This window comes from Pseudomonas sp. NFXW11 (genome assembly GCF_049887815.1).
GTDB lineage: Bacteria > Pseudomonadota > Gammaproteobacteria > Pseudomonadales > Pseudomonadaceae > Aquipseudomonas.
The window spans coordinates 57672-113434 of the sequence record NZ_JAGEKI010000012.1; the positions used below are offsets into that span (position 1 = coordinate 57672).

General features: G+C 64.3%; 52 protein-coding genes (2 of these 52 cut by a window edge). 29 read left to right on the forward strand and 23 right to left on the reverse strand.

Annotated elements, in window-relative coordinates; genetic code table 11:
• A protein-coding gene (locus tag J4P02_RS18855; protein WP_426192983.1) for a glucan biosynthesis protein D crosses the window boundary here: on the reverse strand, nt 1-635 show its beginning. It extends 985 nt beyond the left edge of the window; 635 of the gene's 1620 nt are visible here — the first part of the coding sequence; the start codon lies at nt 633-635; its stop codon lies beyond the left edge, outside the window.
• 200 nt (nt 636-835) lie between these two features.
• Between J4P02_RS18855 and J4P02_RS18860 the strand changes: the two genes are divergently transcribed.
• On the forward strand, nt 836-1369 hold the full coding sequence (locus J4P02_RS18860; protein WP_426192985.1) for a GNAT family N-acetyltransferase: 534 nt from the start codon (nt 836-838) through the stop codon (nt 1367-1369).
• Here the strand turns inward: J4P02_RS18860 and J4P02_RS18865 are convergent.
• From J4P02_RS18865 to J4P02_RS18880, 4 genes are all read right to left on the reverse strand, one after another.
• The gene (locus J4P02_RS18865) at nt 1366-2595 is read right to left on the reverse strand and encodes a DUF418 domain-containing protein (protein WP_426192987.1); all 1230 of its coding nucleotides are present in this window, start codon (nt 2593-2595) and stop codon (nt 1366-1368) included. The two genes, J4P02_RS18860 and J4P02_RS18865, sit on opposite strands and share 4 nt — an antisense overlap.
• A gap of 152 nt (nt 2596-2747) precedes the next feature.
• Nucleotides 2748-3764 (reverse strand): hypothetical protein, encoded by a 1017-nt coding sequence (locus tag J4P02_RS18870; RefSeq protein ID WP_426192989.1) that lies wholly within the window; start codon nt 3762-3764, stop codon nt 2748-2750.
• A 35-nt stretch (nt 3765-3799) separates the two neighbouring features.
• Nucleotides 3800-4243 (reverse strand): hypothetical protein, encoded by a 444-nt coding sequence (locus J4P02_RS18875; protein WP_426192991.1) that lies wholly within the window; start codon nt 4241-4243, stop codon nt 3800-3802.
• Nucleotides 4233-4643, reverse strand: a complete 411-nt coding sequence (locus tag J4P02_RS18880) for a hypothetical protein (protein WP_426192993.1) — start codon at nt 4641-4643, stop codon at nt 4233-4235. Before J4P02_RS18880 ends, J4P02_RS18875 begins: the two co-directional genes overlap by 11 nt.
• A 339-nt stretch (nt 4644-4982) precedes the next feature.
• Here J4P02_RS18880 and J4P02_RS18885 point away from each other — a divergent pair, with 339 nt between their 5' ends.
• From J4P02_RS18885 to J4P02_RS18950, 14 genes are all read left to right on the forward strand, one after another.
• Entirely contained in the window at nt 4983-5699 is a 717-nt protein-coding gene (locus tag J4P02_RS18885) for a tellurite resistance TerB family protein (protein WP_426192995.1), read from the forward strand.
• Nucleotides 5700-5902: 203 nt separating this feature from the next.
• Nucleotides 5903-7525 (forward strand): methyl-accepting chemotaxis protein, encoded by a 1623-nt coding sequence (locus J4P02_RS18890; protein WP_426192997.1) that lies wholly within the window; start codon nt 5903-5905, stop codon nt 7523-7525.
• Nucleotides 7525-8061, forward strand: a complete 537-nt coding sequence (locus J4P02_RS18895) for a chemotaxis protein CheW (protein ID WP_426192999.1) — start codon at nt 7525-7527, stop codon at nt 8059-8061. Before J4P02_RS18890 ends, J4P02_RS18895 begins: the two co-directional genes overlap by 1 nt.
• Nucleotides 8058-9344 carry a CheR family methyltransferase gene (locus J4P02_RS18900; RefSeq protein WP_426193001.1) on the forward strand — a complete coding sequence of 429 codons (1287 nt, stop codon included), beginning with the start codon at nt 8058-8060 and terminating at the stop codon, nt 9342-9344. The genes J4P02_RS18895 and J4P02_RS18900 overlap by 4 nt, the downstream gene beginning before the upstream one ends.
• On the forward strand, nt 9341-10018 hold the full coding sequence (locus tag J4P02_RS18905; RefSeq protein ID WP_426193002.1) for a chemotaxis protein CheW: 678 nt from the start codon (nt 9341-9343) through the stop codon (nt 10016-10018). The genes J4P02_RS18900 and J4P02_RS18905 overlap by 4 nt, the downstream gene beginning before the upstream one ends.
• Nucleotides 10015-12333: a hybrid sensor histidine kinase/response regulator gene (locus tag J4P02_RS18910; protein ID WP_426193003.1), complete on the forward strand. Its 2319-nt coding sequence runs from the start codon at nt 10015-10017 to the stop codon at nt 12331-12333. Before J4P02_RS18905 ends, J4P02_RS18910 begins: the two co-directional genes overlap by 4 nt.
• Entirely contained in the window at nt 12330-13340 is a 1011-nt protein-coding gene (locus J4P02_RS18915; protein WP_426193005.1) for a chemotaxis response regulator protein-glutamate methylesterase, read from the forward strand. The genes J4P02_RS18910 and J4P02_RS18915 overlap by 4 nt, the downstream gene beginning before the upstream one ends.
• Before the next feature lie 48 nt (nt 13341-13388).
• The gene (locus J4P02_RS18920) at nt 13389-14390 is read left to right on the forward strand and encodes a diguanylate cyclase domain-containing protein (RefSeq protein WP_426193007.1); all 1002 of its coding nucleotides are present in this window, start codon (nt 13389-13391) and stop codon (nt 14388-14390) included.
• 106 nt (nt 14391-14496) lie between these two features.
• Nucleotides 14497-15592 (forward strand): peptide chain release factor 2 gene (gene prfB / locus J4P02_RS18925; RefSeq protein WP_426193009.1). Its coding sequence is split into 2 segments (ribosomal slippage): nt 14497-14568 and nt 14570-15592, totalling 1095 coding nucleotides; the frame shifts between segments, so codons are not numbered across the junction.
• Nucleotides 15593-15684: 92 nt separating this feature from the next.
• A complete protein-coding gene (gene lysS / locus J4P02_RS18930) occupies nt 15685-17187 on the forward strand; it encodes a lysine--tRNA ligase (protein WP_426193011.1) in 1503 nt (500 codons plus the stop codon).
• A gap of 104 nt (nt 17188-17291) precedes the next feature.
• On the forward strand, nt 17292-18008 hold the full coding sequence (locus J4P02_RS18935; RefSeq protein ID WP_426193013.1) for a TetR/AcrR family transcriptional regulator: 717 nt from the start codon (nt 17292-17294) through the stop codon (nt 18006-18008).
• A gap of 55 nt (nt 18009-18063) precedes the next feature.
• Nucleotides 18064-19341 carry a flavohemoglobin expression-modulating QEGLA motif protein gene (locus J4P02_RS18940; RefSeq protein WP_426193015.1) on the forward strand — a complete coding sequence of 426 codons (1278 nt, stop codon included), beginning with the start codon at nt 18064-18066 and terminating at the stop codon, nt 19339-19341.
• 48 nt (nt 19342-19389) lie between these two features.
• Nucleotides 19390-20304, forward strand: coding sequence for an alpha/beta hydrolase (locus J4P02_RS18945; protein WP_426193269.1), 915 nt, complete (start codon nt 19390-19392; stop codon nt 20302-20304).
• Entirely contained in the window at nt 20301-20627 is a 327-nt protein-coding gene (locus tag J4P02_RS18950; RefSeq protein WP_426193017.1) for a hypothetical protein, read from the forward strand. Before J4P02_RS18945 ends, J4P02_RS18950 begins: the two co-directional genes overlap by 4 nt.
• 91 nt (nt 20628-20718) lie before the next feature.
• Here J4P02_RS18950 and J4P02_RS18955 read toward each other — a convergent pair whose 3' ends face one another.
• From J4P02_RS18955 to J4P02_RS18965, 3 genes are all read right to left on the reverse strand, one after another.
• Nucleotides 20719-21507 (reverse strand): OmpA family protein, encoded by a 789-nt coding sequence (locus J4P02_RS18955; protein ID WP_426193019.1) that lies wholly within the window; start codon nt 21505-21507, stop codon nt 20719-20721.
• A 50-nt stretch (nt 21508-21557) separates the two neighbouring features.
• On the reverse strand, nt 21558-21971 hold the full coding sequence (locus tag J4P02_RS18960) for a DUF4398 domain-containing protein (protein WP_426193021.1): 414 nt from the start codon (nt 21969-21971) through the stop codon (nt 21558-21560).
• A gap of 284 nt (nt 21972-22255) precedes the next feature.
• A complete protein-coding gene (locus tag J4P02_RS18965) occupies nt 22256-22600 on the reverse strand; it encodes a pilin assembly protein (RefSeq protein ID WP_426193023.1) in 345 nt (114 codons plus the stop codon).
• A 182-nt stretch (nt 22601-22782) separates the two neighbouring features.
• Here J4P02_RS18965 and ppc point away from each other — a divergent pair, with 182 nt between their 5' ends.
• From ppc to J4P02_RS19000, 7 genes are all read left to right on the forward strand, one after another.
• Nucleotides 22783-25413: a phosphoenolpyruvate carboxylase gene (gene ppc, locus J4P02_RS18970; protein WP_426193025.1), complete on the forward strand. Its 2631-nt coding sequence runs from the start codon at nt 22783-22785 to the stop codon at nt 25411-25413.
• Between the two features lie 289 nt (nt 25414-25702).
• Nucleotides 25703-26350 carry an adenylate kinase gene (adk, locus tag J4P02_RS18975; RefSeq protein ID WP_426193026.1) on the forward strand — a complete coding sequence of 216 codons (648 nt, stop codon included), beginning with the start codon at nt 25703-25705 and terminating at the stop codon, nt 26348-26350.
• Between the two features lie 91 nt (nt 26351-26441).
• Complete coding sequence (tsaB, locus tag J4P02_RS18980) at nt 26442-27116, forward strand: tRNA (adenosine(37)-N6)-threonylcarbamoyltransferase complex dimerization subunit type 1 TsaB (protein ID WP_426193028.1); 675 nt, start codon at nt 26442-26444, stop codon at nt 27114-27116.
• A 185-nt stretch (nt 27117-27301) separates the two neighbouring features.
• Entirely contained in the window at nt 27302-27601 is a 300-nt protein-coding gene (locus J4P02_RS18985; protein ID WP_426193030.1) for a hypothetical protein, read from the forward strand.
• Nucleotides 27598-28458, forward strand: coding sequence for a DUF72 domain-containing protein (locus tag J4P02_RS18990; protein WP_426193271.1), 861 nt, complete (start codon nt 27598-27600; stop codon nt 28456-28458). The genes J4P02_RS18985 and J4P02_RS18990 overlap by 4 nt, the downstream gene beginning before the upstream one ends.
• A gap of 33 nt (nt 28459-28491) precedes the next feature.
• Nucleotides 28492-29322 carry an isocitrate lyase/PEP mutase family protein gene (locus J4P02_RS18995; protein WP_426193032.1) on the forward strand — a complete coding sequence of 277 codons (831 nt, stop codon included), beginning with the start codon at nt 28492-28494 and terminating at the stop codon, nt 29320-29322.
• Between the two features lie 12 nt (nt 29323-29334).
• The gene (locus tag J4P02_RS19000; protein ID WP_426193034.1) at nt 29335-30033 is read left to right on the forward strand and encodes an extensin family protein; all 699 of its coding nucleotides are present in this window, start codon (nt 29335-29337) and stop codon (nt 30031-30033) included.
• Nucleotides 30034-30042: 9 nt separating this feature from the next.
• Here J4P02_RS19000 and J4P02_RS19005 read toward each other — a convergent pair whose 3' ends face one another.
• Nucleotides 30043-30660, reverse strand: a complete 618-nt coding sequence (locus J4P02_RS19005; protein ID WP_426193036.1) for an energy transducer TonB — start codon at nt 30658-30660, stop codon at nt 30043-30045.
• A gap of 94 nt (nt 30661-30754) precedes the next feature.
• Between J4P02_RS19005 and J4P02_RS19010 the strand changes: the two genes are divergently transcribed.
• Nucleotides 30755-31537, forward strand: a complete 783-nt coding sequence (locus J4P02_RS19010) for a class I SAM-dependent methyltransferase (protein ID WP_426193038.1) — start codon at nt 30755-30757, stop codon at nt 31535-31537.
• Between the two features lie 129 nt (nt 31538-31666).
• Here J4P02_RS19010 and J4P02_RS19015 read toward each other — a convergent pair whose 3' ends face one another.
• Complete coding sequence (locus J4P02_RS19015) at nt 31667-32311, reverse strand: TetR/AcrR family transcriptional regulator (RefSeq protein ID WP_426193040.1); 645 nt, start codon at nt 32309-32311, stop codon at nt 31667-31669.
• 93 nt (nt 32312-32404) lie between these two features.
• Between J4P02_RS19015 and J4P02_RS19020 the strand changes: the two genes are divergently transcribed.
• Both J4P02_RS19020 and J4P02_RS19025 read left to right on the forward strand, forming a co-directional pair.
• The gene (locus J4P02_RS19020; protein ID WP_426193042.1) at nt 32405-33493 is read left to right on the forward strand and encodes an efflux RND transporter periplasmic adaptor subunit; all 1089 of its coding nucleotides are present in this window, start codon (nt 32405-32407) and stop codon (nt 33491-33493) included.
• A 6-nt stretch (nt 33494-33499) separates the two neighbouring features.
• Nucleotides 33500-36556 carry an efflux RND transporter permease subunit gene (locus J4P02_RS19025; RefSeq protein WP_426193044.1) on the forward strand — a complete coding sequence of 1019 codons (3057 nt, stop codon included), beginning with the start codon at nt 33500-33502 and terminating at the stop codon, nt 36554-36556.
• 61 nt (nt 36557-36617) lie between these two features.
• Here the strand turns inward: J4P02_RS19025 and J4P02_RS19030 are convergent, their stop codons facing one another.
• Complete coding sequence (locus tag J4P02_RS19030; RefSeq protein WP_426193046.1) at nt 36618-38378, reverse strand: AMP-dependent synthetase/ligase; 1761 nt, start codon at nt 38376-38378, stop codon at nt 36618-36620.
• A 98-nt stretch (nt 38379-38476) separates the two neighbouring features.
• On the opposite strand from J4P02_RS19030, the gene J4P02_RS19035 reads away from it, so the two are divergent.
• Entirely contained in the window at nt 38477-38644 is a 168-nt protein-coding gene (locus tag J4P02_RS19035; protein ID WP_426193048.1) for a hypothetical protein, read from the forward strand.
• Between the two features lie 241 nt (nt 38645-38885).
• Here J4P02_RS19035 and J4P02_RS19040 read toward each other — a convergent pair whose 3' ends face one another.
• Genes J4P02_RS19040 through plsB form a run of 3 tightly spaced genes read right to left on the reverse strand, consistent with a single transcriptional unit; the run spans nt 38886 to nt 42554 of the window.
• A complete protein-coding gene (locus J4P02_RS19040; protein ID WP_426193050.1) occupies nt 38886-39575 on the reverse strand; it encodes a DUF4197 domain-containing protein in 690 nt (229 codons plus the stop codon).
• A gap of 24 nt (nt 39576-39599) precedes the next feature.
• A complete protein-coding gene (locus J4P02_RS19045) occupies nt 39600-39998 on the reverse strand; it encodes a YbaY family lipoprotein (RefSeq protein ID WP_426193052.1) in 399 nt (132 codons plus the stop codon).
• Nucleotides 39999-40049: 51 nt separating this feature from the next.
• Nucleotides 40050-42554 carry a glycerol-3-phosphate 1-O-acyltransferase PlsB gene (gene plsB, locus J4P02_RS19050; protein WP_426193054.1) on the reverse strand — a complete coding sequence of 835 codons (2505 nt, stop codon included), beginning with the start codon at nt 42552-42554 and terminating at the stop codon, nt 40050-40052.
• 254 nt (nt 42555-42808) lie between these two features.
• Between plsB and J4P02_RS19055 the strand changes: the two genes are divergently transcribed.
• The gene (locus J4P02_RS19055) at nt 42809-43018 is read left to right on the forward strand and encodes a cold-shock protein (protein ID WP_011059510.1); all 210 of its coding nucleotides are present in this window, start codon (nt 42809-42811) and stop codon (nt 43016-43018) included.
• Nucleotides 43019-43158: 140 nt separating this feature from the next.
• Here J4P02_RS19055 and J4P02_RS19060 read toward each other — a convergent pair whose 3' ends face one another.
• From J4P02_RS19060 to J4P02_RS19075, 4 genes are all read right to left on the reverse strand, one after another.
• Complete coding sequence (locus tag J4P02_RS19060) at nt 43159-43536, reverse strand: hypothetical protein (protein ID WP_426193056.1); 378 nt, start codon at nt 43534-43536, stop codon at nt 43159-43161.
• Nucleotides 43537-43621: 85 nt separating this feature from the next.
• Nucleotides 43622-44431, reverse strand: coding sequence for a putative RNA methyltransferase (locus J4P02_RS19065; protein WP_426193058.1), 810 nt, complete (start codon nt 44429-44431; stop codon nt 43622-43624).
• Nucleotides 44431-45582: a succinyl-diaminopimelate desuccinylase gene (gene dapE / locus J4P02_RS19070; protein WP_426193060.1), complete on the reverse strand. Its 1152-nt coding sequence runs from the start codon at nt 45580-45582 to the stop codon at nt 44431-44433. The genes J4P02_RS19065 and dapE overlap by 1 nt, the downstream gene beginning before the upstream one ends.
• Before the next feature lie 234 nt (nt 45583-45816).
• Nucleotides 45817-48408, reverse strand: a complete 2592-nt coding sequence (locus tag J4P02_RS19075) for a glycosyltransferase (RefSeq protein ID WP_426193062.1) — start codon at nt 48406-48408, stop codon at nt 45817-45819.
• Between the two features lie 219 nt (nt 48409-48627).
• On the opposite strand from J4P02_RS19075, the gene tcdA reads away from it, so the two are divergent.
• Nucleotides 48628-49443 (forward strand): tRNA cyclic N6-threonylcarbamoyladenosine(37) synthase TcdA, encoded by an 816-nt coding sequence (gene tcdA, locus J4P02_RS19080; protein ID WP_426193064.1) that lies wholly within the window; start codon nt 48628-48630, stop codon nt 49441-49443.
• Nucleotides 49444-49560: 117 nt separating this feature from the next.
• On the opposite strand, the gene J4P02_RS19085 is transcribed toward tcdA, so the two are convergent.
• The 4 genes from J4P02_RS19085 to J4P02_RS19100 form a co-directional block, all read right to left on the reverse strand.
• Entirely contained in the window at nt 49561-49977 is a 417-nt protein-coding gene (locus J4P02_RS19085) for a SufE family protein (protein WP_426193066.1), read from the reverse strand.
• Nucleotides 49974-51179 (reverse strand): aminotransferase class V-fold PLP-dependent enzyme, encoded by a 1206-nt coding sequence (locus tag J4P02_RS19090; RefSeq protein ID WP_426193068.1) that lies wholly within the window; start codon nt 51177-51179, stop codon nt 49974-49976. The genes J4P02_RS19085 and J4P02_RS19090 overlap by 4 nt, the downstream gene beginning before the upstream one ends.
• An 80-nt stretch (nt 51180-51259) precedes the next feature.
• Entirely contained in the window at nt 51260-52294 is a 1035-nt protein-coding gene (gene dapD, locus J4P02_RS19095; protein ID WP_426193070.1) for a 2,3,4,5-tetrahydropyridine-2,6-dicarboxylate N-succinyltransferase, read from the reverse strand.
• Between the two features lie 33 nt (nt 52295-52327).
• Nucleotides 52328-52690, reverse strand: a complete 363-nt coding sequence (locus J4P02_RS19100) for an ArsC family reductase (RefSeq protein ID WP_426193072.1) — start codon at nt 52688-52690, stop codon at nt 52328-52330.
• A 235-nt stretch (nt 52691-52925) separates the two neighbouring features.
• On the opposite strand from J4P02_RS19100, the gene J4P02_RS19105 reads away from it, so the two are divergent.
• Nucleotides 52926-54572 carry a Na+/H+ antiporter gene (locus tag J4P02_RS19105; RefSeq protein ID WP_426193074.1) on the forward strand — a complete coding sequence of 549 codons (1647 nt, stop codon included), beginning with the start codon at nt 52926-52928 and terminating at the stop codon, nt 54570-54572.
• A gap of 68 nt (nt 54573-54640) precedes the next feature.
• Here the strand turns inward: J4P02_RS19105 and J4P02_RS19110 are convergent, their stop codons facing one another.
• Nucleotides 54641-55763 carry the 3' portion of an AAA family ATPase gene (locus J4P02_RS19110; RefSeq protein ID WP_426193076.1) on the reverse strand. It continues 488 nt past the right edge of the window, so 1123 of the gene's 1611 nt are visible here — the last part of the coding sequence; the start codon falls outside the window, past its right edge — the gene reads right to left on this strand; it ends in the stop codon at nt 54641-54643.

Sequence of the window (55763 nt, forward strand, 5' to 3'; positions counted from 1 at the left end):
AACCAGAACTGGGTGAAGTCGGGGAATTCCTCACGCTGCTTGGCATAGGTGTCGATGGCCAGGCCGCGGGCCGAAAGGCCGTACTGGCCGGTGGCGTCCACCGCACGGAAGTAGCTGGCGCCGAGGAAGGACACCACGTCGTGGCGGTCCAGTTCCGGGGCCTTGAACAGCTTGAACCCGGCAAAGCCCAGGTCGCCCTTGAGCTGGGCGGTGTCGACGCTGGTGTTCTGGTAGTTGAACAGCGAAGGGCGGAAGTGCACCTCGCGGGCCAGGCGGGTCTTGGGGTCGACGCTGTGCATGCGCACCGGCTGCTTGAAGCCCATGCCGACGTGGAAGAACTGCACGTCCAACTGGCCGTTCAGCTCGTTCCACAGCGAATGCTTGGCGTCGTACTGAATGGCATTGAAGTTCTGCGGGGTCATCTTCGCCAGGGTCGGCGGCAGCACCTGCTTGGTGTCCTGGTACCCCGTGCCGGCCAGTTGCTTGGCCTGGGCCTTGAGGCGCTCGAAATCGAAGGCCTGGGCCTCGCCGTCGGCAGTGCCGGCCCAGGCTTGGGCGGCCAGCAGCCCGCTGGCCGAGAGGCCGGTATAGGCCGCCAGGGCCATGGAAGCTTTGAGAAGATGCCTGCGGTGCATGGTTGAACCTTGTTCAGGGAAAGATCCGCAGCCGTTCCTGGCTGCACTGAGGGATCGCGGGGTGAGGTTCGGTCATGCCATCGGCCAAACGCAACGGACTATAAACAGATGCCGGATAGAATAAACGGTTCGCCAGACGGCGAAAATTGCTTAGCTTGTGTCCATTGGTAACCAAACCACCCCTTCAGGAACCGGCCCCCATGCTGCACCCGCGTTTGCTTGTCGAAGCCGATATTGCCTTGCTCAAACTGATCGATCGCGCCGAGATCATCGACGCGTTCTACCGTGTGCAGGAGGGGCGCCTGTTGCGCTATGCCCAGCATGAGGTGGTGCTTGGCTGGCCGGCCGGCGAAGCCGAGCATGACGCGCTGATCTTGCAGCAGTGTTACCGGCGCGGCGGCTGGCTCTATGGCTTTTTCGACGAGGGCGCGCTGGTGGCGGCGGCGGTGGTGGATTGCCTGCCCATCGAGTGCGCCGGGCTGGACCTGCGCCAGTTGAAGTTCCTGCATGTGAGCCAGGCCTATCGCGGCCAGGGCCTGGGCCGGCAGCTTTTCGCCCTGGCCCGGGAGCAGGCCCTGGCCATGGGCGCCCAGGGCCTGTATGTGTCGGCCACGCCATCGCAGCATACGGTGGACTTCTACCTGGGCCTGGGCAGTGAGCTGCTTGCCACCCCGGACCCACAGCTACTGGCGCTGGAGCCCGAAGACATCCACCTCTGTTTGCGCCTGGTTTAAACCTCGGGGCGCTTGCGCCAGTTTGGCCAGGCGCCCAGGGTGACTGCCCGCAGCAGCCATTCGCAGGGGCCGTACTGGTGAGTGCGCAACCAGCGGGCGCTGAGTTGCATCTGCAGCAGGTAGAGGGCAATCACCAGGAACGGTATCCACAGCGGCGACAACTGGTTGACCAGCCCCAGGCCGTAGCCGGTGAACAGCAGGCTGAGCAGCAGCGATTGCAGCAGGTAGTTGCTCAGGGACATGCGCCCCAAGGGTGCCAGCCGTTGGCACAGACGCTGGCCCAGGGGCGTGTCGAAGGCCTTGAGCAACAACAGGGCGTAGCTGACCGAGAGCAGCGGCGCGGTCAGCTGGCTGATGCCGTAGCCGATCACCTCCAGGCCACCGCCGGGGGCATAGGCGGCCCAGTAACCGTAGAGCAGGGCGCCACCCAGCCCCAGCGGCAGGGTGATCGCCAGCAGCCGAGGCAGCCTGGGGGCAAAGCGGTAGGGCGCCACCAGCAGGCGCCGGCGCCCGGCCACATAACCCAGCAGGAACATTCCCAGGGTGCTCGGGCCTTGCAGCAGCCACAGCGCTGAAACGGTATCCAGCAGGTGGCTAGCGTTGTAGACCAGGGTGTCCAGGGCGCTGCCGGCCAGGGCCATGTCCTTGAGCAGCGCTTCGCCATCGGGCCCGCCGCTGTAGACCCCGGCATCCAGCAGCGCGGCACCGAACCACAGCATCAACAGTGCCGTGCTTATGATCAGCAGCAGCGCCAGGCTTGCCGCCCAGCGCGCCGAGAGCCCGCGCAGCATCAGCAGCACCAGGCCCAGCAGGGCGTACAGGGAGAGGATTTCGCCATAGAACAGCAGTGCGCCATGCACCAGGCCGATGGCCAGCAAGGCCAGCTGGCGCCGTAGCATGCGTGGCACGAAGGGTTGCCCCGAGCGCTCGGCGGAGGCCAGTTGCAAGGTGAAGCTGTAGCCGAACAGGAAGGAGAACAGCAGGTAGAACTTGGCCTCGAACAACACCGAGACCAGCCAGCGGATCAGGTAATCCAGCTCGCTGGCGTAGTGCGGGTTGCTGCTGGACGAGGCGTAGTAAGGGTCGGCGAAGGACCAGATGTTAACCGCCAGGATGCCCAGCAGGGCAAAGCCGCGCAGGGCATCCACCTGGTCCAGGCGTGCCGCTTGAGCGGCTATCGGCGTGGCCCTGGCGGCAGTGGCCGGGTGAGCGGAAACGGGGAGCATTGCACGGCCTGGCGGTTGTTTGAGGGGGCTCAATTAACGCAAGCAGGCCTGTGCCGGGCAATCAAACTCTTGTGAAAAAAAGTCAAAACCTGTGCATCCGGGTTCAGCCGCAATAGGTGGCGAGGGAGCTTGCTCCCGCTGGGCCTCAAGCCTTACGCCTGCGGCGGCTCATTCAGGCAGCGTCCGCCTGCGGCAGGCATCTCGCCCTTGCGGGTCCACCAGGTCATGGGCCAGAGGCTTTCCAGGTCGCCGCGCTTGAGTGCCTGTTGATGGCAGTCCAGGGCCTTGACCGGGTCGGCCTTGCCCCAGCGACCCTCGGCATAGAAGCTGCCCAGGTAGTGGTAGGCGCTGGCGGAGTCCTGCTCCCGGGCGATGCGTTGCAGGATTGCTTCGGACTTGCCCGGGTTTTGGCAGCTTTCAGCGTCGGTATCGACCTGCGGATAGCAGTAGTACATGGACAGCATCAGCGCGGCCTCCACATCGTTCTGGGCATAAGGCAGCAGCAATTGCTCCGGCTCGCCGGGCTTGAGCTCCGGGGCCATGCCCGAGAAGCCCAGGCTCACCGCCTGCACCGCAGCCTTGGCCGAACCCTTGTGCGCGGCATCCAGCAGGATGCGCTGGCCCAGTTCGAAGAAATAGGTGGTCAAGGGGTACTGTTCGCGGCCGCCATAGCCGAGAAACAGGTCGGCCTTGCGCATCTGCCGCTGCAGGGCGCTTTCATTGGCCGGGGCCTGCCGGTCGAGCAGGCCGTCCATCGACCATTGCTCCACCCGCACCAGTTGCCAGCAGGCCGCCCGCTCGAACACGAAGGCTTGCACCACATCGCCCAGGGGGTCGTTCACCACCAGGGTCTTGTCGTCCCAGAAACTGTGCAGCCCGGCCTGGGCTTGGGCCTTGGCATCGAGCAGGGTCAGCAGATGGCGGTTGTCGCCGGTCAATTTGTAGCGTGCGGTCACTTCCCGGCCACGGTCGTCCAGCACCGGCCGCTGTTCGACCAGCGGCGTGGCGATAAACGCCTGTTGCAGCTCGGGGCTGGCGGCAAAGGCCTGGACAAAGGTCGGCAGGTCGTTGGACGGGCAGGCAGGGGCGTCGGCCAGGCTGGCCTGGGCGCTGGCGCCGAGCAGCAGGCCCAGGGCGATGCGCAAGGCAGGGGTGAACAGGGTGGGCATGGGCAGAGTCTTCCGGGAAATTGGGGCGCCAGGGGTCATTGGCTCTCGGGGTCGCAGTACAGCACCGAGTGTTCGGGGTGCTGGCGGTCGGCGATCAGCAGCGGGCGCTGGCGGCCATCGCCGAAGAATTCGCGGCCAAGGCGTGCGCGAACCACCTCGACGGAGTCTTTGAGGTACAGGGCATGCACTGAAAACGGCCCCCGGTAGGGGATCATCACCGCGCTCACCGCCAGGCCCTGGTAGCTGTCCTCGACACAGTAGCGGGCGGCCTCGTCGAGCTCGCAGGGCTGCAGTTGGCGCTCGCTGAAGTAAGCGCCCCGGGGCTGGTGGTCATTGGGGTCGAGGTAGACATCCTCGACGCTGCACGTGGCCAGGCCGGCAAATTGCTGGTCTAGGCTGGTGGCCAGCGCGGGGCGGCCGAGAATCGCCAGCAGGGCAGTGCAACACAGGGCGGCGATCTTGCCGGGTTCAACGCTCATTGGGTAACCCCTGGCGATAGCACAGACGGCACAGCCAATGCGTTAGCCAGATGGCCAGCAACGGCGGCACCGTCATCAGCAAACAGTAGATGTAGCCGCGAATCGGGTGGTCGGGAAACATCGCCCAGGCGGTGAACAGCGCCAGGGCGCCCGTCAGGCCCAGCTTGACCTTGAGGTTGGGGGTCAGGGCCACCAGGAAGCTGACCACAACCAGCAGTTGCAGCAGCAGTTCCACCATCATGCCCAGGCCGAAGCCCTTGGCGATGGAGCCGAAATGGCTGCGGTAGAAGCCTACGCCCCACAGATGCGCCAAATAGAACAGCAGCGGTGGCACTGAGTGAACCAGCACGCCGATGCTGATGCGCACCGCGTGATAGCGGCCGATGGCGTCCAGGCTCATGGGCGGCGCTCGCGCAAACAGGCGGGGGTATGACGGGGCATGGGCGCATCCTTGCTGCCGGAAGGGATTGAGTGATCCCAAGCCGTGGCGCCAGGGTTTTCAGGCGGCGGATAGTGCCGTAAGTCGCGGCGCTTATCCAGCCTGCCCATGCAGGATTTAGAAGGCGCACATGGGGCGTTTACCCGTCCTGAGGGCGTAGGGTGCGTTGGTGCAGGATGTGCAGGATGTGCAGGATAAAGCAACATTCAGAAGCACTATCGCGCCCCTGCTGGTGGGCACTTCTCTCTAGGCTTACGGCCTTATCTGTCGATACGACAGCCGATTTTCCGGAGGCAGCAGATGAATACCCGTGGATTGCTCGATCAATTGCTCAGGTCTGGCCAGGAGATGTTGCAGAAACAGGCGGGCTCAACCCCCAGCCACAGCGGCAAGGCCCCGCAGGGTGGGCTCGGCGACCTGCTCGGCGGCAAGGCCGGCGCGCTGTTGTCCGGCGCCGGTGGCGGGGCCCTGGCGGCTGGTGCCATGGGCTTGTTGCTGGGCAACAAGAAGGCCCGCAAGTTTGGCGGCAAGGCCCTGACCTACGGTGGCCTGGCCGCCCTCGGGGTACTGGCCTACAAGGCCTATGGCAACTGGCAGGCGCAGCAGGGCACGGCCCCGCGCAACGAACCGCAGACTTTGGATCGGCTACCGGCGCCCCAGGCCGAGCAGCACAGCCAGGCGATTCTCAAGGCGCTGGTGGCGGCGGCCAAGGCCGACGGTCATGTGGATGAGCGTGAGCGGGCGCTGATCGAGGGCGAGTTCAGCAAGCTCGACAACGACCCGCAGTTGCAGCAGTGGCTGCACAGCGAGCTGAACAAACCGCTGGACCCGGCGGATGTGGCCCGCGCTGCGCACACCCCGGAAATGGCCGCCGAGATGTACCTGGCCAGCGTGCTGCTGGTGGACGAAGAGCACTTTATGGAGAAGGCCTACCTGGACGAGCTGGCGCGCCAGCTGCAACTGCCTCCCGGGCTCAAGGCCGAGCTGGAGAATCAGGTGCGCCAGGGCGGCCATTAAGGCGCCTGGCGCCAGGAATGGCGGTTCTGTCTGGGGGATTTGCCGAAATGCCTTGCAGGCTTGAGCAAAGGCTCGCTGAACCGTCATCCAGAGCGGCTGCAGCCAGGTGCTAAAAGTGCCAACCGTGTCGTTAAACCACCCGTAAAACCTGCATCGTCCTCGGCTATACTCCCCCCATTTTTGAATGGCCTCGAGGACTGACTGTGAAGAACTGGACGTTGCGCCAACGCATCTTGGCGAGCTTTGCGGTGATTATCGCCATCATGCTGTTGATGGTCGTCGTCTCGTACTCGCGGCTGTTGAAGATCGAAGCCGGTGAGGAGCGGGTGCGCGACGACGCAGTGCCGGGGGTGTATTTCAGTTCGATGATTCGTAGCGCCTGGGTCGACAGTTATATCCAGACCCAGGAGATCATCGGCATCAAGCAGGACCAGAGCATCACCGCCGAGGAGCTGGCGGATTTCAAGTCCTTTGAACAGCGCCTGGTCACCCAGATGGGCAACTACAAGAACACCATCACCACCCGTGACGACCAGAGCGAATTCGATGCCTTCGAGAAAAGCCATCAGGAGTTCAACCGCATCCAGGCGGCGGTGCTCGACCTGCATCAACGCAAGCAGGAGGCCGAGGCGGTCCGCCTGTTCAACGAGCAACTGACCCCGACCTGGATAGCAGGAAGGATGAAGCTCAATGACATCATTGGCGAAAACAAGGCGGTGGCCGATGCCGCCACCAACGCCATCGACGATGCGGTGGCAGCGGCCAAGATCAGCATGGGCGTGTCGCTGCTGTTGGCGATCCTGGCTGCGGGCCTGTGTGGCCTGCTGTTGATGCGGGCGATCATGGCGCCGATGAACCGCATCGTCGACATTCTCGAAGTGATGCGCACCGGCGACCTCAGCGGGCGCCTGAACCTGGCGCGCAAGGACGAGTTCGGCGCCGTGGAAACCGGCTTCAACGACATGATGACCGAGCTTACGGCCCTGGTGTCCCAGGCCCAGCGCTCCTCGGTGCAGGTCACCACCTCGGTGACCGAGATCGCCGCCACCTCCAAGCAGCAGCAGGCCACCGCCACCGAGACCGCCGCCACCACTACGGAAATCGGCGCCACCTCGCGGGAAATCGCCGCCACTTCCCGGGACCTGGTGCGCACCATGACCGAGGTTTCCAGCGCCGCCGACCAGGCCTCGGTGCTTGCCGGTTCCGGCCAGCAGGGCCTGGCGCGCATGGAAGACACCATGCACTCGGTGATGGGCGCGGCCGACCTGGTGAATGCCAAGCTGGCGATCCTCAACGAGAAGGCCGGCAACATCAACCAGGTGGTGGTGACCATCGTCAAGGTCGCCGACCAGACCAACCTGCTGTCGCTCAATGCCGCCATCGAAGCGGAGAAGGCCGGTGAATACGGCCGCGGTTTCGCCGTGGTGGCCACCGAAGTGCGGCGTCTGGCGGACCAGACCGCGGTGGCCACTTATGACATCGAACAGATGGTGCGCGAGATCCAGTCGGCGGTGTCGGCGGGGGTCATGGGCATGGACAAGTTCTCCGAGGAAGTGCGCCGCGGCATGGCCGAGGTGCAGCAGGTGGGCGAGCAGCTGTCGCAGATCATCCATCAGGTGCAGGCCCTGGCGCCCAGGGTGCTGATGGTCAACGAGGGCATGCAGGCCCAGGCCACAGGTGCCGAGCAGATCAACCACGCCCTGGTGCAGTTGGGCGATGCCAGCAGCCAGACCGTCGAGTCCCTGCGCCAGGCCAGCTTCGCCATCGATGAGCTGAGCCAGGTGGCGGTGGGGCTGCGCAGCGGCGTATCGCGTTTCAAAGTCTGATGGACGAACTGGCGCACAAGCGCAACCCCGTGGCCGGGGCCAAGAGCGCGCTGTTTTTGGTGTTCCACATCGGTCAGGAGCGTTACGCCCTGCAGGCCGTGGATGTGGTGGAAGTGCTGCCCCGGCTGCCACTCAAGCCCATCGCCCAGGCGCCGTCCTGGGTGGCCGGGGTGTTCGCCTATCGTGGCGCGGTGGTGCCGGTGATCGACCTGTGCCAGCTGACCTTCGAACGCCCGGCCCAACTGCGTACCAGTACCCGGCTGGTGCTGGTGCATTACCGCGGCGATGGCAGCCAGCCGGCGCGGGCTCTGGGCTTGTTGCTGGAGCAGGCCAACGACACCCTGCGCTGCGACCCTCAAGAGTTCCAGCCCTATGGCCTGGACAATCGCCAGGCGCCGTACCTGGGGCCGGTACGCGAAGATGCCAGTGGATTGCTGCAATGGGTGCGGGTCGACGACCTGCTGGCGCCCGAGGTGCGTGAGCTGCTGTTTCCCGCTGTTGCCGCCGAGCCGGACTCGCCTGGGGAGCGCCCATGAGCGACGAGCAGCGGTTCTTCGATTTCCTCAAGGAGCGCATCGGCCTGGATGTGGCCTCCGTGGGCCCGGCGATCATCGAACGCGCGGTGCGCCAGCGCTGCCATGCCCTGTTCGCCCACAGCAGCGACGAGTACTGGCACAAGCTGCAAGGCTCGCGGGAGGAGCAGCAGGCGCTGATCGAGGCGGTGATAGTTCCGGAAACCTGGTTCTTCCGCTACCCGGAATCCTTTGCCACCCTGGTCAAGCTGGCCAGGGCTCGCCTGGAACAGATCAAGGGCATGCGCGCCCTGCGTTTGCTGAGCCTGCCGTGCTCCACCGGCGAGGAACCCTATTCGATCGCCATGGCCCTGCTCGACGGCGGCCTGGCGCCTCATCAGTTCAAGGTCGATGGCCTGGATGTCAGCCCCTTGTCGGTGGAGCGGGCGCGCGGGGCCTTGTACGGCAAGAACTCCTTCCGTGGCCAGCACCTGGAGTTTCGCGAGCGCCATTTCGTTGCCGAGGACGAGCGCTATCGCCTCAGCGAGCGGGTTCGCGAGCAGGTTCGGCTGCAGGTGGGCAATGTGCTGGACCCAGGCTTGCTGGCCGCTGAACCGGCCTTCGACTTTGTCTTCTGTCGCAACTTGCTGATCTATTTCGACCAGCCGACCCAGCGCCAGGTGTTCGAGGTGCTCAAGCGCCTGACCCATGAACAGGGCGTGCTGTTTATCGGCCCGGCCGAGGGCAGCCTGCTGGGGCGCCTGGGCATGCGCTCGATCGGCATCCCGCAGTCCTTTGCCTTCAGCCGCCAGCAGGAGCCCGAGCCGGCACCGCAGCCGGCACCGCAGCCGGCGGCCTTGCCGCAACCCTTGCCCCTGCCGATACCGCCGCGCAAGCCGGCCACCCCGGCGCCGCGCCAGCGGCCCTTTGCCGTCCGTGCCGCCGCGGTGCCGGTGGTCGAGAGTGCGCCGGTCAGCGATGCCACGAGCCTGTTGGCGAAGATCGCCAACCTGGCCAATGAGGGCAAGAGCGCCGAGGCCCGGGCCGCCTGTGAAGGTTATTTGCAACGGCACGAGCCGGTGGCCCAGGTGTTCTACTGGTTGGGCCTGCTCAGCGATGTGGCCGGCAATGCCATGGAGGCCCAGGGTTTCTACCGCAAGGCCCTGTATCTTGCGCCCCAGCACCCGGAGGCCCTGGCCCACCTGGCGGCGCTGCTGGCGTCCCAGGGCGATGTCGCCGCCGCCCAACGATTGCAGGAGCGCGCTGCCCGCAGCCTGCGCACCGCCGACAGTGAGTCGAAACGATGAGCCATTCCTACTCATTGGCTGCCGATGCCCAGGCCATCGACGATTGCTGGAACCGCATCGGCATCCTGGGCGATAAGTCCTGCCCGCTGCTGGCCGAACATATCCACTGCCGTAATTGCGCGGTGTATTCCGCCGCCGCCACGCGCTTGCTGGATCGCTATTCACTGCGCCAGGAAGATCGCGAGCAGGCGCTGGCCGTGGAAACCGACACCGATGTGGCGACCCGTTCGCTGCTGATGTTTCGCCTTGGCGAGGAGTGGCTGGGGCTGCCGACCCGCTGTCTGCTGGAGGTGGCGCCGCAGCAGGCGATCCATTCCCTGCCGCACCAGCGTTCCCGGGCCCTGCTCGGGGTGGCCAATGTGCGCGGGGCGCTGGTGGCCTGCCTGTCGCTGACCGAGCTGTTGGGGCTGGACCCGACGCCCCTGGCCGCCAGCAACGGACGAGTGATGCCGCGCATGCTGATCATCGGCGCCGACGGCGGCCCTGTGGTGGTGCCGGTGGATGAGGTGCACGGCATCCATGCCATCGACGAGCGGATTCTCAACACCGCGTCGCTGCCTGGCGAGCAGGCGGATGCCAAGTACACCCGTGGCGTCCTGCAATGGCAGGGGCGCAGCCTGCGCCTGCTGGACGAAGAGCAACTGCTGATCGCCGTGACCCGGAGCCTGACATGACCCCCGATCAGATGCGCGACGCCTCGTTGCTGGAACTGTTCAGCCTGGAAGCCGAGGCTCAGACCCAGGTGCTCAGCGCCGGGTTGCTGGCCCTGGAGCGCAATCCGACCCAGGCCGACCAGTTGGAAGCCTGCATGCGCGCGGCCCATTCGCTCAAGGGCGCGGCGCGGATCGTCGGGGTCGACGCCGGGGTCAGCGTGGCCCATGTGATGGAGGATTGCCTGGTCAGCGCCCAGGAAGGGCGGTTGTACCTGCTGCCTGAGCATATCGACGCCCTGCTGCAGGGCACCGACCTGCTGATGCGCATCGCCACCCCGGGCGGTGCCGAGAGCCTGGTGGCGGATATTGCGCTGTATGTGGCGCTGATGGAGCGCTTGCTGAGCCAGGGGCCCGCGGCGCCGAGCGCAGCGCTCCAGGCACCGCCAAGCAGCGTTGCCGAACCTGCGGCGCTGGAGCCGCCGGCCGTTGCTGCGCTGGCCGAGCCCGAGCCACTGGCCTTGCCCAGCGAGCCGCTCACCGAACCGTCGAGCAGTGTCGCGCGCCCGGGCAAGCGCATGACCGAGGGCGGCGAGCGGGTGCTGCGGGTCACCGCCGAGCGCCTCAACAGCCTGCTGGACCTGTCGAGCAAGTCCCTGGTGGAAACCCAGCGGCTCAAGCCCTACCTGGCCACCTTGCAGCGCCTCAAGCGGACGCAGAGCAACAGCCTGGCGGCGCTGGAGAATCTCAACCTGCACCTCAAGGAACACGCCCTGAGCCTGGAGGCCCAGGAAGCCCTGGAGGACGCGCGACGCTTGCTGGCCGAGTCCCAGCAATTGCTGGCGCAGAAGACCGCCGAGCTCGACGAGTTCGGCTGGCAGTCCAGCCAGCGCGCCCAGGTGCTGTATGACACGGCCCTGGCTTGCCGCATGCGGCCCTTCGCCGATGTGCTCAGTGGCCAGGTGCGCATGGTCCGCGACTTGGGGCGCAGCCTGGGCAAGCAGGTGCGGCTGGAGATCGAGGGCGAGAAGACCCAGGTCGACCGCGACGTGCTGGAGAAGCTCGAAGCGCCGCTGACCCACTTGCTGCGCAATGCCGTCGACCATGGCATCGAGTTGCCCGAGCAGCGCCTGCTGGCGGGCAAGCCGGCCGAAGGGGTGATTCGCCTGCGGGCTTCCCACCAGGCCGGGCTGCTGGTGCTGGAACTCAGCGATGATGGCAACGGCGTGGACCTGGAGCGCCTGCGGCAGAACATCGTCGAGCGCCAGCTGTCACCGGCGCCCACCGCGGCCCAGTTGAGCGAGGAAGAACTGCTGACCTTCCTGTTTCTGCCGGGTTTCAGCCTGCGGGACAAGGTCACCGAAGTGTCCGGGCGCGGGGTCGGCCTGGACGCGGTGCAGCACATGGTGCGGCAGTTGCGCGGGGCGGTGCTGCTGGAGCAGGTCAGTGGCCAGGGCAGCCGCTTCCATCTGCAGGTGCCGCTGACCCTGTCGGTGGTGCGCAGCCTGGTGGTGGAAGTGGGTGACGAGGCCTACGCCTTCCCGCTGGCGCATATCGAACGCATGTGCGACCTGGAACCCGAACAGATAGTCCAGGTGGAGGGGCGTCAGCATTTCTGGCATGAAGGCCGGCATGTCGGCCTGGTGGCGGCCAGTCAGCTGTTGCAGCGGCCGGCCACCCAGAACAGCGCGCCGACCCTCAAGGTGGTGGTGATCCGCGAACGTGACGCGATGTACGGGATTGCCGTGGAGCGCTTTATCGGCGAGCGCACCCTGGTGGTACTGCCCCTGGACGAGCGCTTGGGCAAGATCCAGGATATTTCCGCCGGAGCCCTGCTCGATGATGGCCGGGTGGCCTTGATCGTGGATGTCGAAGACATGCTGCGCTCGGTGGATAAACTGCTCAATACCGGGCGCCTGGAGCGCATCGCCGGCAATCACCAGCAACATGCCCAGGCCGCGCGCAAGCGCATCCTGGTGGTGGATGACTCGCTCACGGTGCGTGAATTGCAACGCAAGCTGCTGATCAATCGCGGCTACGATGTGGCCGTTGCAGTAGACGGCATGGATGGCTGGAATGCCTTGCGTTCGGAAAGCTTCGACCTGCTGATCACTGATATCGACATGCCGCGAATGGACGGAATTGAATTGGTCACACTTTTGCGTCGCGACAATCGCCTGCAGTCGCTGCCGGTGATGGTGGTGTCCTACAAGGATCGCGAGGAGGATCGGCGCCGTGGACTGGATGCCGGTGCCGACTATTATCTAGCCAAAGCCAGTTTCCATGACGACGCCCTGCTGGATGCGGTGGTGGAACTGATTGGAGGAGCGCGGGCATGAAAATCGCCATCGTCAACGACATGCCCATGGCCGTGGAGGCCCTGCGCCGGGCCCTGGCCTTCGACCCCAGCCATGAGGTGGTGTGGGTCGCCACCAATGGCGCCGAAGCGGTGCAGTACTGCGCCGAACTGACCCCGGACCTGATTCTCATGGATCTGATCATGCCGGTGATGGATGGAGTGGAAGCCACGCGGCGAATCATGGCCGAGACGCCGTGCGCCATAGTGATTGTCACCGTCGATCGCCAGCAGAATGTGCACCGGGTGTTCGAGGCCATGGGCCACGGCGCCCTGGATGTGGTCGACACCCCGGCGGTGGGGGCCGGCAATGCTCAGGAAGCGGCGGCGCCGCTGTTGCGCAAGATCCTCAATATCGGCTGGCTGATCGGCCAGCGCGGCAGCCGGGTGCGTTCGGCACCCGGGCCCCTGCGCAGTGGGGCGCCACGCCAGAGCCTGGTGGCCATTGGCTCCTCCGCCGGTGGCCCGGCCGCCCTGGAAGTGCTGCTCAAGGGCTTGCCAAAGGACTTTCCCGCCGCCATCGTGCTGGTCCAGCATGTCGACCAGGTGTTTGCCGCCGGCATGGCCGAGTGGCTCAGCGGTGTTTCCGGCTTGCCGGTGCGCCTGGCGCGCGAAGGTGAACCGCCGCAAAGTGGCACCGTATTGCTGGCGGGCACCAACCACCATATCCGCTTGTTGAAGAATGGCACCCTGGCCTACACCGCCGAGCCGGTGAACGAGATCTACCGGCCTTCCATCGATGTGTTTTTCGAGAGCGTGGCCAGTTACTGGAACGGCGACGCGGTAGGGGTGCTGCTGACCGGCATGGGCCGCGACGGTGCCCAAGGCTTGAAGCTGATGCGCGATCAGGGTTATCTGACCATCGCTCAGGACCAGAACAGTAGCGCGGTGTATGGCATGCCCAAGGCGGCCGCTGCCATAGGCGCCGCCACAGAGATACGCCCACTGGACAAGATCGCTCCACGTTTGCTGGAGATATTTGCCAAATGACTGATAAATGCAGCTGTCCTGGCCGGGTAGCAACTCAGGTGACAACCCATGAATGATTTACAGCTCGACGAATTCAAGACCGATGAAAACGCCGCTATGGTGTTGCTGGTGGATGACCAGGCCATGATCGGCGAGGCGGTTCGGCGTGGGTTGGCGAACGAGGAAAACATCGATTTCCACTTCTGTGCCGATCCCCACCAGGCCATTGCCCAGGCGATCCGCATCAAGCCCACGGTGATTCTCCAGGACCTGGTGATGCCCGGCCTGGACGGCCTGACCCTGGTGCGCGAGTACCGTAATCACCCGGCGACGCAGAATATCCCGATCATCGTGCTCTCCACCAAGGAAGACCCGCTGATCAAGAGCGCGGCTTTTGCCGCCGGGGCCAACGACTACCTGGTGAAGCTGCCGGACAATATCGAGCTGGTGGCGCGCATCCGCTATCACTCGCGCTCCTACATGACCCTGTTGCAGCGCGATGCCGCCTACCGGGCGCTGCGGGTCAGCCAGCAGCAGCTGCTGGACACCAACCTGGTGCTGCAGCGGCTGATGAACTCCGACGGCCTGACCGGGCTGTCCAACCGCCGGCATTTCGACGAGTACCTGGAACTGGAGTGGCGCCGGGCGATGCGCGAGCAGAGCCAGCTGTCGCTGCTGATGATCGACGTCGACTACTTCAAGTCCTACAACGACACCTTCGGCCACCTGGAGGGCGATGAAGCCCTGCGCAAGGTGGCGACGGCGATCCGCGAGGCCAGCAGCCGGCCTTCCGACCTGCCAGCGCGCTATGGCGGCGAAGAGTTCGTGCTGGTGCTGCCCAACACCTCGCCGGGCGGTGCGCGGCTGGTGGCCGAGAAGCTGCGGCAGACCGTCGAGGCGCTGAAAATTCCCCATACCGCACCGGCCGAAGGCTCCAGCCTGACCATCAGTATTGGCCTGTCTACCGTCACGCCGCAGCCCAACAGCCATTGCCGGCAGTTGATCTCGGCGGCGGACAAGGGCCTGTACCTGGCGAAAAACAATGGCCGCAACCAGGTCGGTATCGAGTGAAAAAAACCAGGATCGGCTGTCTAAAGCCGCTAAGCGGGCTGCCGTGATTCAGTGATTCCGTTATAATCGTCGGCTTTCAAAAGTTCGCCAGCGAGTGCCGCCCCCCATGGAAATCAACCCGATCCTTAACACCATCAAGGACCTGACCGAGCGTTCCCAATCCATTCGGGGGTATCTTTGACTACGATCAAAAGCATGACCGCCTGATCGAAGTCAACCGCGAGCTGGAAGACCCCAACGTCTGGAACAAGCCCGAGTACGCCCAGGCCCTGGGGCGCGAGCGCTCCATGCTGGCGCAGGTGGTCGAGACCCTGGACAAGCTGTCCGGCGGGCTGGCCGACTGCAAGGACCTGCTGGACATGGCCGTCGAAGAGAATGACGAAGGCGCCGTAGGCGACGTCGAGGCCGAGCTGCAGAACCTGGATGAGCTCCTGGCCCAGCTTGAATTCCGTCGCATGTTCAGCGGCGAGATGGACATGAACAACGCTTACCTGGATATCCAGGCCGGCTCCGGCGGCACCGAAGCCCAGGACTGGGCCAACATCCTGCTGCGCATGTACCTGCGCTGGGCCGACAAGCGCGGCTTCGACGCCACCATCATGGAACTGTCCGAGGGCGAGGTCGCCGGCATCAAGGGCGCCACCGTGCACATCAAGGGCGAGTACGCCTTTGGCTGGCTGCGCACCGAGATCGGTGTACACCGCCTGGTGCGCAAGAGCCCGTTCGACTCTGGTGCCCGTCGCCACACCTCGTTCTCGGCGGTGTTCGTGTCGCCGGAGATCGACGACAAGGTCGAGATCGAGATCAACCCGTCCGACCTGCGCATCGACACCTATCGCTCTTCGGGCGCCGGTGGTCAGCACGTAAACACCACCGATTCGGCGGTACGTATCACCCACGTGCCGACCAACACCGTGGTCAGCTGCCAGAACGAGCGCTCCCAGCACGCCAACAAGGACACCGCCATGAAAATGCTGCGGGCCAAGTTGTACGAGCAGGAAATGCAGAAGCGCAATGCGGCCTCCCAGGCGCTGGAAGACACCAAGTCGGACATCGGCTGGGGTCACCAGATCCGTTCCTATGTACTGGATGACTCGCGTATCAAGGACCTGCGTACCGGTATCGAGCGCAGCGACTGCCAGAAGGTTCTGGACGGCGACCTCGACCAATACCTGGAAGCGAGCCTCAAGCAGGGGCTGTAAACCGCACACCATAGCCGCGATACCAGGCCACCGGCCGGTATCCCGTGCCCTGCCCGACAGGGGCAATGAACACCTGATGGAAAAGTGAAGACATGAGCGACCTCAAGACCGAATCGCAAGACCTGCAACAGGAAGAAAACACCCTGATCGCCCTGCGCAAGGAAAAGCTTGCTGCCGAGCGCGCCAAGGGCCAGGCCTTCCCCAACGACTTCCGCCGTGACAGCTACTGCGATGCCCTGCAGAAACAGTACGCCGACAAGACCAAGGAAGAACTGGAAGCAGCGGCGATCCCGGTCAAGGTGGCAGGTCGCATCATGCTCAACCGTGGCTCGTTCATGGTGATCCAGGACATGACCGGGCGCATCCAGGTCTACGTCAACCGCAAGACCCTGCCTGAAGAAACCCTGGCCGCGGTGAAAACCTGGGACCTGGGCGACATCATCGCTGCCGAGGGCACCCTGGCCCGTTCCGGCAAGGGTGACCTGTACGTTGAGATGACCAGCGTGCGCCTGCTGACCAAGTCGCTGCGCCCGCTGCCGGACAAGCACCACGGCCTGACCGACACCGAGCAGCGCTATCGCCAGCGCTACGTCGACCTGATCGTCAACGATGAAGTGCGCGAAACGTTCCGCGTGCGCTCGCAAGTCATCGCCCACATCCGCAGCTTCCTGATGCAGCGCGACTTCCTCGAAGTGGAAACGCCCATGCTGCAGACCATTCCCGGTGGCGCCGCGGCCAAGCCGTTCGAAACCCACCACAATGCCCTGGACATGGAAATGTTCCTGCGCATCGCCCCGGAGCTGTACCTCAAGCGCCTGGTAGTGGGCGGTTTCGAGAAGGTCTTCGAGATCAACCGCAACTTCCGCAACGAAGGCGTCTCGACCCGTCACAACCCTGAATTCACCATGTTGGAGTTCTACCAGGCCTACGCCGACTACGAAGACAACATGGACCTGACCGAAGAGCTGTTCCGCGAACTGGCGCAGCTGGTTCTCGGCAGCACCGACGTGCCGTACGGCGACAAGGTGTTCCACTTCGGCGAGCCGTTCGCCCGCCTGTCGGTGTTCGACTCGATCCTCAAGTACAACCCCGAGCTGACCGCCGATGACCTGAACGACATCGACAAGGCGCGCGCTATCGCCAAGCAGGCCGGGGCCAAGGTCCTGGGCTTTGAAGGCCTGGGCAAGCTGCAGGTGATGATTTTCGAAGAGCTGGTGGAGCACAAGCTGGAGCAGCCGCACTTCATCACCCAGTACCCGTTCGAGGTGTCGCCGCTGGCCCGTCGCAACGACGACAACCCCAACGTCACCGACCGTTTCGAGCTGTTTATCGGTGGCCGCGAGATTGCCAACGCCTACTCCGAGCTCAATGACGCGGAAGACCAGGCCGAGCGCTTCATGGCACAGGTGGCGGACAAGGATGCCGGCGATGACGAGGCCATGCACTACGACGCCGATTTCGTTCGTGCCCTGGAATACGGCATGCCGCCGACCGCCGGTGAAGGCATCGGCATTGACCGCCTGGTGATGCTGCTGACCAACTCGCCGTCGATCCGCGACGTGATCCTGTTCCCGCACATGCGGCCGCAGGCGTAAGCGTCATGAATAAGAAGCCGCCTTTCACAGGCGGCTTTTTATTGCCTGGCTGGAACTGACGTACCGCTTTTGATTCCCTGTGATTGATAAGAGGAAGACCTGTCGTGAACCGCGCAATAGCTCAAGAAGGTGCCGCTGGCATCGCCACTGCGGTGGCCGAAAGCGTTCAGTACCAGGGCCGCAAGGCCAGCCGCCAGGGCAGCGAACAGCGCCGACAGGAAATTCTCGATGCCGCCATGCGCATTGTCGTGCGTGACGGCGTGCGGGCCGTGCGCCATCGCGCGGTGGCCGCAGAAGCCGGTGTGCCGCTATCGGCCACCACCTATTACTTCAAGGATATCGATGACCTGCTCACCGATACCTTCGCCCAATACGTGGAGCGCAGCGCGGCGTTCATGGCCAAGCTGTGGGCCAATAACGAAGGGCTGCTGCGGGAAATGGTCGCCTATGGCGATGGCAGCCAGGCCAGCCGCTCGCAGCTGGCCGACGATATCGCCCGGCTCACCGCCGACTACGTGCATCACCAGTTGCACAACCGCCGTGAGCACCTGATGGCCGAACAGGCCTTCCGTCAGGAGGCGCTGCTCAATCCGCGCCTGGCGCAACTGGTGCGTTCGCACCAGCAGATCCTGCTCCAGGGCACCTGCCAGTTCTTCCAGGTGCTGGGTTCTCGCGAGCCGCAGCAGGATGCCAAAGTGTTGACCTCGATAATCGGCCGGATGGAATATCAGGGCCTGCTCAACGCTGCCGAGCCATTGGCGGGGGATGAAATGCTCGGCATTCTTACCCGCTACATGCACCTGGTGCTAGCCTCCGTCTGAGGCCCGGGGCATTGGCCAGCCATCAGCAGCAAGCGCTTCAACAGAGGATTTTTCGGTGGACGATTACCAGCAGACGATACGCACCCTGTCCGATCGCATAGTGCTGGCACAGACCCCGATCCGCGTGCTGGATGCGGTGAAGTGGGACGAGAATGTCCGCAAGGGTTTTCTCAAGGCCAAGGGCAAGGAAATGCCGGCGGTGGACCGCGCCTATTACGAAGGACGGCCGCTGTCCTTTGATTCCGGCGCGGTGAAGCTGGAGTTCCAGAACATCGAGCGCGACATCACCCGGCAACTGGGGCAGTTCAACCCGGTGGGGCAGATCATGCGCCGCATGTGCAAGGAATACCGCATGGTGGTGCGCATGCTCGAAGCCCGCGGTACCGGCGATTTCGGACTGATCTCCCAGGAACTGTACGGCGCCGCTTCCGATGCCTTCCACGCCGGCGACCCGACCCTGGCCGACCTCGGGCTGATGATGTCCGACTACCTGAACAACATCGACGGTCGTGGCGACCTCAAGGACGAGCCCAAGGTCTTGAGCGCCAAGGAAGCGGTGAACCTGCTGCAAAGCCGCTTGAACAAGGTGTTTGGCGAGGCCGAGGAAACCATCCGGGTGTTCGAGTCCGATGGCATTGTCGCCGACGCCGCGGCGGGCGCCGACTACATCAAGATCCGCAGCGATGCGATGTTCAACAACCGTGATGTGCGGGCCCTGGAGGTCCACGAGGGGCTGGTACATGTGGGCACCACCCTCAACGGCCTGAACCAGCCGATCTGCACCTTCCTGGCCAAGGGCCCGCCCTCGTCCACTGTGACTCAGGAAGGCCTGGCGATCCTCATGGAGATCATCACTTTTGCTTCCTACCCCAGCCGCCTGCGCAAGCTGACCAACCGCACCCGGGCCATTCATATGGTGGAGGAGGGCGCGGACTTCCTGCAGGTGTTCGAGTTCTTCCGCGAACAGGGTTTCGAGATGGCCGAGAGCTATGGCAACGCCAGCCGGGTGTTCCGCGGATCGACCCCCACAGGGCTGCCGTTTACCAAAGACTTGTCCTATCTCAAGGGCTTCATCATGGTTTACAACTACATTCAGCTGGCCGTGCGCAAGGGCAAGCTGGAGCAGATCCCCTTGTTGTTCTGCGGCAAGACCACCCTGGAAGACATGCGCACCTTGCGCCAGCTGGTGGACGAAGGCCTGGTGGTGCCACCCAAGTACCTGCCCGAGCAGTTCCGTGACATGAACGCCTTGTCGGCCTGGATGTGTTTCTCCAACTTCCTCAATCACCTGAGCCTGGACCGGATCGAGGCCGACTACTCGAATATTCTTTGACCCGGGGCGAGGAGCGCAGATGAAGGTATCCACAGGGAGGGGGGCATGATGCGTGGCTGGGCGCTGCTGGCGCTGGTGCTGTGCCTCAACGGCTGCAGCTCCCTGCTGTTCTATCCCGAGCCCGGGCTGCCGTTCACCCCCGAGCGGGCCAAGCTCGAGTATCGCGATATCACCCTGACCACGGCCGATGGCCTGAAGCTGCATGGCTGGTGGCTGCCGGCCAAGCCGGGGGTCGAGGTCAAGGGCACGGTGCTGCACCTGCATGGCAATGGCGGCAACCTGGCCTGGCACCTGGGGGGCAGTTGGTGGTTGCCGGAGCAGGGCTACCAGGTGCTGTTGCTGGACTATCGCGGCTACGGCCTGTCCGAAGGGGCGCCGAGCCTGCCGGCGATCTACCAGGATGTGGACGCCGCGTTCCAATGGCTCGACCAGGCACCCGAAGTGCAGGGCAAGCCGCTGATCCTGCTGGGCCAGAGCCTGGGCGGTGCCTTGGGCATTCATTACCTGGTGCAGCACCCGGAGCGTCAGCGCCAGCTCAAGGCGGTGGTGTTCGACGGGGTGCCGGCCAGCTATCGCGATGTCGGGCGTTATGCCCTGAGCACCTCCTGGCTGACCTGGCCGTTGCAGGTGCCGCTGTCGTGGCTGGTGCCTGACGCCGACAGCGCATTGCATGCCCTGCCGCACCTGAATGGCGTGCCGAAGCTGATCTACCACAGCATCGACGATCCCATCGTGCCCCTTTCCAACGGCATCCTGGTGTATCAAGCTGCGCCGCCGCCGCGGGTGCTGCAACTGACCCGTGGTGGTCATGTACAGACTTTTGCCGATCCGACCTGGCGCCGCGTGATGCTGCGCTTCCTCGATGATCCGCAGCATTTCAACGGCTTGCGCCGGCTGGGGGAAATCCCCAATTACCCGGCGTCGCCGAATTCCGCAGTAGAACCTCCAGAGAGTCCGCAATGAGTGAAGAACGCAACGTCATCCCAATGATCATCACTGGTATCTGCACCATCCTGGTGACCGTGGCCAGCCTCTGGTACTACGGCTACCTGCACTTCGCCAAACCGGAGGATGCGCTGCTGCTCAACGACTTCACCATGCTCAAGACCATGCCCGGCGAGGACTACAAGATTTCCCTGCAACCGGCGGCGGAAATGGCCCAGTGCATCGATGGCGTGCTGGTGCTGTTCGACACCCAGCAGAAGGGCCTGACCGGGGTGCTGGTGAACAACAAGAAGCAGGCGGTGCGCTGCATGGGCCAGGAAACGCCTCAGCTGGAGCAGTGATCGTCTGACCGACGCAAACCCAAAAAAACGCCGCCGACCTGAAGAGGTCGGCGGCGTTTTGTTTTCCCTGCCTATATAGGCAAGGGCGGCATCAGTTGCGGCTGATTGCCGAGCGCGGTGCCACCGGCTGGTTGTCGTTGGAGATGGTGACTTCCACCCGACGGTTCATTGCACGGCCGGAAAGGCTGCCGTTATCGGCCACCGGATACTCCTTGCCATAACCCTGGCTGACGATGCGCGCCGGGTCGATGCCCATGCGGATCAGGGCCATTTGCACCGAGCCGGCACGGCGCTCGGACAGCGACTGGTTGTAGGCGTCGCTGCCGGTGCTGTCGGTGTAGCCCTCGACAATCACCTTGCGGTCCGGGTTCTGCTGGAGGAACTGCGCCAGCTTGTTGATGTTCACCAGGCCGTTGGACTTGAGGTCGGACTTGTTGGTGGCGAACAGCACGTCACCAAAGGTCACCAGGGTGCCGCGGTCGGTCTGCTTGGCGTTGAGGCTGTCTTGCAGTTGCTTGATCTGCGCGTCACGGGCGTCGAGGATGGCGCGGGCGCGCTGGTCGCCGGCGTCCTTGAGCTTGGTCTCGGCGGTGCGCAGGGCGATGGTTTCCTTGGCCACCTCGACCCGCTGGTTGGTCAGGTAGGCCAGCTGGTCGACCTTCTTCTGGTTTTCCTTGTCCAGGTAGGCCTTGTCGGCCTTGTCCATCCAGTCGGCGGCGTCCTTGGTTTCCAGGGCGGCGACCTTGCTGGCCTGCGGGTTGGCCTGCAGCGCGGCGAAGTTGGTGCGGGCATTTTCCAGGTTGGCGTTGGGCGGGGTGGAGCAGGCCGCCAGGGCTACGCTCATGGCCAACAGGGCAGGGATCATCAGTTGTTTGCGCATAATGGTTCGTCCTTTCAATCGAATACGAGTACGGGGCAAGTGGCGGCGCATCACTGCACGCTACGCATGCCTTCCTGACGCAGTTCCTGAACGCCTTTCTGCGAGTCTTTCAGCGCTTGCTCGGCCTTGGCGGCCTGGGCCTTGCGCTCGGCGACGCGGGCGTCCCACTCGGCCTGTTCGGCCAGGCGCCGGGCTTCGTCGTACTGTTTGTCGTGCATGGCGATCTCGGCTTGCTTGAGCTTGTCCTGGGCCGACTTCATCTCCACCGCCGCGAATTCGGTGCCGCCGGCGCTGACCGCGCTATTGACCGCAGACTGGGTGACCGCGTACTGCTCGGAAGGTGGATTACCGGCACAACCGGCCAGTACCACACTGCTGCCGAGCGCCAGCGCGGCCAGTTTGAGCCCGCGCAGAGAGGTGAACGAGGATTTGGCAGTGCTGATCTTCATGGTCTTCAACTCCATTGGGTAACTCCTGGAAAACATCAAAATCCATCCCGGGTTCGACGCCGTGACGCAATGACAACGAGCGCTGATAGCAAGATTTGAAACGGCCGTTCCAGCGATGGTTAATGGCTGTGACCTGAGGCTTTTTTGAATAGTTCAGAGAAAGATGGCGATTGGCCGGAAAAAATTCTGACCCTTCGGACAGGCTGAAAAACCTTGAACTTCTGCCGCGCTCAGAGGTATTCCCGGCCCTTTTCAGGGCCGGGAAAGCGGCTTTTCAACCGGTGTGGAGGACGTTGGAATCAGTGCTTGGGCTTGTCGCTCTGGCTCGCCAGCAGGTGCAGGTGCTGGCGTGACAGCGCCAGGAAACGCGGGGTGGGGCCGATGTCCTCGTACAGCGGATCGCCTTCCTCATCGGTGGCAACCACATGCTGCCCCTGGACGTAGGGGAAGCTGGCCTCGAGCTCTTCCAGGGCGGCGCCGATCAGCTCGCCCAGCAGTTCTTCGGGTTGGCGCTTGGGGTACATCTCGGCGAGTGCCGCCAGGCGCGCGGCGGCTTCCACATCCAGATGAATCCGGTAGCCGGTCTTGCTCAGGCGGCCCTTGGCGTTTTCTTCCCAGTGTTGTGCCAGTTCACGGATTTTCATGCTGACCTCGATAGACACCTGCTTGTGGCAGGGCGAGTGGCGGGACCGGCCGGAGCCGGTGCGTGGCCCTTGTGCGGCCTATTGTTGAGCCTAGTTCGATTGCCGCGGGCTTGCTAAGGGATGCGTGCAAGCTGCACTCTTGAGCCTTCCGTGCCGCCTTGAGTCTGCTGGAGAACACCTCGATGACCGATATTGATGCGCGCTTGCGCGAAGACGTTCACCTGTTGGGAGAACTGTTGGGCAATACCATTCGCGATCAATACGGGGAGGGTTTCCTCGACAAGATCGAGCAGATTCGCAAGGGGGCCAAGGCCGATCGCCGGGGCTCGCCCGGCGCCGAGTTGAGCGCCAGCCTCGACTCCCTGAGCGAAGACGAACTGCTGCCGGTGGCCAGGGCCTTCAACCAGTTCCTCAACCTGGCGAATATTGCCGAGCAGTATCAGTTGATCCATCGGCGCGACGAGGCGCAGCCGGCGCCGTTCGAAGCCCGGGTACTGCCTGAACTGCTGGGCCGCCTGCGCGCCGCCGGGCACGGTGCCGATGCACTGGCCCGGCAACTCGGGCGCCTGGAGATCGAACTGGTACTGACCGCGCACCCCACAGAAGTGGCACGCCGCACGTTGATCCAGAAGTACGATGCGATTGCCGCGCAACTGGCGGCCCAGGATCACCGTGACCTGACCAGCGCCGAGCGTGGACAGATCCAGGAGCGCCTGCAGCGGCTGATCGCCGAGGCCTGGCACACCGAGGAAATCCGCCGGGTGCGGCCAACCCCGGTGGACGAAGCCAAATGGGGCTTTGCGGTGATCGAGCATTCGCTATGGCAGGCCATTCCCAACTACCTGCGCAAGGCCGACAAGGCACTGTTCAACGCCACCGGCCTGCACCTGCCGCTGGAGGCGGCGCCGATCCGCTTCGCCTCGTGGATGGGCGGCGACCGTGACGGCAACCCCAATGTCACCGCTGCGGTGACCCGCGAAGTGTTGCTGCTGGCACGCTGGATGGCCGCCGACCTGTACCTGCGGGATGTCGATCACCTGGCGGCCGAGTTGTCCATGCAGCAGGCCAGCCCGGCCCTGCTGGCCAAGGCCGGGGACAGTGCCGAACCGTACCGGGCGCTGCTCAAGCAACTACGCGAACGCCTGCGGGCCACCCGCAACTGGGCCCATGCGGCGCTTGGCGCGGCAGTGCCGGCGGGCCCCGAAGTGTTGCAGAACAACCGCGAGCTGCTGGAGCCGCTGCAGTTGTGCTACCAGTCGCTGCACGAATGCGGAATGGGGGTGATTGCCGACGGCCCGCTGCTCGACTGCCTGCGCCGCGCCGTAACCTTCGGCCTGTTCCTGGTGCGCCTGGACGTGCGCCAGGACTCCAGCCGGCATAGCGCGGCCATGACCGAAATCACCGACTACCTGGGCCTGGGCCGTTATGCCGACTGGAGCGAGGAAGACCGCATCACCTTCCTGATGCGCGAGCTGGGCAGCCGGCGGCCATTGTTGCCGGGTTACTTCAAGCCTTCGGCGGACACCGCCGAAGTGCTCGCCACCTGCCGCGAGATTGCCCAGGCGCCGGCGGCGTCCCTGGGCTCCTATGTGATTTCCATGGCCGGCGCGGCCTCCGATGTGCTGGCGGTGCAACTGCTGCTCAAGGAATCCGGGGTGCTGCGGCCGATGCGCGTGGTGCCTTTGTTCGAGACCCTGGCCGACCTCGACAACGCCGGCCCGGTGATGGAAAAGCTGCTGAATATGCCGGGCTATCGCTCGCGCCTGCAGGGGCCGCAGGAAGTGATGATCGGCTATTCCGACTCGGCCAAGGACGCCGGCACCACCGCCGCGGCCTGGGCCCAGTACCGGGCCCAGGAGCGCCTGGTGGATATCTGTCGCGAGCAGCAGGTGGAACTGCTGTTGTTCCACGGTCGCGGTGGCACCGTGGGGCGTGGCGGCGGTCCGGCCCACGCGGCGATTCTGTCGCAGCCGCCGGGTTCGGTGGCCGGGCGTTTCCGCACCACCGAGCAGGGGGAAATGATCCGCTTCAAGTTCGGCCTGCCGGATATCGCCGAACAGAACCTCAACCTGTATCTGGCGGCAGTGCTGGAAGCCACCTTGCTGCCGCCGCCACCGCCGCAGCCGGCCTGGCGCCACCTGATGGACGAGTTGGCCCGGGATGGGGTCCAGGCCTACCGCGCGGTGGTGCGGGACAACCCGCAGTTCGTCGAGTACTTCCGCCAGTCCACCCCGGAGCAGGAACTGGGGCGCCTGCCCCTGGGCAGTCGGCCGGCCAAGCGTCGGGCCGGTGGCATTGAAAGCCTGCGGGCGATCCCATGGATCTTCGGCTGGACCCAGACCCGCCTGATGCTGCCCGCCTGGCTGGGCTGGGAAGCGGCCCTGGGCAAGGCCCTGGAGCGGGGCGAGGGCGAGCTGCTGGCGCAGATGCGCGAGCATTGGCCGTTCTTCCGCACCCGCATCGATATGCTGGAGATGGTGCTGGCCAAGGCTGACGCGGATATCGCCCGGTCTTATGACGAGCGTCTGGTGGAGGCGGAACTGCTGCCTTTGGGTGCGCACTTACGCGACCTATTGTCGCAGGCTTGCGCAGTGGTGCTGGGGCTGACCGGGCAGTCGCAATTGCTCGCCCACAGCCCCGACACCCTGGAGTTCATCCGCCTGCGCAACACCTACCTCGACCCGCTGCATCTGTTGCAGGCCGAGCTGCTGGCTCGTTCACGCCAGCAGGATGCGCCCCAAGGAAGCCCCGTGGAACAGGCGTTGCTGGTCTCCGTGGCGGGTATCGCCGCCGGTTTGCGCAACACCGGCTAAGGTTGCCGAGGCTCGGCTGCCCGCTTTGTCCCAGCTCTTATTAGGACAATTCCAAGGTGTCGCTCAGATTGATCTGGCGACACTTTGTTATGGGGTTGCGACTTGTTCTACCCGGTCGCAAGGGCACAAAAGGGCCGGGTTCTTCCGACTTTCGCCTGCTTGTGTGCGCTGTGTCGGCTGTGTATCTTGATCAGCCTTTGGCCGTTTGGGCGGCCACAACCCCATTGTTGAGATTGGCCCCACGAGGCGAATCCGAGCGTTTCTAAATAAAAAATTGAGGAGCACATCGATGCGCGTAATTCTGCTGGGAGCTCCCGGGGCCGGTAAAGGTACTCAGGCAAAGTTCATCACTGAAAAGTTCTCCATTCCGCAGATCTCCACCGGCGACATGCTGCGTGCTGCGGTCAAGGCCGGCACCGAGCTGGGCCTGAAGGCCAAGAGCGTGATGGACAGCGGTGGCCTGGTATCCGATGACCTGATCATCAACCTGGTCAAGGAACGCATCAGCCAGGCTGACTGCGCCAACGGCTTCCTGTTCGACGGCTTCCCGCGCACCATTCCTCAGGCCGAAGCCCTGGTAAAGGCAGGTGTCGAGCTGGACCACGTGGTGGAAATCGCCGTGGATGACGAAGAGATCGTCCAGCGTATCGCCGGTCGCCGGGTGCACGAGGCTTCGGGCCGGGTGTACCACACCGTCTACAACCCGCCGAAAGTGGCCGGTAAGGACGACGTCACCGGCGAAGACCTGGTGCAGCGCAAGGACGACACCGAAGAAACCGTGCGTCATCGCCTGTCGGTCTACCATTCCCAGACCAAGCCGCTGGTGGCGTTCTACCAGCAACTGGCCGCCGCCCAGGGCAAGCCGCAGTACAGCCATATTCCTGGCGTGGGCTCGGTGGAAGTGATCACCGCCAAGGTGCTCGAAGCCCTGAGCTGAGTCGCCTGGTCCTTTGATCGTCACAACGGCCCGCTTGCGGGCCGTTGCTGTTTATAATGCGCCACTTTTTTCAATGCCGATGGAACCCCTGATGAGCACCTTGCTGGCCCTGGACACCGCGACTGAAGCTTGCTCCGTTGCTTTGCTGCATGACGGCAAGATCACCAGCCACTACGAGGTGATCCCGCGCCTGCATGCGCAGAAACTGTTGCCGATGATCCAGGAGCTGCTGGCCAAGGCCGGCACCACCCTGCAAGCGGTGGATGCCATTGCCTTTGGTCGCGGCCCGGGGGCCTTCACCGGGGTGCGGATCGCCATCGGCGTGGTGCAGGGTCTGGCCTTTGCCCTGGAGCGGCCGGTGTTGCCGGTGTCCAACCTGGCGGTGCTGGCCCAGCGGGCCTTGCGCGAACACGGCGCGACCCAGGTCGCGGCGGCCATCGATGCGCGCATGGATGAAGTCTATTGGGGCTGCTACCGGGAAGTGGCCGGCGAGATGCGCCTGCTGGGCACGGAAGCGGTGTTGCCGCCGGAAGTCGCGGCCTTGCCCGAAGGCGCCAGCGGCGACTGGTTCGGTGCCGGCACCGGCTGGGGTTATGCCGAGCGGATTGCAGTAGCCCTCAGCGGTCAGGACGCCGGCATGCTGCCCCACGCCGAAGACTTGCTGACCCTCGCGCGCTTTGCCTGGGAGCGGGGCGAGGCGATAGTCGCCGACGAGGCGCAACCGGTGTACCTGCGGGACAAGGTGGCCACGCCCAAGGCCCGCTGATCAGGCAAAACACTGAGCGATAACCCGGAAACTTCAGCGTAGCGCCGCCAATCGTCCGGTTTTCAGGGGGGATCCGGGGCGGTTTTAAACCTTTTGGCTTTTCTGTGTTCTAGTTATCACTCGGGCATTTGCTAAGTCGAAGCGGTGCCGCTAAATTGCCATCATTGACTCCGGGCTTTATCAGTATGCGCATAGACGGTATCTCCTCTCATTCCTATCCCATCAAGCGCAAGCCGCGCAAAGGCTCGGTGCTGGTAGATGAGTCGGTGGATGATGCCGAGGCCATCGAGGTACAGCCCGAACCGGCGGCCAGCCGCTCCCAGGCCGGCGCCGCGCGCACCAGCAATCTTCCCGCCCGTCCCCAGGACATGATCTTCCAGCGCGCCATGAAGAAAAGCGTGGCCAATGCCCTGGCCAGCTACCTGAGCACCGCCGGTTTTGTCGATTGGGAAATGGAAGTGCTGGGCCTCGACCTGTACATCTGATGCTGCCCTATTTCCTCGGCTGTCCTTCCTGGAGCGAAAGCGCCTGGCGCGAGTACCTGTACCCGGAAGATGCCCGGCCGAACGATTTCCTTGGCCTGTATTCACAGGTGTTCAACGCCGTGGAAGGCAATACCACCTTCTATGCCCGGCCCGCTCCCGGCACCGTGCAGCGCTGGGCCGAGATCATGCCCGAGCACTTTCGCTTCACCGCCAAGTTTCCCGGCGATATCAGCCACGGCGGTGATCTGCGCGAACAGTTGAGCGCCGCCGAGACTTTTGTCCAGTTGCTCAGCCCCCTGGGCGAGCGGGTGTCGCCGCTGTGGCTGCAACTGCCGGCAAGCTTCGCACCGCAGCGCCTGGCGGAGCTCGCGGGTTTTATCGATGGCCTGCAGCGACCCCTGGCGGTGGAAGTGCGGCACCCCGAGTTCTTCGCCAAGGGCGATGCCGAACGCATGCTCAACCGGCTGTTGCGCGAGCGTGGCGTGGAGCGCATCTGCCTCGATCCACGAGCTTTGTTCAGCTGCACCTCCCAGGCCCCGGCGGTGCTCCACGCACAGTCGAAGAAGCCCCGGGTGCCACCTCGTCCGGCGGCATTCACGCAGTTTCCCCAGGTGCGCTTCATCGGCCACCCCGAGCTTGAGGCCAACGACCCGTTCCTGGAGCCGTGGATCGCCAAGGTCGCCGGTTGGATCGAAGAGGGGCGTACGCCCTATATCTTCCTGCACACCTCGGACAATCGCCTGGCCGCCGAACTGGCACGGCGTTTTCACGGGAAGCTGATGCAACGATTGCCTGGCTTGCCGGCCTTGCCTGAGTTATACAGAGAGCCCGCCGCGGAGCAGCTCGGCTTGCTCTGAGGCGTTTTTCGAGCCTACTTCAGGAGCGAGCAAATGGACGCGCAAACCCTTAGAGCCAATGCCTTCAAAGCCCTGCATGAACGTGCCGGGGCCTTTGTCATTCCCAACCCCTGGGATGCCGGTTCGGCCAAGCTGCTGACCGGTTTGGGTTTCGAGGCCTTGGCCAGCACCAGCGCCGGCTATGCCTTCTCCCTTGGACGTCCGGATGCCGAGGGCGCGGTGAGCCTGGCAGACACCCTGGACAACGTGCGCAGCATTGTCGGTGCCAGCGGCCTGCCGGTGGCGGTTGATCTGGAAAACGGCTTTGCCGACAGCCCCGAAGGCTGTGCCCAGGCCTTGCTGCTGGCGGCGGCCAGTGGCGTGGTGGGTGGTTCGATCGAGGACGCCAGCGGGCGTGCCGAGGCGCCTATCTATGATTTCAACCTGGCTGTGGAGCGCATCGAGTCTTGCGTTGCCGCCGTGCGCCGCCTGCCCTTTCCCTTCATCCTGACCGCCCGAGCCGAGAACCTGCTGCACGGGCGCAACGATCTGCCGGACACCATCCGCCGCTTGCAGGCCTTTGCCGAAGCCGGTGCCGATGTGCTCTATGCACCGGGCCTGCGCAGCGCCGAGGAGATCCTCCAGGTGGTGCGGGCGGTGGCGCCTAAACCGGTGAATGTGCTGATGTCCGGCGGCCTCAACCTCAGCGTGGCGCAACTTTCCGAGCTGGGGGTCAAGCGCATCAGTGTCGGTTCGGCCCTGGCCCGGGCGGCCTATGGCGCCTTCTATCGGGCCGCGGAAGATATTCGCGAGCACGGGCGCTTCGATTTTGCCGATCGGGCGATTCCCTTCGGGCAGATCAATCAATTGTTCAAACAGTCGTAAAAAGGAATCTGTGTGCGGGTAAGGAAAGTTGCGGGCGCCCTGGTGTTGCTGGGCGCCCTGTTGTTGCTGGGTGTGCGATTGGGCTGGGTGCCACTGGCGGATGCCTGGAATCCTTGGGCGCCGCTGGATGTCAGGGCCCAGCCCAATCTGCTGACCCGCTTCAAGCTGTCGCGACTGCGCGATGACCCGCAGCTGTGCGACCAGGCCCTGGCGACGTCAGGCTTGCGCACCAGCCGCCAGCCCGACAGTCGCACCGATGTCGACTGTCCCTTGAGCAATACCCTGCGAGTGCAGGGCGGCGATATTGCCCTGAGCAGCAGCTTCCTCGCCAGTTGCCCGCTGGCGGTGGCCTTTGCCCTGTACCAGCGCCATGGCTTGCAGCCGGCGGCGCAGCAGGTGTTTGGCCAGCGGGTGGCGCGGGTCGATCATCTGGGCAGTTTTGCCTGCCGCAACATGTATCACCGCAAGATTGGCTGGCGCAGCGAGCATGCCAGCGCCAACGCTCTGGATATCGCCGGCTTTCGCCTGAGTGACGGGCGCAGCATCAGTGTGCTCAGGGATTGGCCAAAGGACAGCGCTGAAGGAAGGTTTTTGCGCCTGGCCCGGGACGGTGCCTGCGATGCCTTCAATGTGGTATTGGGGCCGGATTTCAACAACGCCCATCGCAACCATTTCCACCTGGACCTGGGGCCACTCTGGCGCTGTCGCTAAGGGGGTGGATCAGGCGGCGATACGCAGGTTCTGCAGGATCAGTGGACGCGCCCAGCCGATGTCGAAATCCATCTGCCGTTGCTGTTCGATCAGTTCATGGGGCGGGAATGGCTCGGCCGGTTTGTCCAGCAGGTCCATCTCGAATTCGGCAATCGGCAGGTGCAACGGACGCGGCTCCGGGGCCGGGCCGGGTTCCGGCAATGGCTGGCCGGCATTGAGCACGATCGGGCGTACCCAACCGCTCTCGAAATCCTGCTGGCGCTGCTGGGCGATGACTTCTTCCGGCGGGTAGGGCGGGGCCGGCTTGTCCAGCAGCTCCATTTCGAATTCGGCAATCGGCAGGAACAGCGGCTCGGGAGGGCGTACCTCGGTGTCCTGCACTTCGCAATGGCGCTGGTTGACGATCTGCGCCAACACGTCGCTGCCGCCAACCGGCTCCACTGGGCCGTCGATGGCCACCGCCGGCAGCTGTTCAACGCTCGCACCGTCACCCCGTTGCTCGGCCAGGGCCTGGGCAAAGAAGTCCTGCCACAGATGGCTGACGCCGCTCAGTGCTTGGGAGTTGCGCAGGCCATAGTCGCCGTGGGGCGAGATATAACCTATCGATGTGCGTTGAATGTCTGACATTGCTCTCGGTCGACGCTTGAGCTCTGGCAAAATGGCCGATAGTTCTGTTATCGGCAGTTTTTGCCGATCATTAATTTTTTGAGTGTGTTTTCAGATGAATGAGCAACCCGCGGCCTGCCGCATCAAAGTCGAGGCCCTGGACGCCGGTTTCGCGCCCCAGGCCGAGCAATGGGCCGAGCGCCTGGGGCTGGCGTTGCAGATCGACGACGCCGAGTTCTCCTTGCAGGTGGGCGAGCAGGGCCTGCAGTTGCAGCAGCTGGGAGCGGATGCGCCGGGGCCGGTGCGAGTCGATTTCGTCGAGGGCGGCGCAGCCCATCGGCGGCTGTACGGCGGCGGCAGCGGGCAGATGATCGCCAAGGCGGTGGGCGTGGCCCAAGGCGTGCGGCCACGGGTGCTGGACGCCACGGCCGGCCTGGGCAAGGACGCTTTCGTGCTGGCCACCCTGGGCTGCGAGATGAGCCTGATCGAACGCCAGCCATTGATTGGCGCCTTGCTCGAAGACGGCCTGGCCCGCGCGGCGCTGGATGCCGAGGTGGCGCCTATCGTCGCCCGCATGCAGTTGCTCAAGGGCAACTCCATCGAACTTATGCGCAACTGGCAGGGCGAGCCGCCCCAGGTGATCTACCTCGACCCGATGTTTCCGCACCGGGAGAAAAGCGCCCTGGTGAAAAAGGAGATGCGCCTGTTCCGCCCGCTGGTGGGTGATGACCAGGACGCTCCGGCGCTGCTGGCAGCCGCCCTGGCCCTGGCCAGCCACCGGGTGGTGGTCAAGCGTCCGCGCAAGGCGCCGTGCATCGACGGGCCCAAGCCGAGTCATGGGCTGGAGGGCAAGTCCAGCCGTTACGACATCTATCCGAAGAAAGCCCTCAAGGCCTGAAAACCTCCAGGCTGGCCGGAGCCCATGGATGTAGGAGCCGGCTTGCCGGCGAAGGCGGTTTCAAGGGCCTCTTCGCGGGCAAGCCCGCTCCCACACAAGCCCGCTCCTACACAAATCAGCTTCGCTGCTTCAGCCCGGCTCCGGGCGATAGGCGCGCATAAACAGATCCACCACTTCCTGCACATGTTCTTCCGCTGCGGGCCCACACAAGGGTTCGCCGCAGCCAAAGAGCAGGCGGAAGTTCGCCCCGCCCTTGAGCATGCAGAAGAAATGCTCGGCGGCATTGCGCGGTTTCTCGATATGCAGGGTGCCCAGCTGGTTGATCCGCCCCAGCAGCCGTTCCATGCCCTGCAGCACGCGCTCAGGGCCGGCCTCGAGGAAAATCTGCGAGAGCCTGGGGTCCTGGGTGCCCAGGGTCATGATCAGCCGGTGCAGGTTGACTGACTCGTCGCTGTTGACCAGTTGGTGAAAGCCCCGGGCGATGTTGAGCAATACCGCATGCACCGGGACCTCGGGCGGCAGTTCGAAGATCAGCGTCGGCAGCTGTTCCTCGCACTTGGCCACCACCGCGGCGGTGAACAGGGTCTCCTTGTCGGTGAAGTGGCTGTACACCGTGAGTTTTGAAACGCCGGCTTCGGCGGCGACCGCATCCATGCTGGTACTGGCGTAGCCATTGCTCAGAAACAGGTTTTTTGCTGCTTCGAGAATGGCCTGGCGCTTGGCCAGATCCTTGGGCCTGCCTGGCCCAATAGTGACGGAAGGATTGTCGGACATTTTTTCGCTTTTAATACTGGACTGGTGAGTTTGCTATTAATAACATACCGGCCAGTATAATTACTCCAAGCCCCCTTAGCGAAGGTCGCCGCCATGTTCCGCTATGCCTTGCCAGTCACACTGGCTTTTTTTCTGTCTGCTTGTGGGCATGAAGAGCCCGTTCAAATGGGCATCCGGCCGGCCATGGTGGTCCAGCCAGAGCCTTCGGCACGGGCTTCGGACAGCTACCCCGGCGAGGTCCGGGCGCGCTATGAACCGGAGCTGGCGTTCCGCATCGGTGGCAAGGTCAGCCGACGGCTGGTAGAGGAGGGCGAGCGGGTCAAGGCCAATCAGCCACTGGCCGAGCTCGACCCGCAGGATGTACGCCTGCAACTGGAAGCCACCCGGGCCCAGGTCACGGCCGCCAGCGCCAACCTCGACCTGGTGCGCGCCGAGCGTGATCGCTACAAGGCGCTGCTGGACCGGCAGATGGTCAGCCGTTCGCAGTACGACAATGCCGAGAACCTGTACCGCGCCGGCGAAGCTCGCCTGAAGCAGATCAAGGCCGAGTTCGACGTGGCCAGCAACCAGGCCGGCTATGCCGTGCTGCGGGCGCCACAGGATGGCGTGGTAGCCAAGCGCGCGGTGGAAGTGGGGCAGGTGGTGGCAGCTGGGCAGACGGTGTTCACCCTGGCCACCGACGGTGAGCGCGAGGTGCTGATCAGCTTCCCCGAGCAGAACTACGGCCGCTTCAAGGTCGGCCAGGCGGTGTCGGTGGAGCTCTGGACCCATCCGGGCCAACGCTTCGACGGGCATATCCGCGAGCTGTCGCCCGCCGCCGACCCTCGGTCGCGGACCTTCGCCGCGCGCATTGCCTTCAATGCCGGCAAGGTTCCGGCGGAACTCGGCCAGAGCGCCCGGGTATTTATCCAGAATGCAGAGGTGGTGTCGCTGTCGGTGCCGCTCTCGGCGCTGTCCGCCGAGGCGGGGGCTACTTATGTCTGGCGGGTCGATGCCAACAACACTCTGCACAAGGTTCCGGTGCGGGTCGGCGCCTTTGGCGAGAAGAGCGTGCCGGTGCTCGAAGGCCTGAATGCCAACGATTGGGTGGTGGCGGCCGGGGTGCATGTGCTGCACGAGGGCTTGCAGGTGCGTCCGGTGGATCGCTCCAACCGCGTGGTCAATCTGACGGCCAAGGAGTAAGCGTCGATGGGTTTCAACCTTTCCGCCTGGGCGTTGCGCAATCGCCAGATCGTCCTGTTCATGATGCTGTTGCTGGCCAGTGTCGGCGCCCTGTCCTACACCAAGCTGGGGCAGAGCGAAGACCCACCCTTCACCTTCAAGGCCATGGTGATTCGTACCAATTGGCCAGGGGCCACGGCCCAGGAAGTGTCGCGCCAGGTCACCGAGCGCATTGAAAAGAAACTGATGGAAACCGGCGAATACGACCGCATCGTTTCCTTTTCCCGTCCAGGGGAATCCCAGGTCACCTTCATTGCCCGGGACTCCATGCACTCCAACGAGATTCCCGATCTCTGGTACCAGGTGCGGAAGAAGATCGCCGATATCCGCCACACCTTGCCGCCGGGTATCCAGGGGCCATTCTTCAACGATGAGTTCGGTACCACCTTCGGTAATATCTATGCCCTGACTGGCCAGGGCTTCGACTACGCGGTGCTCAAGGACTACGCCGATCGCATCCAGATCCAGCTGCAGCGGGTCAAGGATGTGGGCAAGGTCGAGCTGTTGGGCCTGCAGGACGAGAAAATTTGGATCGAACTGTCCAACGTCAAGCTGGCGACCCTGGGCCTGCCCTTGGCGGCGGTGCAACAGGCGCTGGAGGAGCAGAACGCGGTGTCCACCGCGGGCTTCTTCGAGACTCAGAGCGAGCGCGTGCAATTGCGCGTGACCGGCAACTTCCAGAGCGTGGAACAGATCCGCAACTTCCCGATCCGCGTGGCCGGTCGCACCTTCCGCATCGGTGATGTGGCCGAAGTGCGCCGCGGCTTCAACGATCCACCCGCGCCGCGCATGCGTTTCATGGGTGAAGACGCCATCGGCCTGGCCGTGGCGATGAAGGAAGGCGGCGACATTCTGGTGCTGGGCAAGGCCCTGGAGGTCGAGTTCGCCCGGCTGCAGAAGAGCCTGCCGGCGGGGATGGAGCTGCGCAAGGTGTCCGACCAGCCGGCGGCGGTGAAGACCGGGGTCGGCGAGTTCGTCCGGGTGCTGGCCGAGGCCCTGATCATCGTGCTGCTGGTGAGTTTCTTCTCCCTAGGCGTGCGCACCGGGATGGTGGTGGCGCTGGCCATTCCCCTGGTGCTGGCGATGACCTTCGCCACCATGTACTACCTGGGCATCGGCCTGCACAAGATCTCCCTCGGCGCCCTGGTGCTGGCCCTCGGCCTGCTGGTGGACGACGCGATCATTGCCGTGGAAATGATGGCGATCAAGATGGAGCAGGGTTTCGACCGGATCAAGGCCGCCAGCTTCGCCTGGACCAGCACCGCTTTCCCCATGCTTACCGGCACCCTGATCACCGCGGCGGGCTTCCTGCCGATTGCCACGGCGCAGTCCGGCACGGGGGAGTACACCCGTTCGATCTTCCAGGTGGTGACCATCGCCCTGGTGGCCTCGTGGATCGCCGCCGTGGTGTTCGTGCCCTACCTGGGGGAAAAACTCCTGCCGGACCTGGCGAAGATTCACGCCGCCAAGCATGGCGCCGAATCCAACCCCCACGGCACGCCTTTCTACCAGCGCGTGCGCCGGGTGGTGGGCTGGTGCGTGGAACGGCGCAAGACGGTGATCGTGCTGACCATCCTGGCCTTTGTCGGCTCGGTGATGCTGTTTCGCTTCGTGCCGCAGCAGTTCTTCCCGGCCTCGGGGCGCCTGGAGCTGATGGTCGATCTGAAGCTGGCCGAAGGCGCGTCTCTGAGCAATACCGCCGACGAGGTCAAGCGCCTGGAGGCGATGCTCAAGGAGCATGCCGGCATCGATAACTACGTGGCTTATGTAGGCACCGGGTCGCCGCGTTACTACCTGCCGCTGGACCAGCAATTGCCGGCCACCAGCTTTGCCCAGTTCGTGGTGCTGGCCAAGAGCATCGAGGAACGTGAAAGCCTGCGCAGCTGGCTGATCGAAACCCTCAACGAGCAGTTCCCGGCCCTGCGCTCGCGGGTTACCCGCCTGGAGAACGGCCCGCCCGTGGGTTACCCGGTGCAGTTCCGGGTCACCGGCGAGCATATCGAGGAAGTCCGCGCCCTGGCGCGCAAGGTGGCGGCCAAGGTGCGGGAGAACACCCATGTGGTCAACGTCCACCTGGATTGGGAAGAGCCGAGCAAGGTGGTCTACCTCAACGTTGACCAGGACCGTGCCCGAGCCCTGGGAGTGAGCACCGCCAACCTGTCGCGGTTCCTGCAAAGCTCGTTGATCGGCTCCACCGTCAGCCAGTACCGGGAAGACAACGAGTTGATCGAGATTCTCCTGCGCGGCACCCACGAGGAGCGCACCGAGCTGTCGTTGTTGCCGAGCCTGGCGGTGCCCACCGACAACGGCCAGAGCGTGTCGCTGTCGCAGGTGGCAACCCTGGAGTACGGCTTCGAGGAAGGGGTGATCTGGCATCGCAACCGCCTGCCCACGGTGACCGTGCGTGCCGATATCTACGGCAAGGAACAGCCGGCGACCCTGGTGCAGCAGATCCTGCCGACCCTGGAACCGGTGCGCGCCGAACTGCCGGATGGCTACCTGCTGGAGGTGGGCGGCACCGTGGAGGATTCGACCCGCGGCCAGAACTCGGTGAAGGCCGGGGTGCCGCTGTTTATCGTGGTGGTGCTGACCCTGCTGATGGTCCAGCTGCGCAGCTTCTCGCGCACCGCCATGGTGTTCCTCACCGCGCCCCTGGGGCTGATCGGGGTCACCCTGTTCCTCCTGGTGTTCCGCCAGCCCTTCGGCTTTGTGGCGATGCTGGGCACCATCGCCCTGTCCGGGATGATCATGCGTAACTCGGTGATCCTGGTGGACCAGATCGAGCAGGACATCCGCGCCGGGCAGAAGCCCTGGGACGCGATCATCGAGGCCACGGTGCGGCGTTTCCGGCCGATCGTGCTCACCGCCCTGGCGGCGGTGCTAGCGATGATCCCGCTGTCGCGCAGCGTGTTCTTCGGGCCGATGGCGGTGGCCATCATGGGCGGGCTGATCGTGGCCACGGTGCTGACCCTGCTGTTCCTGCCCGCGCTGTATGCCGCCTGGTTCCGGGTCAGGAAGGACTGACCCGGGGCTTGCTTCGGGGTAATGCACCAGGCCGGGCAGTGACTGCCCGGCCTGGTGCGTTTCAGGGGTAGAGGCTGTCCAGCAACTGGGCGAAGTGCTGTTCGATGATCCGGCGCCTGGGCTTCAGGGTCGGGGTCAGTTCGCCTTGCTCCTGGCTGAGCAGGCGTGGCAGCAGGGCCCAGCGCTTGATCTGTTCGGCCTGGGACAACTGCTGGTTGACGCTGTCGATGTGCCTTTGCAATGCCTCCAGCAACGGCGCCGAGTGCAGCCAGCTCTCGCGGGCGTCCCCCAGGCCCTGGCGGCGGGCCCATTCCCATAGGCGCTGGGGCTCCAGGGCCAGCAGCGCGCAGAGGTACTGGCGGCGGTCGCCATGTACCAGTACCTGTTCCACCAGCGGGTGCTGACGCAAGCGCGCCTCGATCGGCACCGGGGCTATGTTCTTGCCGTCCGCGGTGATGATCAGCTCCTTCTTGCGCCCGGTCAGCCACAGGTAACCGTCGTCATCCAGGCGTCCCAGGTCGCCAGTGTGCAGCCAGCCGTCACCGCTGAAGCTGGCGGCGCTGGCATCGGGCTGGCGGAAGTAGCCCTGGAACACCTGCGGGCCCTTGACCAGGACCTCGTTGTCGATGCCGATGCGCAGCTGGACCCCCGGCAGGGGCCGGCCGACGGAGCCGGCCTTGAGTGCCCCGGCTTGGTTGCAGGTAACGAAGGCAGTGGCTTCGGACAGCCCCCAGGCCTCCCACAGGGGCAGGCCCAGGGTGGCGAAAAAACTCACTAGATGCGCTTCCAGCGGTGCGCCGCTGCTGACCAGGAAGTGGATTCGCCAGCCGAACAGACTGCGCCGCAGCGGCAACAGTACCAGCAGCCGGGCCAGGCGCAGGCGCCGTGCCTGATGGGCGTTAGCCGTGCCCGGCAGGTAGCGTTTGCCAATGGCCATGGCCCAGTCGAACAGCGCCGCCGGGCCGTCCGCCATCTGCGCCCGATACGCCATGACCTGGGCATGAAGTTTCTCGTACAGCCGCGGCACGCTGGTCAGCAGCTCGGGCTGCACTTCCAGCAGGGCCCGGGGCACCTCGTCCAGCTCCGCCACGTAGGCGCACTGGCCGCCGCACCAGAGGCGCTGGTAGTGGCCGATCACCCGTTCGCCGACATGGGCCATGGGCAGGAAGGCCAGGGTGGTGTCTCCGGGTTGTGGCAGCGGGTAGGCGCTGATCGCCGCCAGCAGGTTGCCGTGGCTGAGCATCGCCGCCTTGGGCACGCCTGTGGTGCCAGAAGTGAACACCAGGTTGGCCAGGGACTGGCGATCCAGGGCCTGCCAGCGTTGCCGGACCTGTTCGGCGCTGTGCTTCCCAGCCAGGGCGCCGAATTCGTTGAGGGACTGCAAGCCGCTGCCGGCCTCCGGCGTGTCCAGGCACAGGGTGCGCACCCCCGGGGCCAGATGCTGTCCGGGGGCCTGGAAGGCCTGTTCGACGAACAGCAGCCGACACCCGACCAGGCGCAGTTGTTCCACCAACTGGGACGGCGCGAGGTTGGGATAAAGGCCGACACTGACGGCGCCGACGCTGAGAATGGCGAAATCCAGCAGGCACCATTCCAGCCGCGTGCGGCTGCAGATCGCCACCGGTTCACCGGGTTCGACCCCGGCGGCGAGCAAGGCCCTGGCCAGGGTTTCGCTGCGCTGGGCCAGTTCGCTCCAGCTCAGGCGGCGCCAGCCGTGATGGTCGCGGACCCGGGCGGCGCTCAGTTGCGGTGTGTAGTGGCTGCGCCAGTGCAGCAGGGCGGGAATGCTGGGGATGTCCATGGGGGGACGCATGCGTTGCATGGCAAACCTCCACTGTCCCTGGGGCAGGGACGCTCAGGGGATCGTTGGGCCCGATCCCGTGCCTTGGCCGTCTGCCGCTAGCCTTGGTTCTTGTCGCGGTGCCGGCAGCGGTTGTGGCGGGTGATGCCGACAAACTACGCGGCGCAATCGGCGGCGGTTACCAGGCCACGTTGTGGCGGCCCTGGTTGCCCCGCCGTTCCTGCATCGTCCACTGGCCGCTGGGCATCGCTGCGATCGCCATCGTGGCCGTGGTGACGGATGTGTAAGCAAAAAGCACTTGCAAGTCCAGCCGCTCGCTGCACCTGGAGTGCCGATCTGGCGGTACAGGCCTGCAGGCTCTCGCCAGGCAGGCAATAGCATCCGGGCGTCAGGGCTGTGGTGGCAGGCGATATTGGGGGGAGTATGGGCTGGATCAGCCGCGAGGGGCTAAGCGTCGCATCTGCCCGTGGCCGGAGTGCCAGCCACGGGTGGTCTGGCCCGCCGGGCGGCGGGCCGGAGCAAGGCCGCTCAGAGGCTGCCGAAGACTTTCTTGGCCAGGCTGGTGGCCGCTGCCGCCGGGTTCTGGCGGATGGTTTCTTCCTGCTTGCCGATCATCTCGAACAGGCCGTTGAGGGCTTGCTCGGTCACGTAGCCCTCGATATTGGCGTTCTTGGCATCCAGCACGCCCAGGGTCGCGGCCTGGCCGGCGAAGGAGTTGTACTGCTTGGCCAGGCCGACCTGGTCGGTGGCCTGCTTGACGATGGGCAGGAACTTGGCGCGGATCTGCTCACGGCTGCTCTTGTCCAGGTACTGGGTGGCTGAATCCTTGCCGCCGGCGAGGATGCCCTTGGCATCGGCCACGGTCATCTTCTTCACCGCATCCACCAGCAGCGCCTGGGCTTGCGGCACTGCAGCCTCGGCGGCCTTGTTCATGCTGGTTTCCAGCTGGTCGACCTGATCGCCCATGCCGAACTGCTTCATTTTCTTCGCCACTTTGCCGAGGTTGCCCGGCAACTCGATGCGCACATCGGGGTTGTTGCTGAAGCCGCCGGGGGTTCCCAGTTGCTTGACGGCGATCTGCGCGCCCTGGGTCAGGGCGTCTTTCAGGCCACCGCTGGCGTCACCCTGGGACAGGTCGCTCAAAGACAGGGCCAGGGCGCTGGCGGAGATCATCAGGCCAGCGCACAGGCTGGTGAAACGCAGTGAGGTACGGAGCATGGCGGCTTCCTTGGGCAATGAAAATTAACGTACGGCGTCGACACGAAGTTGCAACGGCTGCGGGTCGCTGCCGTCGAGCTTGACCCCGTGGTGTTCGGTGGTGATGAACATCAGCTTGCCATCGACCTCGATGCGCGCGCTGAGGGAGTAACGGTGGCCGGGCTTGACCTGGGCCGGGTCGTAGCGGAGGTGGAAGGGCAGCGGCACCTGGCCCTTGACCGGGCCCCGCTGCTCGGCCAGGACCAGCGCCGGGGCGTCGGCCAGGGATACATCCTGCAGGCTCACGCTCAAGGTGGCGGAGGGCGGCAAGGCGATGCGTTGCAGGTAGAAGACTTCACCGTCGAGGCGGGCCTCGGCCGCCGGCGGCATCGATTGGCAGGCTCCGAGCAGCGCACTGGCGGCCAGCAGGAGGAGTTTTTTCATGGTGGATCTCCGTATCGGCGGCGCCGCAGGTCATGCGGCGCCGATAAGAATCTAGTCGCTTTGCGCCGGTGCCGCGAGTTGCTCGGCGGCATCTTCGCTGCGGTGCAGGGCCACCTGGCGGATCGACAGGCGGATCTCCGCCGGCAGTACGCGCTTGGCCGCACCCTCGGCCAACTCCCCCAGCAGCTCGTGGTAGCTGAGCTTGCCGGCGTCGTCGCGGCGCAGTACGCCCTGGTCCAGCAGGGTCTGGATAAAGTGGCGGAACAGGCTCTTGTCGAAGAACTCCGGGGCATTCAGGCCATGCAGGATCGACAGGCGCTGGGCCATGACCGTGCACAGGTCTTCCAGCTCCTCGGCGCTGATGCTGTTCTGGCCGCTGTTGAGCAGCAGGGAAATGGCCATGTAGAAGCGTTGCAGGGTCTGCGCGATGCTCTTTGAAAGCAGGGTCAGCAGGACGAAATGCCGCGAGCTGGGCGCCGGGCGCAGATAGACATCCTTCTCGAAGCGCAGCAGGCCCTGTTCGATGAAGGCCTCCAGCCACTGATCGACCACGGCGTCCAGTTCCTCCAGCGGCCAGCGGATGAACAGCTCCGCCTGCAGGTAGGGGTAGAGCGCGCGGGTGTAGCGCAGGATCAGCTCGCGGCTCATGCGCGACGAGCTCTGGAAGAAGCTCGCCAGCAATGCCGGCAGGGCGAAGATGTGCAGCACGTTGTTGCGGTAGTAGGTCATCAGGACGGCGTTCTGCTCGTCCAGGTAGAGGATCTTGCCCAGGGCGTCGCTCTGCTCGGCCAGCAGTTGCATGTCCTGCACATGCTGGATCAGCGCCCGGCCGTCGCCTTCCGGCAAGGTGGTGTGGGGCGAGTAGGGCACGCGGCGCAGCAGCGCCAGGTACAGGTCCAGCACCCTTGCCATGGCGCGCTCGTCCAGGGCCAGGCGGCTGGTGGAAAGCAGGGCCAGGGCCACCAGGTTCACCGGGTTGATCGCCGCGGCTTCGTTGAGGTGCTGGGCCACCCGCTCGCCGAGGCGATGGGTGGTTTCATTGAGCCAGGCTGGACGGTACTGCGGGCCCAGCTCCTGGGTGCGCCAGTCCGGTTGTTCCTGGTCGAGGAATTGCGCCAGCTTGATCGGTTCGCCGAAGTTCACCGCCACCTGGCCGAAGCGCTGCTTGAGGGCGCCGATGACCTTGAAGATGTCGAAGATCGACTCCTTCTTCTTGCTCGCGCCGCGCAGTTCGCCCAGGTAGGTGCGGCCTTCCAGCACCCGCTCGTAGCCGATGTACACCGGTACGAAGACGATCGGCATGCGCGAATTGCGCAGGAAGCTGCGCAGGGTAATGGCCAGCATCCCGGTCTTGGGTTGCAGCATGCGCCCGGTGCGCGAGCGACCGCCCTCGACGAAGTACTCCACGGGGAAACCCTTGGTGAACAGGGTGTGCAGGTATTCGTTGAACACCGAGGTGTAGAGCGGGTTGCCCTTGAAGGTGCGGCGCATGAAGAAGGCCCCGCCGCGCCGCAGCAGGCTGCCGATCACCGGCATGTTGAGGTTGATCCCGGCGGCGATATGCGGCGGGGTCAGGCCGTTGCGGAACAACAGGTAGGACAGCAGCAGGTAGTCGATATGGCTGCGATGGCAGGGGACGTAGATCACCTCGTGGCCGGGGGCGATCTTCTGTACGCCCTCCAGGTGGTTGACCTTGATCCCGTCGTAGATCTTGTTCCAGAACCAGCTGAGCACCACCTCCAGGAAGCGGATGGCGGTGTAGGTGTAGTCCGAAGCGATCTCGTTGCCGTAGCGCAGGGCCTGGGCCTTGGCTTTTTCCGGGGAGATCTTCTCGCGCTCGGCTTCGTCGAGGATCGCCTGCTTCACCAGGGGCTGGTTGAGCAGGCCCTTGACCAGGTTGCGGCGGTGGGAAATGTCCGGGCCGATGACCGCCGCCTTGAGGTTGCGAAAATGCACCCGCAGGATGCGCTGGGCCATGCGCACGGTGCGTTCGTGGCCCTTGTTGTGTTCGATCAGCTCACGCAGGTTGATCGGTGCCGAGAACTGCACCCGGGTCTTGCGCCCCAGGATCATGATGCTCAGCAGCCGGCGCAGGCGCCCGGTAACCGCCCAGCTGTCGGCGAACAGCAGCTTCCACGGGCTCGACTCGCTGTCCGGCGACTGCCCCCAGAACACGCTGACCGGAATGATCTGGGCGTTTTCCGCGGCGTTCTGGGTGAGGGCGCTGACCAGCCGGGTCAGGGTTGGCGGCGCCCCGCGCTTGTCCTGGCGGCCGAGCCAGTCGGGCTCCGGGGTCAGGTAGAAGAACGCCGCAGGCTCCAGCAGATTGCCCACCGACACCGGCAATACCGGGCGTGGCAGCCCGGCCTTGGTGCACTCGGCATCCACCACCGCCAGATCGGTCAACGACGGGTTCTGCAGGACGTAGAACACCGGCCGGCTGCGGTCCAGGTCGAGGGTGAAGGACGACTGGTTGATGGTTTCCGAGCGCACCCAGAGGTACAGCAGGCGGCGCAAGGTGCCAAACACAAGACGACGGATCGGGGAGCGGGTCATACGGCTTCTGCGTGAGTGAATAAGAAATCAGAACCGAGCAAGCGCTCGGGGCCGGTAGTGTGCCGGATTCGTCGAAAATCGGCAAAAAAGCGCCGAAACAAGATTGAGTTGAGAGTTTTTACGCCTGTCATATACTCGGCCGACTCTCCCACGGCCGTTGTGCTTGCACTCATAGAGAGGCTGGCCCAGGGAAAGTTCTCAAGGTTGGGTTGCAGTGCACCCGGCCCATAATAAAAAAATTGAGGTATGGAAGTATGACTACTCGTGAGACCGGCAACGTGAAGTGGTTCAACGACGCCAAGGGCTACGGCTTTATCCAGCGTGAAGGTGGGGCGGACGTGTTTGTCCACTATCGGGCGATCCGTGGCGAAGGCCACCGCTCGCTGACCGAGGGCCAGCAGGTGGAATACGCCGTGGTCGAAGGCCAGAAAGGTTTGCAAGCCGAAGACGTCGTCGGCCTGTAACCCACCCTGCAGGAGCTGGGGCTCCTGCGGGGCAGGTGTCTGCTGTAGGAGCTGGTTTGCCAGCGAAGGCGCCCGTCTATCGAGCGCAAGTCTTGAAGGCCTCTTCGCCAGCAAGCTGGCTCCTACGTGGCGATACAGTTTCAGGCAGTACGCCAGGTAATCTCTTCCTCGCCGTCGGCGCTGATGCGCATCCAGCGATCGGCGGACTCTTCACCTTCTTCCTCGACCCAACTGCCCGGCGCGCAGCGCACTTCCACATTCAGCGCGGCGAAGGCGGCGCGGGCGCAGGCGATATCGTCGTCCCAGGGGGTCTGGTCGCTTTCCAGGTACAGGCTGTTCCATTTGCCCACGGCCTTGGGCAGCCAGGTCACCGGCACTTGGCCTGCGGTGCACTTGTAGGTCTGGCCTTTCTGCACCCAGTCGCTGCACGGGCCGAGCACGCTGCCCAGCCAGGTGGCGATGGCCTTGTAGTCGACGTCGGCGTCTTTCAGGTAAATCTCGATATCGGGCTGGCGCATGGATGTCCTCATTGCCGGTCTGAAAAATCCATTCGCGGATTCATAAGGCCCCGTGCTCATGCCCGGGGCCGTGGGTTGGATGGGGTTATTGCAGCACGAAATAATCGTAGCGCATCGACACGCTGACCTCGAACGGCTCGGCCTGTTCGATCACCGCGGCGCGGCGCTCGGCGCTGGCACGCCAGCCATGGGGTGTCATGGCCAGCAGGTTGGCGCGGTCTTGCGGGCGCGCAAGGCTCAGCTTGAACTCCAGGGTTTCGCTATGGGCCAGGGCCATGCCTTCGGGCACCAGGGCCAGGTGCTTGTCGTCGGTGTATTCACGCACTTCATCGTACAGGCGCTCGCGCAGTTCCATCAGGTGGCCGCTGGTGGGGCCGACCTTCATCAGGCCGCCGCCGGGGCTCAGCAGGCGCTTGGCTTCCTGCCAGTCGAGGGGGCTGAAGACGCTGGCGAGGAACTGACAGCTGGCCTCGGCCAGGGGGATGCGCGCCATGCTGGCGACCATCCAGGTCAGCTCCGGGGCGCGGCGGCAGGCGCGTTTCACCGCTTCCCGGGAGATATCCAGGGCATAGCCATCGGCGCCGGGCAGGGCCTGGGCCAGTTGTGCGGTGTAGTAGCCCTCGCCACAGCCGATATCCACCCAGCGCTGCGGTGCCCGCTCGGCGGCCAGATGGGCCAGGCGCGCGGCCACCGGGGCGTAGTGCCCGGCGTTGAGAAAGTCGCGGCGGGCCTCGACCATGGCCTGGTTGTCGCCCGGGTCACGGCTGTTCTTGTGCTGCACCGGCAACAGGTTCAGGTAGCCCTGGCGTGCGCGATCGAAACGGTGGCCGGCAGGGCAGGCCACGCCGTTGTCCACGGCGCTCAACGGGGCGTTGCAAAGGGGGCAGGCAAGCATCAGGCGAGCAACTTGATCAGGGTCTGGTAGTAGATCTCGGTCAGCACATCCAGGTCGCTGGCCAGGATCCGCTCGTTGACCTGGTGGATGGTGGCGTTGACCGGGCCCAATTCCACCACCTGGGTGCCCAGGGTGGCGATAAAGCGCCCGTCGGAGGTGCCGCCGCTGGTGGAGGCCTGGGTGTCGCGGCCGGTGATCTGCTTGATGCTGGCCGATACCGCGTCCAGCAGGGCGCCTGGTTCGGTGAGGAACGGCAAGCCCGACAGCGCCCATTCCACGTGCCAGTCCAACTGGTGCTTGTCGAGGATCGCCGCCACCCGCTGCTGCAGGCCTTCGACGGTGGATTCGGTGGAGAAGCGGAAGTTGAACAGCGCGCTCAGTTCACCGGGAATCACGTTGGTGGCGCCGGTGCCGGAGTTGAGGTTGGAGATCTGGAAACTGGTGGGCGGGAAGAAGGCGTTGCCATCGTCCCAATGCTCGGCCGCCAGTTCCGCCAGGGCCGCGGCCGCCAGGTGGATCGGGTTCTTCGCCAGGTGCGGGTAGGCCACATGGCCCTGCACGCCACGCACCGTGAGCTTGGCGCCGAGGGAGCCGCGACGGCCGTTCTTCACCACGTCGCCCACCAGGCTGGTGCTCGACGGCTCGCCGACGATGCACCAGTCCAGGCGTTCCTTGCGTGCTGCCAGGCGCTCGACCACGGCCTTGGTGCCGTGGTGGGCCGGGCCTTCTTCGTCACTGGTGATCAGGAAGGCCACCGAGCCCTTGTGGTCCGGGTAGTCGGCGACGAAGCGCTCGGCGGCCACCAGCATGGCCGCCAGGCTGCCTTTCATATCCGCTGCGCCGCGCCCGCAGAGCATGCCATGCTCGTCGATCAGCGCTTCGAACGGATCGTTCTGCCAGGCCTGTACCGGGCCGGTGGGCACCACGTCGGTGTGGCCGGCGAAGCACAGCACCGGGCCCTGGTGTTTGCCGTGGGTGGCCCAGAAGTTGTCCACGTCCTCGATACGCATTGGTTCCAGCTTGAAGCCGGCATCCCCCAGGCGCTGCATCATCAGTTTCTGGCAGTCGGCGTCGACCGGCGTCACCGAAGGGCGGCGGATCAGGTCACAGGCAAGTTGCAAGGTCGGCGAAAGCTCGGCATGGGCCGTCATGGGGAACTCCGGTGCAAGGCAAGATCAGGCGCAGCTGTTTTCTTGTTGTAGGAGCGAGCTTGCTCGCGATGGACTCAAGAGCGGCGCAGAGCATCAGGTGCTTGCGTCATGTCTTGACATCTATCGCGAGCAAGCTCGCTCCTACAGGGAGAGCTGCGGGCGAGGCGCGCAAAATGGCGGATATCTTAAAGCAAAACGGCGGCCTGAGGCCGCCGTTTAGTCGTGCGAGGCGATTTAGGCCGCCGGGGCCGGCTCAGGCTCTGCCACGGGTTTGGGCAGGGACGAGAGGAAGGCCATGACCAGCGCCGCCACATAAGGCAGCGACTGCACCAGCAGCATGGTCACCCAGAAGCGCATGTCGTTGCTTGGCAAGCCCTGCACCAGGAAGATCCCCAGCGCCGCGCTCCACAGCAGCAGCATGATGAACAGCTCTTCCCGGGCTTCCGAAATCGCCATCCAGAAGCCGTGGCTGTCGGCGTTCTTCGGGGTGCGGAAGAACGGGATGCTGCTGGTGAAGAAGCCGTACAGCACCGCCTTGGCGATGGTGTGCGACAGCGCCAGGCCCGCCAGGGCCGCGCAGAACGCGTCCTTGAGGTTGACCCCCACCGCGCGGCGGTAGAGGAAGATGATCTTGCCCACCTTGAACATGAACAGCGCCAGCGGCGGGATGGCGAAGATCAGCAGCGGCGGGTCCACCTGCTTGGGCACTATGATCATCGCCGCCGACCACAGCAGGGCGCCGATGGTGAAGAAGATGTTCATGCCGTCCGCCACCCACGGCAGCCAGCCGGCGAGGAAGTGGTAGCGCTGGCCGCGGGTCAGCTCGGTGTCCTTGCCGCGCAGCAGGCTGGCGGTGTGGCGCTTGATGATCTGGATCGCGCCATAGGCCCAGCGGAAGCGCTGTTTCTTGAAGTCGATAAACGTATCGGGCATCAGGCCCTTGCCATAGCTTTCGTGGTGGTAGGCGGCGGACAGGCCCTTTTCGAACACCCGCAGGCCCAGCTCGGCGTCTTCGCAGATGCACCAGTCGGCCCAGCCCAGCTCTTCCAGCACGCTACGCCGGGTCATGGTCATGGTGCCGTGCTGGATGATCGCGTCACGGTCGTTGCGGGTGACCATGCCGATATGGAAGAAACCCTTGTACTCGGCATAGCAGAGCTTCTTGAAGGTGCTTTCGTCCTGGTCGCGGTAGTCCTGGGGCGATTGCACGATGGCGATCTTTGGATCGGCGAAGTGCGGCACCATGTGCTTGAGCCAGTTGCGGTCGACGCAGTAGTCGGAGTCGATCACCGCAATCACTTCGGCATCCTTGGCGGTGTGCGGAATCAGGTAGTTCAGCGCACCACCCTTGAAGCCGGCCAGGGGCGCGACGTGGAAGAAGCGGAAGCGCGGGCCCAGGGTCTGGCAATAGGCCTGCACCGGTTCCCAGACCGCCGGGTCCTTGGTGTTGTTGTCGATGATCAGGACTTCGTAGTCCGGGTAATCGAGGTTGGCCAGGGCGTCGAGGGTCTGTTTCACCATCTCCGGCGGCTCGTTGTAGCAGGGCACGTGGATCGAGACCTTCGGCCGGTAGCTGGAGTCGCCTTCCACCGGCAGGAACTCGCGCCGGCGCTTGTTTACCCACACCGCCTCGGCCAGCTCGTGGGCCTCGGTCAGCAGCACGATAAACACCCCCAGCGCGCCGAGGGCCAGGAGGAAGCCCACGGTCAGGCTGAACCAGGTGCTGTATTGCTGGCTGTAGTCATAGCCGATCCACACCAGTACCGAACCGCAGAGGAAGGCGATAAAGGTCAGGAAGGTACGGCCGCGCTGGCGCAGGGCCGAGCCGTCGATCAGCAGCACCGCCAGCGAGAGCATCGCCAGCACCACCGAGCCGATGGCCAGTACCCGCCACTGCGGGATCGCCACCACCGGGCCTTCGAAATTGAATTTCTGCTGGCGCGCAGCGTTGAACACGCCCCAGTAGGCGCCCACCGAACCTTCGTCGCTGGCCTTCCACGGCTGGTCGAAGGCTTCGATGACGAAGTAGTTGTAGCCCTGGCGGTTGAGCTGGTTGACCAGGCTGCGCAGGTAGATGGCCTGGTCCGCCGGGCTGGCGTCGGCGCCGCCACGCATGCGGCCGTTGCTCGGCCAGCCGACTTCGGACAGCAGCAGCGGCTTTTTCGGGAACATCTTCTTCAGGTCGCGGGCGCGTTCGAGGACGAACTGCTCGGCCTTGTCCACCGGGATGAATTCCCAGTAGGGCAGGATGTGCGCCGCCACCAGGTCGGTGTGCTGGGCCAGTTCCGGGTGCTCTTCCCAGACGTGCCACTGTTCCGAGGTGGTGACCGGCACCTTGACCGCGGCGCGAACCCGGTCCAGCAGTACCGAGAGCTGGTCGGCGTTGATTTCCTTGCGGAAGATCGCTTCGTTGCCCACCACTACCCGCACCACGCTGCGGGAGCTGTTGGCCAGTTCGATGGCGCGCATGATCTCGCGTTCGTTGCGCTCCAGGTCCGGGCTGATCCAGATACCCAGGGTCACCCGCAGGCCGAACTCTTCCGCGAGCCGGGGAATGTCTCCCAGGCTGCCATCCACCGAATAGGTCCGGATGTTGTCGGTGAGCTTGCTCATGATTTCCAGGTCACGGCGCATTTCGTCGTCGGACGGGTACTGGTCCTTCTGCGGGAACTGGCCCTGCTGGAAGGGCGAGTAGGAGAAGCCGGAGATCTGTTCCGGCCAGTCGGGGGCCGAAACCGGGCGATTGATCAGCGCCCAGAAGCCAGTGAAGAGCGCAGCGATGGCTAGCACTATCACCAGATTGAGTCCAAATTTACGCGATGACATAGCTATTTCGGGTTCCAAGAAGTGTGGAACTAGGGAAGGGGTGGCAGGCGCCAAACGGCCGGCATCCTACACTGGCCCTCGACTGAGCGTACAGCGCACAGAGGAAAGCCAGACCTTGGGCAATCCAAATCGGTTTAAGTTCTTTTACTTGTAGCTCGCGGGTTAAAACTTGTCGTTGCCTGGCCCTATAATGCGCGCCGGTTTTTTTCGGTGATGGTCATGAGTACAGAAGATCCACGGTTTGCCGGTGTTGCCCGTTTGTATGGCATTGAAGGCCTGGAGCGGTTGCGGGCGGCCCATGTGGCGATCGTCGGGGTGGGCGGTGTCGGTTCCTGGGCGGCGGAAGCCATGGCCCGGTGCGGGGTGGGGGAGATTTCCCTGTTCGACCTCGACGATGTCTGCGTGAGCAACAGCAATCGCCAGTTGCATGCCCTGGACAGCACCGTGGGCAAGCTCAAGGTCGAGGTCATGGCCGAGCGCCTGCGCGGCATCAACCCGGATTGCCGGGTGCATGCGGTGCCGGATTTCGTCACCCGCGACACCATGGCCGAGTACATCACCCCGGACCTCGACTGCGTGATCGACTGCATCGACAGCGTCAATGCCAAGGCGGCGCTGATCGCCTGGTGCAAGCGGCGCAAGATCCAGATCATCACCACCGGCGGCGCCGGCGGGCAGATCGACCCGACCCAGATCCAGGTCTGCGACCTGAATCGCACCTTCAATGACCCGCTGGCCTCCAAGGTGCGCTCCACCCTGCGCCGCGACTATGGCTTTTCCCGCACCGTGACTCGCCACTACAGCGTGCCCTGCGTGTTTTCCAGCGAGCAGCTGCGCTACCCCAAGCCGGACGGCAGCATTTGCCTGCAGAAGAGTTTCGTGGGCGACGGGGTCAAGCTCGACTGCGCCGGCGGCTTTGGCGCGGTGATGATGGTGACCGCGACTTTCGGCATGGTGGCGGCGACCAAGGCGGTGGACAAGATCGTTGCCGGCGTGCGCCGCCCGTCCGAGCGCAGCAAGCCCGCCACAACCTAACCCACGCACATTTCTGTAGGAGCTGGCTTGCCAGCGAAGACGTCGGCATGAGCGGCGCAAGGCTCAAGGGCCTCTTCGCCAGCAAGCTGGCTCCTACGGGATTATCGGCGCAGGGGGTTACGGGGTGGACGCGCCGGCCAGTTCGGCCATGCGTTGCAGCACGGCATTCAGGCCATTGCTGCGCGACGGCGACAGCTGGCGCGACAGGCCCAGCTGGTTGAACCAGTCCGCCAGGTCCACTTCGCGCAATTGCTCGGCGGTCAGGCCATTGACCCGTGCCAGCAGCAATGCCACCAGGCCGCGAATCAGCCGCGCATCGCTGCTGGCGGCAAACTGCCAATGCCCCTGGTGCAGCACACCCACCAGCCAGACCTGGCTTTCACAGCCATGCACTCGATTGGCTTCGATCCGCTCTGCCGGGTCGAGGGGCGGCAGGCGCTCGCCCCATTGCATCAGCAAGCGCGCCCGCTGTTCCCAGCCGGGGGCGTTCTGAAAGACTTGCAGCGCCGCCATGGCCTCGCTCGGCAGGCTCATCGCAGCAGCTCCAGGGCCTGATCCAGGGCTTCGAAGAAACGCTCCAGGTCTTCGGAGTCGTTGTACAGCGCCAGGGACACGCGAATTGCCCCGGCCAGGCCGAAGCTTTTCATCAATGGCATGGCGCAGTGATGCCCGGCGCGCACGGCGATGCCCTGCTCGGTGAGCAGGTGGGCCAGGTCGGCGTTGTGCACCCCTTCAACCACGAAACTCACCAGGGCCAGTTGCGGCTTGCCCAGCAGGCGGATGCCCTTGCGCGCGTGCAGACCGTGCAGCAGGTAGGCATGCAGCGCCGCCTCGTGCTCGGCCACCGCCTGTAGATCGAGGGTGGCGAGGTAGTCCAGGGTGGCGCCCAGGCCGATCACTCCGGCAATCGGCGGCGTACCGGCCTCGAAACCCAGGGGCGCCGGGCGAAAGCGCGCGTGCTGGTAGTCGGCGTCCAGCACCATCTCGCCGCCGAACTGCCAGTGACGCAGTTGCTCGAGCGCTTGATGACGGCCAAACAGCACGCCGACGCCTTCCGGGCCATACAGCTTGTGGCTGGAGAAGACATAGAAGTCGCAGCCCAGGGCCTGCACATCGTGGCGGCCATGGACCACGCCCTGGGCGCCGTCGATCACACTCAACGCGCCCTGGGCCCTGGCCAGGGCCAGGAGCGGAGCCAATGGCTGCCAGGCGCCGAGCACATTGGACAGTTGGCTGACCGCCAGCAGGCGGGTGCGCGGGCCGATCAGCCGGCTAGCGGCGTCTATATCGATCAGGCCGTCGGCGTCCAGGGGCAGGACCACCAGCTTGAGCCCGCGACGTTGTGCCAGCTGTTGCCAGGGCAGCAGGTTGGCGTGGTGTTCCAGGGCGCTGATAACGATTTCATCGCCCGGGGAGAATTGGTGTTCCAGGCCATAGGCCAGGAGGTTGAGCGCCGAGGTGGCACCGTGGGTGAAGACGATCTGCCCGCTGTCACCGGCATTCAGCCATTGGCCAACCTTGCTCCGGCTGTCTTCGAAGGCCTGGGTGGCGTGGGCGCCGGGCAGGTGCTGGGCGCGATGCACATTGGCTGCGCCATTGGCGTAGTAGTGCGCCAGGGCATCCAGTAGGGCCTGGGGTTTCTGGGTGGTGGCGGCGTTGTCCAGGTAGGTCTGGTCTTGGCGTTGCAGGGCGGCGATGGCCGGGAAGTCGGCGCGCCAGGGGGAGGCTACAAGCATGGTGGCAGAACTCGTTTGAACAGGCCGGGCGCCGATGATAAGCGCCCGGCCGGTTGCGGTGAAACCGAATCGCCGCTTACTTAGTTGTGAGCGTGCAGCGCTTCGTTCAGCTCGATCGCCGACTTGTGGGTCTTGCACTCCACGGCGCCGGTTTCCGAATTGCGGCGGAACAGCAGGTCCGGCTGGCCGGCCAGTTCACGGGCCTTGAGCACCTTGACCAGCTGGTTGTTCTCATCCAGCAGCGCCACCTTGGTGCCAGCGGTCACGTACAGGCCCGATTCCACGGTGTTGCGGTCGCCCAATGGAATGCCGATACCGGCGTTGGCGCCGATCAGGCAGCCTTCGCCCACCTTGATCACGATGTTGCCGCCACCCGACAGGGTGCCCATGGTGGAGCAGCCGCCGCCCAGGTCCGAACCCTTGCCGACGAACACGCCCGCGGAAACGCGGCCTTCGATCATGCCCGGGCCTTCGGTGCCGGCGTTGAAGTTGACGAAACCTTCGTGCATCACGGTGGTGCCTTCGCCGATGTAGGCGCCCAGGCGAATCCGCGCGCTGTCAGCGATACGCACGCCGCTCGGCACCACGTAGTCGGTCATTTTCGGGAACTTGTCCACCGAGAACACTTCCAGCAGCTCGCCGCGCAGGCGGGCTTCCAGCTGGCGCTCGGCCAATTCGCCCAGATCGACGGCGCCCTGGTTGGTCCAGGCCACGTTCGGCAACAGCGGGAACACGCCCGCCAGGCTCAGGCCATGGGGCTTGACCAGGCGGTGCGACAGCAGGTGCAGCTTGAGGTAGGCCTCGGGGGTGGAACTCAGTTGGGCGTCTTCGGCCAGCAGGGTGGCCACCAGCGGCTTGTGGCTTTCAGCCAGGCGGGTCAGCAGGGCGGCCTGGGCGGCGTCGATGCTTTTCAGGGCATCGGCCATTTGTGCGGCCTGGGCAGTGCTGAAGGTGATGGCCTGGTTGCCTTCGCTGTAGCCGAGGATCGGCGCCACGGCGGCGAGGATTTCGGCGGACGGCTTGAGCAGCGGGGCGGCGTAGAACACCTCCAGCCAGGTGCCTTGACGGTTCTGGGTGCCGACACCGAATGCCAGGCTGAACAGGGTAGTGGACATGCTGTTACCTCTTGCGAAATAGGGTGAGCAGGCTTACTTGAGCGCCGCTGCGTAAAGATCTGGCTTGAAGCCAATCAGGGTCTTGTCGCCGAGATCGAGCACCGGGCGCTTGATCATCGAGGGTTGCGCGAGCATTAGGGCAACGGCTTTGGCCTGGTCGAGATCGGCCTTGCTGGCCTCATCGAGTTTGCGAAAGGTTGTGCCCGCGCGGTTCAACACCACCTGCCAGCCGTGCTCGTCACACCATTGGTTGAGGTGCTCGGGGTCGATGCCGGAGGTTTTGTAATCGTGGAAGTCATAGCTGACAGCGTGTTCATCGAGCCAGGTGCGCGCCTTCTTCATGGTGTCGCAGGCTTTGATGCCGAAAAGGTGCAACGTTTTGCTTGCAGCGGTCAAGGAATTGCCCCCTTTGGAGATGCTGGAGATAAAAGGTCACGGATTATGCCACGACCGTAGCGCTTGGGCGTCGGCCTGAACCCGGCTTTGTCGCAGGTTGTTGCAGGGCAGGGTTCGGGTTGCGACTTTTGTGCAGCGGTCTGCTGTCAGCTTATGAGGCTAATATGGCACTTCGTCGGCGATTCTCAGTTGAGATTGGTACGATTTTTCTGGTTAAGCCTGGGATTCTTGCTTTATGCAAACCGCCTATACCGTCCTGATCCTGCTGATGCTGGTGAGTTTCTCGCGCCTTGTCGGACGGGTGATTCCACTGCCGCTGCCCCTGGTGCAGATCATGGCCGGGGCCTTGCTGGCCTGGCCGACCCTGGGCCTGCACGTGGCGCTGGACCCGGAACTGTTTCTCTTCCTGTTTCTGCCGCCGCTGCTGTTTTCCGATGGTTGGCGTATGCCCAAGCGTGAGTTCTGGCGGCTGCGCGGGCCGATCTTGACCCTGGCGGTGGGCCTGGTGCTGTTTACCGTGGTGGGCGCCGGGTATTTCATTCATTGGCTGCTGCCGAGCATTCCGCTGCCGGTGGCCTTTGCCCTGGCGGCGGTGCTGTCGCCCACCGACGCCGTGGCGGTGTCGGCAATTTCCCAGAACCGCCTGCCCACCCCGTTGATGCACATGCTCCAGGGCGAGGCGTTGATGAACGATGCCTCGGGCCTTGTGACCTTCAAGTTCGCCCTGGCGGCGGCGGTTACCGGGGTGTTTTCCCTGGCCAATGCCAGCCTGACCTTTGTGCTGGTGGCGGTGGGCGGCCTGGCGGTGGGCGTGGCCCTGAGTTGGCTGGTGGGCCGCTTGCGGGCCTGGATGATCGCCCGCGGCTGGGACGATCCGGCGACCCATGTGGTGTTCATGCTGTTGCTGCCGTTCGCCGCCTATGTGTTGGCGGAACGCCTGGGAGCCTCGGGTATTCTTTCCGCGGTGGCGGCGGGCATGATGCAGAGCTGGCTCGATCTGCTACCGCGCCAGACCAGCACCCGACTGCTCAATCGCAGTGTCTGGTCGCTGCTGGAATTCGCCTTCAACGGCCTGATCTTCCTGCTGCTGGGGCTGCAGCTTCCGGACATCATCAAGGCGGTGGTCAGTCACGAGACTTCGCTGTGGCCGACCCTGTTCTACCGCTGCCTGGATGTGCTGGCGATCTTCCTGGTGTTGCTGGCCTTGCGTTTTATCTGGGTGCAGAGCATCTGGCGCCTGTCGGGCCTGCTGCGGCGCTGGCGCGGCAAGGGCGAACTGACCCTGGTGCCCACCGCACGTTCCTGCTGGCTGCTGACGGTGGGTGGAGTGCGCGGTGCGGTGACCCTGGCCGGCGTGATGTCGGTGCCACTGTTGCTGGGGCCGGGGCAGGCGTTTCCCGAGCGTGACCTGCTGATCTTCATTGCTGCCGGGGTGATCCTGATGTCCCTGGTGGCGGCCTGCATCGCCTTGCCGTTACTGCTGCGGGGCATCGTCAAGAGCCCTGACGACAAGCGCCGTGGCGAGGTTCGGGAGGCCTGGCGCAAGACCGCCGAGGCGGCGATCCATGCCCTGGAAGCCGAGGAGCCGCCAGAGGCTCAGGAAGCGCCGGATGCCGCCCAGGCGGCGCTGGCCAGCGAACTCAAGGGGCGCTTGATGGCCGAGTACCGGCATCAGCTGGAGGTCTACAACGATTCCGCCGAGGCCCAGGCCCTGGCCTTGCAGATGGACTTGCTGGAGCGCCGCCTGCGGCTCAAGGCCCTGCGCGCGCAGCGCCTGGAGCTATACCGGCTGAGCCGCCAGCATCAGATTGGCGACGATGTGCTGCGCGAGGTGCTGGCGGAGCTGGATCTGAGCGAGGCCAATCTGGGCGCGGTGAAGTGAATGCAGATTCTCTGAGAACGGAAGGCTGGATTGAGGCTCCCCCTTCTTAAAAGGGGGGGCAAGGACAATCAGAAGTCTATGCGGCGTCCACCCATCTGTTGTTCAACGCCATCTTTGTTGACGGTCATGGCGGATGCACTGATTGCATTCTGGTTTGCCCATTCGCGCAAAATTGAAAACTCATCCTTGCGCACTTTGCTCATGGGCACCATGCGCGAAATCGTTGCTTCAAAGTCGCTCATCGCCAGATCATCCGGGTCGCCGGAACCACTCATGCGCCTCGAGAAGGCTTCAATCAGGGAGTCGCCTACCCAGGCTTCCAACTCGGCACCGGAGAGCACAATATCTTTGCCGAAATTTGCCTCTCCCCCCAAGTCCACCAAACGATCCAGATCAAACTTGTTGGGGTCACGCTTGAGCTTTTTTAGGTGTATCTCAAGAATCTTCTTTCTCTCTACAGCCGAAGGGAAATCAACGAAGAATATTTCATCAAAGCGACCTTTCCTCAGTAGTTCAGGTGGAAGACTGGCAAGGTTGTTGGCGGTGGCAAATACAAAGACCGGGGTGGTTTTCTCTTGCATCCAGGTCAGCAGCGTGCCGAAAACTCGGGTGGCGGTTCCGCCATCCGAAGAACCGCTGGAAGATCCGGAGAGGCCTTTTTCAACTTCATCGATCCATAGGATGCAGGGTGAAATAGCTTCGGCAGTTTGCAGTGCGGAGCGAATATTCGACTCTGATGAGCCCACGATACCTTGAAATATCTTGCCCATATCGAGGCGCAGCAACGGCATGTTCCACGATGAGGCTACACACTTGGCAGTCAAGGATTTACCGCAGCCGGGAACACCGGTAAGCAAGAGGCCTTTGGGCGTTCCCACACCGAAATCCTTGGCCGCTTGACCGAAGCACTGACTGCGCAGGTGCAGCCACTTTTTTAGTGTGGCCAAACCACCAACGTCATCCAGGTTCAGTTGGGAGTCTATGTACTCCAAAATGCCGGTTTTACGGATAATCTGTTTTTTCTCGGCAAGCAGATCCTTGAAGGTGTGTTCATCCAGCTTCAAGTTGGAAACAAGCGATCGCGAAAGAGAGTTGTCAATTTCCAGGCTTGTGAGCCCCAGCGCCGCGTCAACGAGCTTTTCTTTGCTGTCCAGTGGCAGATTGATCTTTACATTTTCGTTGTCTTTCCAT

Coding starts and splice junctions, on each gene's coding strand:
- J4P02_RS18860 (WP_426192985.1), top strand. CDS start 836: ATGCTGCACCCGCGTTTGCTTGTCGAAGCCGATATTGCCTTGCTCAAA.
- J4P02_RS18865 (WP_426192987.1), bottom strand. CDS start 2,595: ATGCTCCCCGTTTCCGCTCACCCGGCCACTGCCGCCAGGGCCACGCCG.
- J4P02_RS18870 (WP_426192989.1), bottom strand. CDS start 3,764: ATGCCCACCCTGTTCACCCCTGCCTTGCGCATCGCCCTGGGCCTGCTG.
- J4P02_RS18875 (WP_426192991.1), bottom strand. CDS start 4,243: ATGAGCGTTGAACCCGGCAAGATCGCCGCCCTGTGTTGCACTGCCCTG.
- J4P02_RS18880 (WP_426192993.1), bottom strand. CDS start 4,643: ATGAGCCTGGACGCCATCGGCCGCTATCACGCGGTGCGCATCAGCATC.
- J4P02_RS18885 (WP_426192995.1), top strand. CDS start 4,983: ATGAATACCCGTGGATTGCTCGATCAATTGCTCAGGTCTGGCCAGGAG.
- J4P02_RS18895 (WP_426192999.1), top strand. CDS start 7,525: ATGGACGAACTGGCGCACAAGCGCAACCCCGTGGCCGGGGCCAAGAGC.
- J4P02_RS18900 (WP_426193001.1), top strand. CDS start 8,058: ATGAGCGACGAGCAGCGGTTCTTCGATTTCCTCAAGGAGCGCATCGGC.
- J4P02_RS18905 (WP_426193002.1), top strand. CDS start 9,341: ATGAGCCATTCCTACTCATTGGCTGCCGATGCCCAGGCCATCGACGAT.
- J4P02_RS18910 (WP_426193003.1), top strand. CDS start 10,015: ATGACCCCCGATCAGATGCGCGACGCCTCGTTGCTGGAACTGTTCAGC.
- J4P02_RS18915 (WP_426193005.1), top strand. CDS start 12,330: ATGAAAATCGCCATCGTCAACGACATGCCCATGGCCGTGGAGGCCCTG.
- J4P02_RS18920 (WP_426193007.1), top strand. CDS start 13,389: ATGAATGATTTACAGCTCGACGAATTCAAGACCGATGAAAACGCCGCT.
- lysS (WP_426193011.1), top strand. CDS start 15,685: ATGAGCGACCTCAAGACCGAATCGCAAGACCTGCAACAGGAAGAAAAC.
- J4P02_RS18945 (WP_426193269.1), top strand. CDS start 19,390: ATGCGTGGCTGGGCGCTGCTGGCGCTGGTGCTGTGCCTCAACGGCTGC.
- J4P02_RS18950 (WP_426193017.1), top strand. CDS start 20,301: ATGAGTGAAGAACGCAACGTCATCCCAATGATCATCACTGGTATCTGC.
- J4P02_RS18955 (WP_426193019.1), bottom strand. CDS start 21,507: ATGCGCAAACAACTGATGATCCCTGCCCTGTTGGCCATGAGCGTAGCC.
- J4P02_RS18960 (WP_426193021.1), bottom strand. CDS start 21,971: ATGGAGTTGAAGACCATGAAGATCAGCACTGCCAAATCCTCGTTCACC.
- J4P02_RS18965 (WP_426193023.1), bottom strand. CDS start 22,600: ATGAAAATCCGTGAACTGGCACAACACTGGGAAGAAAACGCCAAGGGC.
- ppc (WP_426193025.1), top strand. CDS start 22,783: ATGACCGATATTGATGCGCGCTTGCGCGAAGACGTTCACCTGTTGGGA.
- adk (WP_426193026.1), top strand. CDS start 25,703: ATGCGCGTAATTCTGCTGGGAGCTCCCGGGGCCGGTAAAGGTACTCAG.
- tsaB (WP_426193028.1), top strand. CDS start 26,442: ATGAGCACCTTGCTGGCCCTGGACACCGCGACTGAAGCTTGCTCCGTT.
- J4P02_RS18985 (WP_426193030.1), top strand. CDS start 27,302: ATGCGCATAGACGGTATCTCCTCTCATTCCTATCCCATCAAGCGCAAG.
- J4P02_RS18995 (WP_426193032.1), top strand. CDS start 28,492: ATGGACGCGCAAACCCTTAGAGCCAATGCCTTCAAAGCCCTGCATGAA.
- J4P02_RS19005 (WP_426193036.1), bottom strand. CDS start 30,660: ATGTCAGACATTCAACGCACATCGATAGGTTATATCTCGCCCCACGGC.
- J4P02_RS19010 (WP_426193038.1), top strand. CDS start 30,755: ATGAATGAGCAACCCGCGGCCTGCCGCATCAAAGTCGAGGCCCTGGAC.
- J4P02_RS19015 (WP_426193040.1), bottom strand. CDS start 32,311: ATGTCCGACAATCCTTCCGTCACTATTGGGCCAGGCAGGCCCAAGGAT.
- J4P02_RS19020 (WP_426193042.1), top strand. CDS start 32,405: ATGTTCCGCTATGCCTTGCCAGTCACACTGGCTTTTTTTCTGTCTGCT.
- J4P02_RS19025 (WP_426193044.1), top strand. CDS start 33,500: ATGGGTTTCAACCTTTCCGCCTGGGCGTTGCGCAATCGCCAGATCGTC.
- J4P02_RS19030 (WP_426193046.1), bottom strand. CDS start 38,378: ATGCAACGCATGCGTCCCCCCATGGACATCCCCAGCATTCCCGCCCTG.
- J4P02_RS19040 (WP_426193050.1), bottom strand. CDS start 39,575: ATGCTCCGTACCTCACTGCGTTTCACCAGCCTGTGCGCTGGCCTGATG.
- J4P02_RS19045 (WP_426193052.1), bottom strand. CDS start 39,998: ATGAAAAAACTCCTCCTGCTGGCCGCCAGTGCGCTGCTCGGAGCCTGC.
- plsB (WP_426193054.1), bottom strand. CDS start 42,554: ATGACCCGCTCCCCGATCCGTCGTCTTGTGTTTGGCACCTTGCGCCGC.
- J4P02_RS19055 (WP_011059510.1), top strand. CDS start 42,809: ATGACTACTCGTGAGACCGGCAACGTGAAGTGGTTCAACGACGCCAAG.
- J4P02_RS19060 (WP_426193056.1), bottom strand. CDS start 43,536: ATGCGCCAGCCCGATATCGAGATTTACCTGAAAGACGCCGACGTCGAC.
- J4P02_RS19065 (WP_426193058.1), bottom strand. CDS start 44,431: ATGCTTGCCTGCCCCCTTTGCAACGCCCCGTTGAGCGCCGTGGACAAC.
- dapE (WP_426193060.1), bottom strand. CDS start 45,582: ATGACGGCCCATGCCGAGCTTTCGCCGACCTTGCAACTTGCCTGTGAC.
- J4P02_RS19075 (WP_426193062.1), bottom strand. CDS start 48,408: ATGTCATCGCGTAAATTTGGACTCAATCTGGTGATAGTGCTAGCCATC.
- tcdA (WP_426193064.1), top strand. CDS start 48,628: ATGAGTACAGAAGATCCACGGTTTGCCGGTGTTGCCCGTTTGTATGGC.
- J4P02_RS19085 (WP_426193066.1), bottom strand. CDS start 49,977: ATGAGCCTGCCGAGCGAGGCCATGGCGGCGCTGCAAGTCTTTCAGAAC.
- J4P02_RS19090 (WP_426193068.1), bottom strand. CDS start 51,179: ATGCTTGTAGCCTCCCCCTGGCGCGCCGACTTCCCGGCCATCGCCGCC.
- dapD (WP_426193070.1), bottom strand. CDS start 52,294: ATGTCCACTACCCTGTTCAGCCTGGCATTCGGTGTCGGCACCCAGAAC.
- J4P02_RS19105 (WP_426193074.1), top strand. CDS start 52,926: ATGCAAACCGCCTATACCGTCCTGATCCTGCTGATGCTGGTGAGTTTC.